Below are 57671 nucleotides of genomic sequence, written 5' to 3' on the forward strand. Positions count from 1 at the left end.
GGGCAGATCACGTAGACCGGCAGCTCCCGGTTGAGCAGGGAACGCGCCTGGACCGGCGAGGTGTGGGTGCGCAGCACGAGCCCGGACTCGCCCTCCCCGCCCGGGCCCCGGACGAAGAACGTGTCGTGCTCGGAGCGCGCCGGGTGGTCGGGGGCGATGTTCAGGGCGTCGAAGTTGAACCACTCGGTCTCGACCTCGGGCCCCTCGGCGACCTCGTAGCCCATGGCCACGAAGACGTCCACGATCCGCTCGGACATCGTGGTCAGCGGATGGCGGGCGCCGGCCGGGGCTCGGTCGTAGGCGAGGGTGACGTCCACCGCCTCCTCGACCAGCACCCGGGCGTCACGCTCGGCCTCCAGCTCGGCCTGGCGGGCGGCGAGCGCCCGGCCGACCTCGGCGCGGGCGCTGCCGNCCCGCCTGCCGGCCTCGGCCTTGGCCTGGGGGGGCAGCGCGCCGATCTCCCGGTTGGCCAGGGCCAGCGGGGAGCGGTCCCCGGCGTGCGCGACCTTCACCTCGCGCAGCGCCTCCAGGTCGGTGGCGGCGGCGATGGCCGCGAGCGCTTGGTCGCGCGAGCGGGCGACCGCTTCTGGTTTCAGTGCCTCGACCTCGACCGGGTCGTAGGACTTGTTAGGTGCGGACATCTCTTCCGTTGCTCCTGGTTGGCTGTGCTCGGGCACGGACGGAGAGTCTCGGTCCCGGCACGCTGCGCTGATCGGCCCACGCCGACGCAGGGATCGAGTCTAGTGCTGCTCCGCCCAGGTCCCCGGTGGACGGGGTGGACGAGGGAGCCCGCCGGGGCTCAGACCAGGGCGGCCGGAGTCCCGACAGGCAGGGTAAATCGGAACTGGGCGCCGCCGCCGGGCGCCCGGCCGACGGCGATGTCACCGCCGTGCGCCTCGATGAGTCCCTTGACGATGTACAGGCCCAGGCCGGTGCCTCCGCGCTTGCTGCCGCGCCAGAACCGGGTGAACACCCGGTTCATCGACTCCTCGGGGATGCCGGGGCCCTCGTCGCTCACGGTGACAGCGGTCCCTTCCATGACGGCCCCCGGCTTCCCTGGCGCCGAAGGTCCCTGGGCCCTCACCGGGTCCACGTCGATGGTGACGCGTCCCTCGCCGTGGCGCACGGCGTTTTCCAGCAGGTTGCCGAGGATCTGGTCGATCTTGTCCGCGTCCGCCCACAGGTCGGGCAGGTGGGGGTTCACCCGCACCACGAAGCGCTCGACGCGCTGACCGGTGGCGACGTGGCTCTCCACGTGGCGGCGCACCGCCGCGGCGATGTCCACCTTCTGGCGGCGCACCTCCAGGCGCCCGGCGTCGATCCGGGAGATGTCCAGCAGCTCGGCGATGAGCCGGGTCACCCGGTTGGCGTCCGCGTCCACCGTCTCCAGCATCAGCCGCTTCTGGTCGTCGGTGAACCGCTCCCACTTGGCGAGCAGGGTCGCGGTGAAGCCCTTGACGCTGGTCAACGGGGAGCGCAGCTCGTGCGCGACGGTGGCGATCAGCTCGGCGTGGCTGCGCTCGGTGCGGCGCCGGGCCTCGGTGCCCCGCAAACCGATGACCACGCGGAGTACCGGGCCGGTGGGGAACGCCCGGACGTAGCGGGCGGAGACGAGTATCTCGTGCCCCCCGGGGAGCAGCAGGTTGCGCTCCGGCTGGCCGACCCGGGTGTACAGACCCCCGTAGGGGTCGGTCAACGTCCACCAGCGGCGGCCCTCGAGGTCCTCCAGGGGCAGCGCCTCGGCGAGCGGTCGGCCGAGGACCCGCTGACGGTCAAGGCCGGTGATCCGGGCGGCGGCGGTGTTGAAGACGACGATCCGGCCGTCCTGGTCAGCCACCACCAACCCGTCCGGCAGGTCGTCCACGGTGATGCCGGGCAGAGCGGCGCCGTCGTCGAACGGGCCGGCCTCACCGGCCGCGGGGAACGGCTGCGCACCGGGGTCCCCCAGGGGCGCGGGGGCACGGTCCTGTCCGTAGGGGGCGCGGGGCCGCACCGGGGTCACCGTGGCCCGCGGGGTGACCGCGGGGGATCCGGAGACCGGGGGCGGGCCGGCGGCCTCGGTGAGCCGGGGGGCCTGGGGCAGACGGGGCGTTGACGCCCGGGACTGGGACACCTGCGGCTCGGACAGCCGGGACCCGGCCGGGTGGAGCGGGGCTCGGACTCCGCGCCGGGCCCCGGCTCCGCCGTCGTCCGATGCCAACACGTGTCTACCCCCTTCCGGGAATCCCGGGACCGTCACCTTACCTGGAAGACATCACGCCGCGGCACCCTCGGGGGGCGCGCTGGGCGCGTGCGGACGCGTACAGGCACACGGCGGCGGCGGTGGCGAGGTTCAGGCTCTCGGCACGGCCGTGGATGGGGACGCGCACCACCTCGTCGGCGAGTGCGCGGGTCTCCTCCGGCAGTCCCCACGCCTCGTTCCCGAAGATCCACGCGGTGGGCCGGCCCAGCAGTCCCTCGTCGAGTTCGGTGTCCAGGTCGCGCTGGGCGGAGCCGTCAGCGGCCAGCACCCGGACCCCGTCCTGGCGCAACTGGTGCACGGCCTCGGCGACCGGCACCGACACGGCGACCGGGAGGTGGAACAGGCTGCCCGCCGAGGCACGCACCGACTTGGGGTTGTACAGGTCCACCGAGGCGTCGGTGAGCACCACGGCGTCGGCACCCGCGGCGTCGGCGCAGCGCAGCACGGTGCCGGCGTTCCCCGGGTCGCGGACGTGGGCCAGCACGGCGACCAGGCGTGGTCGGGCGGCGACGATCCGCGGCAGCGGGGTGTCCACGAAGCGACACACCCCGACGATGCCCTGCGGGGTGACGGTCTGGCTGACCGCCGCCAGCACCTCGTCGGTGGCCAGGTGCACGACGGCGCCGACGGCCCGCCCCTCGGCGACGATGTCGGCGTGCCGGTCCGCGGCGTCCTCGGTGACGAAGAGCTCCACCAGGGTGGGCCCGGCCCCGTCCCCGACGTGCCCGGCCGCCTCCCGTACGGCCTGGGGGCCCTCGGCGATGAAGCGGCGCTCCCGGCCCCGGGCGTTGCGCCGGGCCAGGCGGCGCGCCGCCACCACCCGCGGGGAACGTGGGGAGGTCAGCACGGGACTCGCCATGGGCTCGTTTCTGGGACGGTTCGGACGGTCGCGGGGTGCCCGGAGAACAGCGGACCCGCAGGCCCAGGTGGCCTGCGGGTCGCACCGCACGGGTCACGCCCGACCCGTCGGTGCCGCTCCGCGCGGGGGATGCTAGGCGACTGACTTCGGGGCGTTCAGGTCGCTCGGCAGGGCCTTCTGGGCCACCTCGACCAGGGAGGTGAAGGCGTTGGGGTCGTTGACCGCAAGCTCGGCCAGGATCTTGCGGTCGATCTCGATGTTGGCGGCCTTGAGCCCCTGGATGAACCGGTTGTACGTGATCCCGTTCGCACGCGCGGCGGCGTTGATCCGCTGGATCCACAACTGCCGGAAGTCGCCCTTGCGCTTCTTGCGGTCGTTGTAGTTGTAGACGAGGGAGTGGGTGACCTGCTCCTTGGCCTTGCGGTACAGACGGGAACGCTGGCCCCGGTAACCGCTGGCCTGCTCGAGGATCGCCCGGCGCTTCTTGTGGGCGTTGACCGCCCGCTTGACGCGTGCCACTGATGTACTCCTTGACGAGGACCGCGAGGAACTCGCGCGGTCCGTGGGGAATGGGTCCTGGTCCGGATGCCGGCCCCCGGGTCACGGGGGCCCCGCATCACTTGCCGAGGAGCTTCTTGACCTTCTTGGCGTCGGCGGGTGCCGTCTCCACCGTGCCGGCGAGGCGGCGCGTCAGCGTGGACGGCTTGCGCTCGAGCAGGTGACGGCGGCCGGCGCGCTGGCGCATCACCTTGCCCGAGCCGCTCAGGCGGAAGCGCTTGCTGGCGCCACTGTGCGTCTTGTTCTTCGGCATCTCGCCGTACTCTCCTCGTCGCTGGCACTCCCGCCGCGCCCGGTCACAGGCATGCGGAAGCGTCGGGTCTTTCGGTTGGCGGTTCCTCAGCGAGGCCCGGGGGCGCCCGGGAGGACGTCCCGGACTACTCCTCGGAGGGGGCCTCGGCACCGACGGCGCCCTGGCGCTTGCGTGCGGCTGCCGCCTCCCGGGCCTCGGCCATCGCCTCGGTCTTCTTCTTGTGCGGACCAAGAACCATGATCATGTTCCGGCCGTCCTGCTTCGGGTTCGACTCCACGAAGCCCAGCTCCCGGACGTCCTCGGCGAGCCGCTGGAGCAGCCGGTAGCCCAGTTCGGGACGGGACTGCTCACGACCGCGGAACATGATCGTGATCTTGACCTTGTCGCCCTGCTTGAGGAACCGGACGACGTGCCCCTTCTTGGTGTCGTAGTCGTGCGGGTCGATCTTCGGCCGGAGCTTCATCTCCTTGATGACCGTGTGCGCCTGGTTCTTGCGCGCCTCACGGGCCTTCATGGCCGACTCGTACTTGAACTTGCCGTAGTCCATGAGCTTGCAGACCGGCGGCCTGGCGTTCGCCGCGACCTCGACCAGGTCCAGGTCATACTCCTGGGCCAGCTCGAGCGCTTTGGCGAGGGGCACGATACCGACCTGTTCGCCGCTGGGACCGACGAGTCGCACTTCGGGGACGCGAATCCGGTCGTTGATGCGGGGCTCGGCGCTGATGGGGCCTCCTCGGTTGCACCGACGCGACCGCCTGGCGGACAGCCGCGTGAGAATGACGTCTTGTCTTCCGCTCCCGCCCCCGATGGGGGGAGCGGCCCTGCACACCGCACCTCGGCCACGCAAGAAGCCCCGGAACGGTCGTGGTGGGCTCCTCATCCCGAACCGCGGTTCACCACCGCGGCCCTCACCGGAGCACCACCGCGAACGCGTCGCGGGGCACAAGGACGACAAGTACGCATGCACTCGCCGCCGGACCGGACCCGCCGGCCTCGCGGCCGACCAGGTGGGAGTGCGGAGCCTCCACTTGCGGGCCGGACGTACCTGTGAACACACGCACACCCGGCCGGTCGTCTTCAGTTTACACCAGCCCGTCGCGATCCTCCGTCCGGCACGGCCCTTCGGGTTCGGGCCGCCGTCGGCCGCCGCGCGGGGCGCGCGGAGCCGGGAGGCACACGCCTCCCGGCTCCACGGGACCGGCCCTTAACGGGCGACGAAGACCCTTTCCCCGGTCGTCCCTCGCCCGCCCCCTGGGGCCGGCCTCCGCTCCCGGGACCGCGGGGCCGCCGCCCCGCGGTCCGGTGCGGACGGGCCGACGCTCCCGATCAGCGAAGCGACTAGAAGATCTTCCTGCCGGTCACGAAGTGCCGCACCGTCTCCTTCGACGTGCCCACCATGTACTCGCGCATGAACGGCGGCGCCTTGCGGGCCGACCAGCCCACCATCCTGATCAGCCGCTGCGGGTTCGGGTTGATGAACCGGGTGGCCGGATCCGCCACGCCCAGGGACGGCGGGATCCAGTCCGCGTCCTGGAGGTGCCCGTACAGCCGTCTGGTGGCGGCGTCCACGGACATCTCGCCGGACTCCACGGCCTCGATGGAGCGCACCATGTCATCGAAGGTCTGTTTGAATCCGTCGTTGTCCGGCCACCAGAGCCCTGGATAGGGGGCCTCTTCCAGCCGCCGGTAGTAGCCGTCGTCGCCGGAGCGCCGGGCCTTGAGGTCACTGTGGATGATCCGGAACGCCCCGGGCAGCGACCCGAAGCTCCAGATGCGGTACACGGTCTGCCACAGGTCGTAGTTCGGCCACGTGATGAACGCGCTGTTGACCAACTTGTCGTTGTAGTCGATGAGGTTCTGCTCGAGGACGTCGACGTACTTGAAACGATCGACGGAGAAGTCGTCCTCGTCGAGCGCCTCCAGCAGCCGCCAGGCGAGCGAGTTGATGATTTCCGCGGTATTGGACATGCCGCGGGAGAACAGCGGGTCCACGAAACCGGCCGCGTGGCTCAACATGGCCCACCGGTGGCCGACGGACTGCTTCGAGGAGTACTGGAGCCGGTCCGTCCGCACGAACTCGCGAACCGAACGGGCGCGGAAGAGCTGTTGGTGCACCAGGGGGAACCGCTTGACGTGCGCCCAGAACTCCTCCTCGGCCGTCATGTCCTCCTGCTTGGGATAACGCCGGGGGTCGAGCTGCACCCCGACGCTGCACAGGTTGCTCGCCGACCTCTTGTGGTTGTTGAAAGGAATGATCCAGAACCAGCCCCGCTCGAACATGTGGTGCATCGTTCCGGTGTGCCAGGGCAGCGGCGGGGTGTCCCTCCGCGAGGCGTTGATGTGCCGGTCGAGCGGCTCCACGCCGATCATGTGGGTGAAGATGGACCGCGCGTGGTGCTTCAGCGGGGTGGGCTCCTCACGCAGCTCGAGCTTCTGGGCCACCGGTGACCGGTAACCACTGCCGTCAACGAGGAAGCGGGCCTGGTACGAGGTGCCGTCCTCACCGTGGACGACGACCTCGTCCTCCCCGAGGTCGATATCGACAACCCGGTAGTTCTGCTTGGCGTGACAACCGTACTTGATAGCCACCGAGAAGAGGTACGCGTCGGTGTCCTGCCGGTAGTAGTGCACGGCCTGGTGCAATACCTTGGGAAGCCGGAACTGGTTGCACTCGTACGGGTCGGGGTACTGCCCGTCCCGGTGAATCATGAATCCGAAGTGTCGTTTCAGGCCCGAGGAGTTCCCAATGAATTTCGTGGTCTCCCCGAGGCTACCCATGTTGCCGATCTCGGGCACGCCGTACCGATGCGCCAACATTCTGAGGTGCACGAGAGTGTAGCCGACCGTCGACTCACCGATGGCGAACCTCGGGTGGCTGCTCGAATCGATGAGAAGGACTTTCTTTCCAGCTCTTGCCAATATCGCTCCCATGATGGAGCCGGCAAGACCCGTGCCGAGCACGATGACGTCGTAGCTATTCTCCCGGTGCTTCATCGTTCGCTCCTCGCCGAGCATCCCGGAAATTCGCGGGACACTCCTGCTGATCACGATGGGTCATTTCGAACCTACGTCGTGATCCAGAAGGCGTACACCCTTATTTCTGTCCGCGGCGAATGCACGGGGCCACCCCTACCGAACGCGGTGGACACCCCACACGAGCTCCCCTGCCGGGGGAGGGCGACCACCCCCGGCAGGCACAGGTCACTCCCCCACCGACTCCAGCAGGATCTCCCCCGGGATGTTCTCCCGGCTCTTGATCGCCAGTTTCCGGTAGATCCGGGTGAGGTGCTGCTCGACGGTGCTGATGGTGATGCACAACTGTTCGGAGATCTCCCGGTTGGTGAGACCCCGCGCGGCGAGGGCCGCCACCCTGCGCTCCGCACCGCTCAGGGGGGCGGCCGCGGGGCACGGGTGCTGCGCCATGTGGCGGCTCCGCTGGCAGCCGTCCTCGAGCGGCGCCGGGTCGATCGGAAGGTCACCCAGCGTCGCACCCGCGCCGCACTCCTCGGCCAGGCGGGCGGCCAGCCGCACCACCGGACGCGCCCGGTCGGGGTTCCCCGCCAGGTAGTGCAGCCGGCCCAGGTCGCCGAGGGCCTGCACCAGGCGCAGCCGGTCCCCACGGGCCCGGAAGACCTCGATCGCCTCGGCCATCAGGTCCGCGCTGTCCCGCGGATCGCTCGCCGCGGCCAGGGCGTGCAGGGCCAGCCCCCGGGGGTGGGGACGGTCGGACGGGAGCATGGCGAGCTGCTCCCGCGCGAGCTCGGCGGCCCGCTCCCGGTCGCCGAGCAGCAGGTGGGCCCGGGACGCCTCCGTCCGCCACGGGATGACCGCCGGCTGGTCGATGCCCCACTCCCGCATCAGCGCCCCGCACCACATCAGGTCACCCAGCGCCGCGTCCGGGCGCCCTGCCGCCAGGTGGTGGCGCCCCCTGGCGTACAGGTAGCCCAGCCCGTGCCAGGTCCGGAACATCATGTCGGGTACCGGCATGTCCAGGTAGCTGCTCGCGGCGGCGTAGTCACCGGTGTGCGTGGCGGCCTGCACGATGCAACTGATGGGTTCCCCCACGGCGACGCCCCAGCCCTCCGCGGGAATCCGGGCGAAGCACGCCTCCACGTACGCCCGGGCCGCACGGGGGTCCCCCAACCGCAGCGCCAGGCGCCCCCGCAGGGCGAGGAACTTCGCCTCCCAGGTGGGCACGGAACGCACCCGGGCCTCGTTGAGCCACCGCTCGCACCAGGTGAGGGCCTCCTCGGGGCGGTCGACGAACTGCAGGGTGAGCACCGCCGCGTAGATCGACGAGTGGCTGTTCTCCTCGAGCTGCAGGTTGCGCATCGCGGACACGACCTCGTCGCCCAGCGCGTCGTCGGGGCCTTCGCTCAGCACCCGCGACCACGCCGAGATACACCGGAAACGCGGGCCGCCGTCCACCTCCCGCTGCGGCCTCGTCCTGCTGTACGGCACTCCCCGGGAGGGCCGTGGGTGCATCACGACGAACAGCTCCGTGATCAGTCGGGCCTCGGCCGCGACCGCGGTGTTCGTCGCCCAGTTCCTGCGGGTGATCCGGCACAGCACGTCGATGGCCTCGTCACAGTAGCCGTGCCACATCAGGAACTTGGTCAGGGGCAGCGCGCGTTCGTCCGGCAACCGGTTCTCCCGCAGCGCGGTGGAGAGCTCCGGCAGGTGGCGGGCGGCCAGCAACGGGTTCTGCAGCCAGGCCACGTCGGCCAGCATCGCGAGCAGTTCGGGGCGGGCGTCCTCGTCGCTGACCCGCAACGCCATGTCGAGGCAGGCGTAGGCGTCGGCGTGCCGGTTGGCTGCCAGCAGCCACTCGGCCGCCCGGCGCAGCACCGGGAGCGCCCACGGTCCTGGGGCCTGTTCCGCGGCCAGGAGGTGTCGGGAGACGACCACCGCGGTGGCACCGTCCTGGTACCGCAGCTCCGCGATGCTCATGTGGAGGTCGGAGAGCTCCTGTGGGGTGAGGGCCCGCAGGATGTCGGCGCGCAGCTCGGCGTGCCGAATCCGGTACCCGTCGAGCACGCCCACCGAACGCAGCGCGCCCACCCACCGGTCGACCAGTCCGGGATCGTCCTCGGACAGCAGTCGCCGCACCAGGCCGGGGCTGCCTTCCTCGCCGTCGAGGACCGCGAGGACCTGGGTCAGCCGCACCGGGACGGGGCCGCCCCTTTCCACCCAGCTCAGCACGACGTTGCGGAAGGACCGCCCGATCACGGCCCCGGTCCCGTCGGCACCGCTGAATCCGTCGTCGATCAGGGCCCGCACCAGCAGTGGCACACCCCCGCTGTGCGTGTGGTACTCCGTCGCCAGCGCCTCGGCGCGAGCCGGGTCGAAGCGCTCGGCGAGCATCTCCCGCACCCCGTCCCGGGAGAGCCTGCCGAGGTCGACGCACCGGTAGTTGGGCTGCCGCAGCAACTCGGCGTGGAGCTCGGGCAGCCCCGGCGACATCGTCTGACACTCGGTCAACACCAACGCGACGCGGGTGGTGCGCAGCCAGCGCAGCATCAGGAACAGCCAGTGCATGGACAGCGGATCGGCGTACTGGACACCGTCGAGGCAGATCAGCAGTGGCTGGGAGGCCGCGGTCTCCACCATCTTGGCACTCAGCTGGTGGAGGAAGGCGGCAGTGTCCGCCCGCATGTTCGACGGACCGCCGGGGGTCGACTCGGACTCTGGCTGGTCCCACGAGTTCAGCCGGTCCAACAGGGCGGACACCTGGCAGCCCGGCCGCCACGGCAGGCTCGGATGCCGTAGGAGCTGGGCGATGGCGCTGCCGGCCACCTGCCGCTCCGCACGGGAGGTAGTGGCGGTGACCACCAGGAAACCCGCCTCGGCGGCCCGCTCGCCAAGGGCACAGAGCAGCTCGGTCTTCCCGCTGCCGGCCTCCCCCCGGATCATGACGCAGCCTCCGCTGCCCCGGCTGGCCGTCGCGAGCAGGTCGTCGAGTGTGGCGATTTCCTCTTCCCGTTCGACTATCCGCATTGCCCCTCTTTCTCCTGCGTACGCCCTCGACGCGCGCCAGGGGGTTCCGGAGGGGCACATGTCCGACGTGCCCATCGCATGGATACTCCGGCATCCTCCGGTACGCCTGCGAAGACAGTCACGGTCATCGATAGCCACCAGTCGAGCGTTCCCAGTGGCCCCGGCTCGATCCGGTTGACCGGGCGCGCGGCTCGAGTGTGTGGAGAAGTCACCAGCAGAACCTCAGGGCCCCTTGTCCCCATGGCAATCCGGCAAAAGGTGGTCTTCCAGCCCACGGGCGGGGACGGCAGGGAACAGCGTAGTTTCGGCCGCTTCCAGTCGAGCTTGACGGCAAGTACTTTCCGGCTCGACATAGGGGTGGGCAGGGGGGACGGGGCGGCGTCCTAGGGGTTCGGGCCTCGGGGACCGGTCCGCGCCGCTGTTCCCGGTGGTGGGGCGGCCACCGGAGGCGGTGCCGACGCGGGGGCGCAGCGGGACACGCCCCGGCGGGGGACCCTGCGGGGGTCCGCACTACCCTGGGCGTCGAGGACCGGGGACGGATCGCTCCGCCCGCCCCCTCTGCCCGGCGAGACCGGTCCGCGCCGCCTGCCGGCCGTCCGTGCCCCGACGGCCCGGTGTGGCCCGCCCCGAGGAACACGACGACCCCCTGACAGGTGAGAGAGCCATGAGCGACGCGACCCCACAGCCGCCGGACGGCGGTCCCCAGCCAGCCGACGGCTCCGGGCAGCCGACCGCCGACTACGACGCGATGACCCGCGACATCGCCGACGTGCCCGCGGTGGAGGTGATCACCACGGTCGCGGTGCACCTGATGAGCGCGGCGGCCGTCAACCTCGGGCTCGCCGAGTCCGAGGGAGCGCAGCACAAGGACCTGGACGAGGCCCGCAAGCTGATCACGTCGCTCGCCGGCCTGGTCACCGCGGGGGCCCCGGAGATCGGCAGTTACCACGCGGCGCCCCTGCGGGACGGACTGAAGGCACTCCAGCTCGCCTTCCGGGAGGCCTCGCTGGTGCCGGACCCGCCGGGACAGGGACCGGGCGAGAAGTTCACCGGTCCGGTGTACGGCTGATCCCCCCACGACGAGGACTCCTCCGCCGGCCCGCACCTCGGTCCGGTCGGAGGCCGTCGTGCCGGACCCCAGTCCCCCGGTCCCCCTGCCCTCTCGGTCAGCGGCTCAGCGGCTCAGCGGCTCAGCGGCTCAGCGGGAGAACAGCGCTCGGGCCGGGAGCGGGGTTCCCGGGGGGAGCACGGCGAGTTCCAGCCCGTGCACCAGCCGGGCGCGCAGCACCTCGTTCCCGGCCAGGGCCCCGGCCACCTCCCGGGCGGCGCGGGCCACCTCGACGCCCGGCGCGAAGACCAGGCCCAGCGTGCCGTCCCCCCCGCCGCCGGGCACCAGGTGCGCGCCGACCACGGCGGGCTGGGCGGCCAGCACCGTCCGCACCGCCTCGGCCACCTCGGGGTCGCGGGTCGGTTCCAGGTACTCCCGGCCCTGGGCGAGGGCGCGCATCGGCGCCCCGCTCAACTGGAAGGTCGCCGGGCCGGCCAGGTCGATCACCAGGGTGTCGGCCCCCTCGTGGTAGGCGGCCTCCACCGCCTGGCGGGTGCGCACCGCGACCGGCCGGGCGTCGGGACGCCAGCGGGCCAGGGACTCCAGCGAGGTGAACGCCGGCAGGGCCCGGCTGCCGTCCGGGGTGGTCAGGGTGGGTACCGCCATGTCGCTGGTCTTCTCCCGGCGCAGCCCGTCCGGTCCGGTCTCCACCTCTCCGAGCACCGCGACCACGGGGACCAGGAGCCGGGCGCCGGACAGGGCCTCGAGCACGGCGCGGGCCGACCCGTCGTCCGGGGTGCGCGCGTACTGCTCCAGGGCCCGGGCCAGGCCGGGATCGGCCCCGCCCTGGTCCCCGGCGAAGCCCGGGTCGGGAACGTTCTTCAACGACACGCCGCGAGCCTACCGGTCGTCCCACCGGCCCCCGTGGGGTGTCCCCGCGGCCGGCTACCGGCCGGCGCCACGGCGTCCGTGCAGGTGCAGGCCGCCGGCCACGAGCAGCAGGGCCGCTCCGGTGACCGCGCAGGCCGCCACCGTGGCACCGGGCAGGTCACCGCCCTGCGGGGGTCGGAGGTCGGCCGCCTGGGGCCCCGGGCCGAAGTGGCGCCCGGGGTACGGGGAGACCCGGGGCAGGCTCGGCTCCGGTTCCAGCTCCTCCGCAGCGGCCAGCGCCGCCGACGCGTCCACGAGGCCGGCGCCGAGGGCGTCGCTCCGACCGCCCTCGGGGGAGTTCCGCGCCGTGGTCTCCAACAGCCGCTTGATCTGGGCCGGGCTCAGCTCGGGGTGGACGGACCGGATGAGGGCGACGACGCCGGAGACGTGCGCGGCGGCGGCGCTGGTGCCCCACCCCACGTAGTACCGGCGGTCCGGGTCCGCCATGGCCACGTCCACACCGGGGGCGTTGACCGAGGAGTACCAGCGACGGGTGGAGAAGTCCCCCGGAACCCCGTACCGGTCCACGGCGGTCACGGAGATCACCCCGGGGTAGGCCGCCGGGTAGGACGCGCGGTCACCGTCCTTGGCGCCGTTGCCGGCGGAGGCCACCACGACCACGCCCTTGCCGAGCGCGTACTGGACGGCCTCGTCCTCCGCCGGCTCCGGGTGGGAGGACTTGCTGTCGTCCCCGAGCGAGAGGTTGATCACGTCAGCGCCGTGGTCCACGGCCCACCTGATCCCCTCGGGCAGGGCCGAGGCCCGGGTGGTGCGGGCGCGTCTGCGCTGCGGGTCGTCCTGGTCGAGGATCACCCGGATCGGCAGGATGCGGGTGCGCGGGGCGACCCCGGTGACGCCCTCGGCGTCACCGGGCCCGTGCCCGCGTCCCGCGATGATCCCCGCCATCGCGGTGCCGTGGCTGGCCCAGGCACTGTCCCCGCGACGGGCGCCGAACCCCACCAGGTCCTTACCGGGCAGCACCCGTCCACGCAGGTCCGGATGGGTCTGGTCCACCCCGGTGTCCACCACCGCCACCACCGTGCCCTCGCCCCTGGTGGTCGGCCACACGTCCCGGGCGTGGATGGCGTCCAGCCCCCACTGGCCCTCCTCGATGGTCTCGGCCGACGCCGGCGTCGTCGCACCAGCCACCAGCACCGGCCCGAGCAGGAACCCGACCAGTGCGCCGAGCAGCGCCCGCCGACCCGCCCGCATCAGCCCTCCCGGCCCTGGCGACGGCGGTCCTCGACCTCCGGCTCCGCAGCGCCCTGGTCCGGCGTCGCCCGGTGGGGCGCGGCCGGGCTCCCCGGGGACGTCCGGTCCCGCAGGGCCAGGCCCCGGCGGTCGCTGCCCGGGTCTTGGTCGTGTTCCCGGCGCGCCGCCTCGGCGGCCGCGGTGAGCCTCCTGGCGATCGACGTCTCGATCCCCCTGGCCTCGTGGCCGAGACCGGCCTCCGCCACGGCCGAGGTGTTCCGCTCCCGCACCGCCCGCGCCGCCGGCTCGGGCCGGGGAACGGCGCGGCCGTCCGCGAACCCGCTCACCGCGAACCCCACGTAGGGCACGTCGGTCCGCACCCGCACCACCCAGCTCGCTCGCTGGGCGTTCCCGAAGTCCTCCGCGACGGTGCCGTCAACGGCCAGCGGACGGGGCAGCAGATCGGTGCGGGAACCCAGTCCCGCGACCCGCCAGTGGTCGGCGAAGGCCCGCATGCCGCGCTGGTCCGCCTCGGTCACCAGGAGTCCCACGGTGGTCACGGAGCTGGACGTGGCGTCGGTGTAGGTGGCGCGCAGCAGGCGGACGCAGCCGACCGGTGCCAGGGCCCGCCGCAGCGGCTCGTCGAACGCCATGGCGTCGGCGCAGCCGCTGTCCGGTGCCACCCCCAGCCGCCTCCAGGTGCGGTCGGCGCCGCCGGGCCCCGCGTCGGGTCCGTTGAGGGTGGGCGGGAACAGCGTGTCCACGGGGACGTCGTGCCACAGCCCGCGGGTCACCTCGAAGATCCTGGTGGACCGTTCCTCGGCGGTCTCCCGGGAGGCCGCGGAGTCGGCGAGGATGCCGCCGACGACCGCGCCGCACAGCAGCCCCGCACCGATGACCAGGCAGACCCCGATCGGCAGCCGGTGCCGGTCCCTGGGCGCTGCCCGGCCGGCGGACGGCCCGGGCGCGGGTGGCGTCGGGGGTGCCGCGGGCCAGAGGTCCGCCGGGCCGGTGGGCCCTGCCGGAGGCGCGGGGGTGGCGTCGGGGGGTGACGGGCTCCGCCGAGGCGCGAACCGGCGCGCGGAGCCGGCCCCGGCCTCACCGTTCTCCACTCCGGTGCTCACCGGCATCCCTCCCCCGCGCTCCCGGTCCGTCCGGGGCACCACGCCGGACCGGGACGGGTCAGCTCCGGACGGTCCGTCGCGCCGCCGGTCCACGGTTCCGCGTCACTCTATTGGCTCGCCCGCTCCGGCGCCGCCCCCGCCCCGTTTTCGAACCCCGGGGCGCCGGGGGTGGTCCCGCGTCCTACCGGGGGCCGCGTCCCTCTGGCAGGATGCTGCGGTATGCCGCCTCCCACCGCTGCCGGCGCCCCGGACCAGGACCGGACCCACGGGACCGGGCTCCGGGGCGGGAGCACCCGGGACCGCCGGGCGCACGCGGCGGACGCCCGGCGCTACAACCTGGCCACCAGCCACCTGCCCGCGCCGCTGGCCGTGGTGGACCTGGAGGCCTTCGACGCCAACGCCCGGGACCTGGTGCGGCGGGCCGCGGGCAAGCCCGTCCGGGTGGCCAGCAAGTCGGTCCGCTGCCGCACCCTGCTCCGGCGGGCCCTGGCCATGGACGGCTTCGCCGGGATCATGAGCTTCACCCTCGCCGAGTCGCTCTGGCTGGCCAGGGACGGCTTCGACGACGTGCTGCTCGCCTATCCGTCGACCGACCGGGCCGGTTACGCCGAACTCGCCCGGGACGCCGGGTTGGCCCGAGCGGTCACCGTGCTGGTGGACGACCCGGCGCAACTGGACCTGATCGACGCCAGCCGCTCCGGAGGGGGCGAGCCGATCCGGGTGTGTCTGGAACTGGACGCCTCGTTGTGGATGTTCGGAGGGCGGGTGCGGGTCGGTGCCCGGCGCTCACCGCTGCACGGCGCGGCAGACGTGCTGGCCCTCGGCCGTGAGGTGGTGCGCAGACCTGGCTTCGCCCTGGTCGGCCTGATGGCCTACGAGGGCCATGTGGCCGGGGTGGGCGACCGGGTTCCGGGCCGCAGGGCGTACTCCGCGGCGGTGCGGCTGATGCAGGCGCGGGCCAGGCGGGAACTGGCCGTCCGCAGGGCCGAGGTGGTGCGGCGGCTCCGCGACATCACCGAACTCCCGCTGGTGAACGGGGGCGGGACCGGCAGCGTGCAGTACACCGCCGCCGAGGCGGCGGTGACGGAGGTGACGGCGGGTTCCGGGCTCTACCACCCGCACCTGTTCGACAACTACACCGCGTTCCGGGGCCGTCCGGCGGCCCTGTTCGCGCTCCCGGTGGTGCGCCGCCCCGCTCCCGGGGTGGTGACGGTGCTCGGCGGTGGCTACCCGGCCTCCGGTGCGGCGGGCCGGGACCGGCTGCCCCTGCCCTGGTGGCCGGCCGGGCTGCGGTACGACGTCCAGGAGGGCGCGGGCGAGGTGCAGACGCCGCTGCTCGGTGCCGCGGCGGACACGCTGGCCGTGGGCGACCGGGTGTGGTTCCGGCACGCCAAGGCCGGTGAGCTGTGCGAACGGTTCGACGCGCTGCACCTGGTCGAGGGCGACCGTGTGGTGGGCAGCGCGCCGACCTACCGGGGCGAGGGCAGGACGTTCCTCTAGTCCCCCGCGCGACTGCGCCCGCGCCCACCGGACGTTCCACGGACGTTCTGCCCGGAGCTCGGAACGTTTCTGCGGCTCGGGGACGCCCCGGCGCGGACCGGCCCCGCGCGGGCGGGCAGCACCGGGTCGGTCCGCCCGTCGTCAGACGCCGTTCTTGGGGCCGGCGGCTCGGATGCCCTCGACGATGGTGTCCATGACGGACAGTTCGGGAGCACGGTCGGTGTCGTCGAACCCGAGACGGACGATGGTCATGGTGCCGCTGACGGGCGAGGGGAAGGCGACGGTCTGCACCACGCCGTCCGGGCCCTTGGCCGCGTCCACCGTCCAGCGCACCAGGTACCCCTCCTTCCCGGCGACGGTGACCCGCTCCGCCCTGACCTGCCGGTGCCCCTTGATCTCCCCGTAGGCGTCCGCCGCGTTGGCCGCGATGTCCCGCTCGGCGGCGGCCCTGGGGATCGTCCCCTTCCCAGCGAGGGTGTAGGCGCCGGCGCTCACGCACACCCCGGAGTCGCTGGTGGCGCACTGGTAGGGGTCGGTGGAGACATAGGCGCGGTCCGCCGTGCTCTGGTTCCGGAAGCCCTCGGGAACGGGCAGGCTGATGCCGAGTGCGGAGTCCACGGCGACGTCGGAGCGGCCCGGTTGGTCCGTGGGCTCCCGTTCCTGCGGGGGCTGGCCGTCCGGCTCCCGCTGCTTGTTCCCGTCCTGCCCGGGCGGGTCCGCCGGGACCGAAGCGGAGGGCTCGGCCTGGTTCGGCGGTGACCCGCCGTCGTCGTCACCGCCGAGCAGGACGACGCCCCCGACCACCGCACCACCGACCAGCAGGGCGCCGGCCGCCACCGCCGCGGCCACCCTGCCGCCGCGACGGCCCCGGGGCGGCGTCGCGGCGGGACCGGGCGCGCCGAAGGGCGCTGTCGGCTCTGCCGGCGGGGTGTACTTGGTGCGGGTGTACTCGGTCCACGAGGTGCCGTCCCACCAGCGCTCCAGGTCGCCTGAGCCACCTGCCTGATGGGGGTCCGGATACCAACCGGAACGTGTCGCAGTCACGGGGGTAAAGGTACGCCAGTTGACGGCGGCACTTCGATCCGAGCCGACTGACGTTTTTCGGCCATCCGCGCGGGCCCACGGCACCGCACGCCCGTCGGCGGACGGACCGGGGGGGCGGGCGCCCCCGCGGAGGCGTCAGGGCGATCCGACGGGAGGAACTTCCTTGACCAGACCGCTGATCGGCCTCACCAGCTACTGGGAGGAGCACACCCGGTGGCGCGGGTGGACGCTGCCCACCGCGCTGCTCCCCGCCGGGTACGCGGAACACACCCAGCGGGCCGGGGGCGTGGCCGCACTCCTCCCACCGGACGACCCCGCACGGGCCGGCGAGACCGTGCGGCGGCTCGACGGCCTGGTGGTCTGCGGCGGTCCCGACGTCGCACCCGACCGGTACGGGGCCGCGTCCACCCCGACGTCGGGGCCGCTCGCGCCCCGTCGGGACGCCTGGGAACTCGCGCTGATCGACGCGGCCCTGGACCTGGACCTCCCGCTGCTCGGGGTCTGCCGGGGGATGCAGGTGCTCAACGTCGCCCTCGGCGGCACCCTCTTCCAGCACCTGCCCGACGTCGTGGGCAACGAGGACCACGGTGGGGTCCCCGGCGCCTTCGGCTCCCATCCGGTGGACGTGCTGCCCGGAACCCGGCTGGACCGGCTGATGCCCGGGCGGAGCGCGGTGCCGACCCATCACCACCAGGCCGTTGACCGGGTGGGCGAGGGCCTGACGGTGTGTGCCCGCGCCGCCGACGGCACGGTGGAGGCCGTCGAGCTCGACGGGGCCCGGTTCACGCTCGGGGTCCAGTGGCACCCGGAGATGGGGGACGACCCGCGGCTCTTCTCGGCCCTGGTGGGCGTCGCCGGCGGGACGGCTCAGCCGCCGAGGGCTGCCGCGAGCACCCCGGGCGCCTCCACGAGCGACGGTCCGTACCAGGTCAGGTGACGGCCGCTCAGCAGGGCCACCCGCATCCCGGGGAACGCCTCGGGCCCGTCGTCCGCGGTGAACCGGTACGGCTCGTCGGGCAACGCCACCAGGTCGGCGCCGGCAGCCCGCAGCTCGTCCAGCGGCACCCGTGGGTAGCGCTCGGCGTGGCCGGCGTAGACGTTGTCCACCCCGAGCCTGGCCAGCACGTCCCCGGCGAACGTGTCCCGGCCGAGCACCATCCAGGGCCGGCGCCAGACGGGCACCACCACGCGGCGGCGGACGGCCGGTGCGCGCACCGCGTCCCAGGCCGCCTCGGCGTCGTCGAGCCAGCGCGGGCGGGGCAGTCCACAGCCGACGGTCAGCATCCGGTCCAGCTCACGCAGCGCCTCCGGCAGCGAGCGGATGACGGTCACCCACACCTCGAGGCCCGCGGCGCGCAGCGCGGCGACGTCGGCCGGGCGGTTCTCCTCCTCGTTGGCCAGCACCAGGTCCGGGCGAAGGGCCGTGACTCCGGCCAGGTCGGGGTTCTTGGTCCCGCCGACCCTGGCCACGTCGAGCCCCTGGGGGTGGCTGCACCAGTCGGTGGCACCCACCAGCAGGTCGGGGGCGGTGGCGGCCACGGCCTCGGTCAACGAGGGCACCAGGGACACGACACGGGTGGTCATCCAGGCAGCGTATCCAGCGGGTGGCCGGCCGGGAACGCCACGGCCGGCCACCCCCGGTGGCGGTGGCTACCGCCGCGCGGCGGCGGGCACCGGAACCCACTCCTCCACCAGCTCGGGGTTCTCGTCGAGCCAGTGCCCGACCGCCTCCTCCTCGTTGCCCTCCCCGGCGGTGTGGATCCGGTCCTCAAGCGAGGCGAGCTGCTCCTCGGACATCCGGAAGTCCTTCAGCCAGCGGGTGACCGTGGGCTCGTTCCGGACGAACGACCTGCTGGCGACGGTGTGCAGCTCGTCACCCGAGCCCCAGGCGCCCTCGGGGTCCTTCAGCTTCTTCAGGTCGTACTTGCTGTAGGCCCAGTGCGGGGTCCACAGGGTGACCACCACGGGCTGCTTCCTCTTGATGGACCGGTCGAGCTGGGCGAGCATCGTGGAGGTGCTGGAGGAGACCACCTCGTACTCCCCGTCCAGGCCGTACTCCTTGACCACCGTGTCGTTGAGGATGCCCATCATCCCGGCGCTGGACTCGATGCCGACGATGCGGCCACCGAAGGTGGAGCCCTTGCCCCTGAGGTCAGCGAGCGAGTCGACGCCCTTCACGTAGGAGGGCACCGCCAGCTCCAGGCTGGTGGGCCCGTACCAGGAGCCGAGGTCGCTGACCCGCGCGCCGTACTTCTTCCAGTAGTTCGCGTGGGTGGTGGGCAACCAGGCGTCCGTCTGGAAGTCCACGTCGCCCTCGGCGATGCCCGAGTACAGCGGGCCGGGGTCGAGCTGCTTGACCCGTGGCCGGTAGCCGCGCCGTTCGAGGAGTTCCTTCCACAGGTAGGTGGAGGCGACCCCCTCGTCCCACGGGATGTAGCCGATGTCGATCCGCTTGCCCCGGCCCACGTCGTCCTCGTCGGCGACGTCGTCCCCGCCGCCGGAGCCGGCGAGGTTGACGCCGGAGGCGACCAGGGCGAGCACCACGACGCCGACCATGGCGACGGTGGTTCCCGGCCGGTAGTGCCGGAGGGCCCCGGCGCGCCCGGACGCCGACGCCATGGCCTTGGCCATGGCCCTCCGGCCGAGCGGGGAGACCCGTTGGTTGAGCGCGCTGGTCATCCGGTCCAGGTACATGGCCAGGATGACGACGGCGAGACCGCTCTCGAAGCCGAGGGCGACGTTGACCCGGGTGACCGCCGCGTAGACGGTCTCCCCCAGCCCGCCGGCGCCCGCCATGCCGGCGATGACGACCATGGAGAGCGCCAGCATGATCACCTGGTTGATCCCGGCCATGATGGTCGGCAGCGCCAGGGGGAGCTGCACCCTGACGAGGGTGTCGCGGGGGCTGGTGCCGAACGCCTCGGCCGCCTCGACCAGTTCCGCGTCCACCTGGCGGATTCCCAGCTCCGTCATGCGCACACCCGGGGGCATGGAGAAGACGACGGTGGCGATGAGACCGGGGGTGACACCGACGCTGAAGAACACCACGCCGGGGATGAGGTAGACGAACGCCGGCATCGTCTGCATGAAGTCCATGAGCGGACGCAGCAGGGCGCTCACGACACGGTTCCGCGTCCCCCAGATGCCCAGCGGGACGGCCAGCGCGACGGTGATCACGCTCGCCACCAGGACCAGGGCCATGGTGTCCATGGCCTGGTCCCACAGCTCCACCGAATCGATCAGCAGGAAGCCGCACAGGGCGAGCACCGCGGCGACCGGCCCGCGCAACCACAGCGCGAGCACGGCGAGGATGCCGGCCATCAGCAGGGGGTCGGGGGCGGCCAGGACCGCGCTGACGCCGTCGTACGCGCCGGTCAGGACGTCGTTGACGCCGTCGAACAGCCAACCGAGGTTGGCCTGGAGCCAGTCGATGACGTCCTCGGCCCACCGGCCGAACTCGATCCTAGGCACCGGCGGCCTCCTTGCCTGGAAGGTCGGTCACGGTCCGGTCGGGCACCGCGTCGTCCCCGGCGCGGCCGGGGGACCTGGGTGGCGGAACGGGCGTGGGTGGCGCGGGGTTGGGTGGCGGAACGGGACCGGGGCGCGGGTCACCCCCCACGGGACGGTCGCCCAGCGCGGCGAGCAGGCCCGCCCGGGGGACCACCCCGAGCAACCTGCGCTCGCCGTCCACCACGGGCACCGGCAGCGCGCTGGTGGCGCAGGGGGCGAACAGTTCGGCCAGCCCGGCGTCGACGGCCACCGCGACCGGGTCGGCGTCCATCAGGTCCCGCACGGCACGGTCCCCGTCGGCGTCCGCCTCCCGCCGGGTACCAGCCGCCGTGTCCCGGGAGATGGTGCCGATCAGGACGCCGTTCCGGTCCACCACGAACGCCACGGGCTGCTCCCGGCCGTCCAGCGTCCGGCGCACCTGGGAGAGCCGGTCGTCCGGGCGGACGGTGACCGCCGGCGGCTCCATCACGGCGTCAGCGGTGAGGATCCTGCTGCGGTCCACGTCCTGGACGAAGGAGGCCACGTAGTCGTTGGCCGGCTGGGTCACGATCTCCCTCGGGGTGCCCGTCTGCACGATCCGGCCGTCGCGCATCACCGCGATCCGGTCACCGAGGCGCGTGGCTTCGTTCAGGTCGTGGGTGATGAAGACGATGGTCTTGCGCAGGGTCCGCTGGAGCCCCAGGAGCTGGTCCTGCATCTCCTTGCGGATCAGCGGGTCGAGTGCGCTGAACGACTCGTCCATCAGCAACAGGTCGGCGTCGGTGGCCAACGCCCGGGCCAGGCCCACCCGCTGCTGCATCCCGCCGGAGAGCTCGTCGGGCCAGGAGCTCTCCCACCCGGCGAGGCCCGCGAGCGCCAACGCCTCGGCGGCCCGCCGTTCGCGTTCGGGGCGCGGCACCCCCTGCACGGCCAGGCCGTACGCCGCGTTGTCCAGCACGCTGCGGTGCGGGAACAGGGCGAAGTGTTGGAAGACCATGCTGATCCGGCGGGCCCGGAGCCGACGCAGGTCCCTGGTCGGGAGCCGGGTCAGGTCCTGCCCGTCGAACAGGACCCGGCCGGCCGTCGGCGCCAGCAGGCCGTTGAGCATCCGCAGCAGGGTGGACTTGCCCGAGCCGGACAGGCCCATCACCACGAAGATCTCGCCGGGCTCCACGGTCACGCTCGCGTCGATCACCGCGGCGGTGGCCCCGTCCGCGCGCAGCTCCTCCCGGTCCGCACCCTGGCGGAGCCGGGCCACGGCGTCTTGGGGGCGTCTGCCGAACACCTTGTAGAGATGTTCCACTTCCAGCCTGGACACGTGTTCCTCTCGGTCGTCGCCATCGACCAGCGGCGTGCCCGGTGGGTCACGGGCACGCCGCTGGTCGCCGGAGTCCGCTGCCCCATCCATCGCCTGGTGGCCCACGGTGCCCGAGTACTTCCGGTGGGTCGCTCCGGGCTGCGCGCCTACCCCCACCCCCAGGTGGCGCAAACCGAACCGTGAGGCAGGTCACGTCGATCAGAGGCGTAGTCGTCAGGGAACACGGGAACACCTGAGGATTTGTCGAACGCCGGGACGGCCCGGCGGGGCGCCCCGGCGGCGGCACCGGTCCCTGGCCCGCCGGTGTCGTGGGGTTGTCGGTGTTCGAGCATTGTCGGTGTCCGAGCATTGTCGGTGGGATGCGGCATCATCGAGCCGTGACCGGACGCCTGATGCTGCTCGACGCCGCCAGCCTGTACTTCCGCGCCTACTTCGGAGTGCCGGAGTCGGTGCGCGCCCCCGACGGCACCCCGGTGAACGCGGTGCGCGGGCTACTCGACTTCACCGCCCGCCTGGTCACCGACTACCACCCCACCCACCTGGTGGCCTGCATGGACGCCGACTGGCGGCCCCAGTGGCGAGTCGATCTGATCCCTTCCTACAAGGCGCACCGGGTCGCCGAGGAGGTGCCGGCGGGGCCGGACGTCGAGGAGGTCCCGGACACCCTCTCCCCCCAGGTGCCGATCATCGAGGCGGTGCTGGACGCGCTGGGCATCCCCCATGTGGGTGCCCCCGGGTACGAGGCCGACGACGTGATCGGCACCCTCACCGCCCGGGCCGCGGGGCCGGTGGACGTGGTGACCGGCGACCGCGACCTGTTCCAGCTCGTGGACGACGACCGCCAGGTTCGGGTGCTGTACCCGGTCAAGGGCATGAACACGCTGCAGGTCGTGGACGAGGAGCGCCTGCGGGAGAAGTACGGGGTGGCCAGTGGGGGCGCCTACGCCGACCTCGCGCTGCTGCGGGGTGACCCCAGCGACGGGCTGCCGGGCGTCGCGGGGATCGGCGAGAAGACGGCGGCCAAGCTCCTGGCCGCCCACGGTGACCTCGCCGGGATCCTGGCCGCCGTGGCCGATCCGGCCTCCCGGCTGACCGCTGCCCAGCGGGCCAGGTTCGAGGCGGCGAGCGGGTACCTCGCGGTGGCGCCCAGGGTGGTGCGGGTCGCCGACGACGTGCCGCTGCCGGCGGTGCCCGCTGAGCTGCCCCGCCGGCCCCACGACCCGGAGGCGCTGGCGGGGCTGGCCACGCGTTGGGGGCTCGGTGGCTCCCTGCGACGGCTGGTGGCCGCGCTCGAGGCGCGGCCCTAGCCTAGCGTCCCGACGGCCCCGGGTGGTCAGCCCACCGACGAGTAGGCGATCACCCCGCGGCGCAGCGCGTCCACCGCCTTCCGGGCCGTGGCGGGCACCTGGCTGTCGCCCGGGGCCGCGTTGGAGATCTGCCCCAGCACGTCGATCAACTGCCGAATCCAGCGGACGAAGTCGCCGGCGGGCATGTCCGCGTCCCGCAGCACCGAGTCGAGTCCGGCTCCGGAGGCCCAGCGGTATGCCGGCCAGGCGAAACCCAGGTCCGGCTGGCGCTGGCCCACGTTCTCGATGGTGTTCAGCCGGTGCCGCTCCTCCAGTGCGTCCAGGCGTCCCCACAGCCGCACCATCTGATCCAACACCTCACGGGGGGACCCCGGGGGCAGCCGTGGCGGTACGGCCTCGTCGGCCTGCCGCGCCTCGTACACCAGCGCCGAGGCGCAGGCTGCGAGCTCCGCGGGGGTCAGGCCGTCCCAGAGCCGCTCGCGCAGGCACTCGGCGGCCAGCAGGTCCAGCTCGCCGTAGAGCCGGCCGAGCCGTCTGCCGTCCGGGGTGACCGTGTCGCCCTCGAGGTAGCCGAGATCAGCGAGGAGGGCACAGACCCGGTCGAAGGTGCGGGCGATGGTGTTGGTCCGCCCCTCGATCCGTCGCTCCAACTGGCGGGTGTCCCGGGTCAGCCGGTGGTAACGCTCGGCCCAGCGCGCGTGGTCCTCCCGGTCGGCGCAGCCGTGGCAGGGATGCGCCCGGATGGCGGCGCGCAGCCGGGCGATCTCGGTGTCGTCGGCGGCGGCCGAACGCACCTTGCGGCGCCGGGCCGGCTCGTGGTGGCCCGCCTTGGTCCGCAGCGCGGACGCCAGGTCGCGGCGGGACTGGGGGCTGCGCGGGTTGAACGAGCGCGGGATGCGCATCTTGTCCAACGGCTCCACCGGCGACGGGAAGTCGATCAGGGCCAACCGTTTCACCTGCCGCTCCGCGGTGAGCACCAGCGGACGCGGGCCCTCGTGCTGACCGGGCCGGAAGCCCTGGCTGCGCCCGGGTGCCACCCCGGGGTCCAGCACCACGGCGAGCCCGGCGTACCGCCCTCCCGGCACCTGGATGACGTCGCCGATGCGCAGCTTCTCCAGCGACTCGGCGGCCGCGGCCCGGCGCTGGGCGACGCCCTGCCGGGCCAGCTCGGCCTCACGGTCCTTCAGCTCCCGGCGCAGGCCCGCGTACTCCTCGAAGTCGCCGAGGTGACAGGTCATCGCCTCCTGGTAGCCAGCGAGGCCCTCCTCGTTCCGCTGGACCTGGCGGGAGATGCCGACGACCGCGCGGTCCGCCTGGAACTGGGCGAAGGACGTCTCCAGCAGCTCCCTGGACCGGTGCCGCCCGAACTGGCCGACGAGGTTGACCGCCATGTTGTACGACGGCTTGAAGGACGAGCGCAGCGGGTAGGTGCGGGTGCCGGCGAGGCCGGCCAGCGCGCCGGGGTCCAGGTTGGGCTGCCACAGGACGATGGCGTGCCCCTCGACGTCGATACCCCGTCGTCCGGCCCGCCCGGTGAGCTGGGTGTACTCCCCGGGGGTGACGTCCACGTGGGTCTCGCCGTTCCACTTGACGAGCTTCTCCAGCACCACGGAGCGGGCCGGCATGTTGATCCCCAGCGCCAGCGTCTCGGTGGCGAAGACCGCCTTGACCAGCCCTTGGACGAACAGCTCCTCCACGACTTCCTTGAACGTGGGGAGCATGCCGGCGTGGTGCGCCGCGACGCCCCGCTCCAGCGCGTCCAGCCACTCGAAGTACCCCAGGACGTGCAGGTCCTCGTCGGGGATGGCGGCCGTGCGCTCCTCCACCAGCGCCCGCACCCTGGCCCGCTCGCCGTCGTCGTTGAGCCGCAGCCCGGCGTGCAGGCACTGCTGCACCGCGGCCTCACACCCGGCGCGGCTGAAGATGAAGGTGATCGCCGGTAGCAGCCCCTCGGCGTCCAGCCGGTCGACGACCTCCACCCGGCTCGGCGTCCACAGCCGGCGGCTCGGCGGCTTGCGGTAGCCCCGCCGCTCCCGCCCGGAGCGCTCCCGGCGGCCCCGGTCGCTCAGCCGGATGCTCTCGGTGCGGGCCAGGCGCAGCAGGTCGGGGTTGACCTCCCGCTGGGCCTCGTCGACGAAGAGGTCGTGCAGCCGGGGCCCGGCGAGCACGTGCTGCCACAGCGGGACCGGGCGGTGCTCGGAGACGATCACCGCGGTGTCCCCGCGGACGGTGTCCAGCCAGTCGCCGAACTCCTCGGCGTTGGAGACCGTGGCCGAGAGCGAGACCAGGGTGACCGACTCCGGGAGGTGGATGATCACTTCCTCCCACACCGCGCCGCGGAAACGGTCGGACAGGTAGTGGACCTCGTCCATCACCACGTAGCCCAGGCCGGCAAGACCGGACGAGCCGGCGTACAGCATGTTCCGGAGGACCTCGGTGGTCATCACCACCACCGGCGCGCCCCCGTTGATGGAGTTGTCCCCGGTGAGCAGGCCGACGGTGTCGGTGCCGTAGCGCTTGACCAGGTCGGCGTACTTCTGGTTGGACAGCGCCTTGATCGGGGTGGTGTAGAAGCACTTGCGGCCCTCGCGCAGGGCCAGGTGGACGGCGAACTCACCGACGATGGTCTTGCCGGAGCCGGTGGGTGCCGCGACCAACACGCCGCGCCCCGCCTCGAGGGCGGAGCAGGCATCGAGCTGGAACGGATCCAGGCCGAACTCGTACATCTGGCGGAACGAGCCGAGCGCGGTGGCCTGCTCCTTCGCGCGCTCTCGGGCGGCGGCGTAGCGCTCCGCCGGGGACATGGCGTTCATTACCCTCGAGCCTACCGGCCACCGCCGACAGCGGTCGCGACCATTTAGCCGACCGGGGCGGGGCCGGCGCGACGCCCGTGTCCGGCGCCGGCGCCTCAGACCAGGACGCCCACGGCGCCGGGCACCGTCTCCGCGGTCAGCGGCAGGGCGCCCAGCGGCTCCCCGTCGGCGTACCCGGTCACACCGGGTGCCGAGAGCCGCACGGTGGCCGCGCGGTGCACGGTGACCACGGGGTGGTCCAGGTGGGTGCCCTTGTACACCCGGGGGAAGACCCGCAGCAGGGTGGTGCGGCTGCACGGGCCGACGACCGTGATGTCGAACTGCCCGTCGTCCAGCTCCGCCCCTCCGCACATGCGCATCCCGCCGCCGTACGAGGCACCGTTGCCGACCGCGATCAGGGTCGCCTCGACGTCCTGCTCCGGTCCGCCGTCGAGGGAGATCCGGAACGGCACGGGCCTGAGGGTGCCGAGCTCGGCGAGGAGCGCCAGGTCGTAGCGGAGCCGGCCCCGGGCCCAGCGCATCCGGTTCGCCCGGTCGTTGACGCGGGAGTCGAAGCCGCTGGCCAGGATGGTGCCGAACCAGCGCTCGCCGACGCGGCCGAGGTCCACGGAGCGGACCCGCTCCTCCTTCAGCGCGTCGGCGACGATCCGGGCGGCGGCGGACGGGTCGTCAACGGGGAGGCCCACGCTGCGCGCGAAGTCGTTGCCGGTGCCGACCGCGACGACGCCGAGCGGGGTGGAGGTCGTGGCCACGGCCTGGAGCGCCAGGCCCACCATGCCGTCCCCGCCGACGGCGACCACGGCCGCGTCGCCGTCCGCCGCGGCCCGGCGCAGCTTGTCCAGGGCGTCGTCCGCGTCCACGCCGACGACCTTCCGGACGGTGAAGCCGGCGCTGCTGAGCGCCTCCTCCGCGGGACCCGCGGCCTGGGCCCCACGGCCGCGGCCGGCGGTGGGATTGACGAAGAGAAGGATGTCGCGATGCACGGAGGGGACCCTATCGGTCCAGGCCAGGCCCGAGGAAGGCGCCCACTGACCCGGTCACGTGATGTCGTCGTCCGCGCGTTCCTGCCGGCCGGACACCGCGGAACCCCGTTCCGCCCCGTCGGCCTGCTCCGGAATGCCCTCCGTCAGGGCGTGGGCGACGACCGGCTCAACCGGCTCGACCCCGCCTGCCTCGACGTCGTTCGGGTCGCCGACGGGCTCCGGGGTGAGGTCGAGGGAGGACGCCTCGTCATCGTCGAGGTTGGCGTCCGGGTCGGCCGCCCGCCTGCGGCGCCGACGCCAGTCGTTGGCCAGCGACACTCCCACGGCGATGAAGTACAGGATCACGATCGGGCCGGCGAGGGCCATCATGCTCAGCGGGTCCGTGGACGGGGTGGCCACCGCGGCGAAGACCACGATGCCCATGATCATGCCGCGCCACCAGCCGGCCATCTTCCGGCCGGGAATCACGCCACCCATGTTGAGCAGCACCAGCAGCAGCGGCATCTCGAACGACAGTCCGAAGACGACCACCATGCGCACGACGAGGTCGAGGTAGTCGTCGAGGGGGAGCAGGTTGTCGACGTTCTGCGGAGTGAACCCGATCAGCACCTCGGCGGTGGTCGGCAGGATCTTGTAGGCGAAGAAGCCACCGCCGATGAACAGCGGGAAGCCGGCACCCACGAACGCCAGCGTGTACTTCTTCTCGTTCGCGTGCAGACCGGGAGCCAGGAACGCCCAGAGCTGGTACAGCCAGATCGGGCTGGCCAGCACCACGCCCGCCACCAACGAGACCTTCAGCGCCAGGGTGAACGGCGTGAGCAGGCCGTTCATCGTCATGTGGGCGCACGCCTCGTCCTTGGTCGTCTTCTCGGCGATCTCGCTCAGCGAGGCGCCGCAGCCGACCGAGTCCAGGACCGGATTGACCAGGAAGTCGATCAGGTCCTTGTAGAAGAACGCGGCGACGACGGTGACGAGGATGATCGCCACCATCGACTTGAACAAGCGATTGCGCAGCTCACGCAGATGCTCCGCGAGCGGCATGCGCCCCTCGGGGTCCTTGGGCTTGCGAGCAGGCTTGAGCAACCCCGGTCCTCGTTATCTCGTGCGGTAGCCGAACGGGCTCTTGGGTGGACGTGGGTCAGCGCTGGGTGTGGTCGGGCTCCGCCACTGGCCGGGCCCCGGCGACGTCACCGGGCGCGGCCTGGATGGTCCGGGGGGCCGCCTGCTGCGCGGGGTCGGGCTGCGGCGGGGCGCCCGAGGCGTCCGCGCTGGCACCGTCCGTCTTCATGGCCTTGGCCTCGCTCTTGAGGATGCGGGCCGACTTGCCGAGCGACCGGGCCATGTCCGGAAGGCGCTTCGCACCGAACAGCAGCAGGATGACCACAAGGATGAGAATGATCTCAGTGGGGCCGAGCTTGCCAAACATAAGCGATTACCTTCTCACTCCAGGCGGCGTGGGTCCGCGTTCCTGGCGGGTCCGATGTGGGTCCGCGTTTCCGAGGCCCCAGCTTCGGGACCACGTCTGTCGAGGCCGTGTTGTCGAAGGCCGCGTCTCCGACGGCGGGTTGCCTGGGGCGTGATCGCCCGGGCCTGTCGTCCAGTGGCGCGTCTCCGGGACCCGGTTCCGAGGCGTCTACGCTGACGCGCACTGAGCCGAGCATCCACTGCCAGCGATCGTAACCCGCGGGGGTTAACCGTTGGCAACACCCAAGAGGCCGCAGATCACGCCCTTCGCGGCCCACGGGGAACGGACATCGACCGTGGTGAGGAGAGGGTACTCCTGCCCTGCCCGCCCGGGGGACCGGGTTCCCACGGCCCCGTCGCCCCCGTCGCCGGCCACGCTCCGACCGGTCACGGGGTCACCCGCGGCGCCGGGCGGCCAGCGGGGCCACCGCCTCGTCCAGCTCCTCGGACGCCGCCCTGGTGGCGTGCATGGCCCGGCGGAGCTGCTCGGTGAGGTTCCGGACCTCGGCGAGCACCCGGAGGCCGAGCCAGGAGAGGACGGCGAGCCCGGCGAGCGCAAGACCCACGTACATGATCGTCCACGGCATGCGACGACACTACCGCGCCCGGCCCACCCGCCGCGGTCAGCCGGTGTGCAACCGCATGGTGCGCACCCCGCCGCCGGTGAGCAGTTCCACGATCCGTTCCCCCGCCGGCTTGCGCACCGAGGCGCCGCAGTCAGGGCAGGTGAAGGCGTAGAAGGTGGTCTTGCTCGACCCTCCGATCGCCAGTCGGAGCGCGTCCGAGTCCAGGCGGAACCGGCCGCCGCAGTCGGGGCAGCCCGCCCTGAACACCACAGTGGTCACCAGCCGTCCTCCTCAGCTCCCCCGTCCCTATGGTTCCCGCTGTTCGGAGTATCCGGCCAGTGCCGCCTCGGCGGCCTGTCTGGCGCTCGCGGCCAACTCGGGCGGGGCCACCACCCGCCCGTCCGCCCCCAGGCGCAGGGCAAGGCGGCGCAGGCCGAGCGGGTCGGCGGCGCGGAGCGTGATCCGCAGCCCTCCCTGGGGCAGTTCCTCCGCGTGGTCGTGGTCGTAGTACTCGGCGACCCAGCGTCCCGCCGGTCCCACCTCCAGGACGACCTCCGGGTCGTCGGCGGAGGGCTGCACCAGGCCCTGGGACAGGTCGCGGAGCTCCACGGGCGGGGGGTCTGCCGGCTCGTCCAGCAGCTCGATCTCCGCCACCCGGTCCAGGCGGAAGGTCCTGCGGTCCTCCGACAGCCGGCACCACGCCTCGAAGTAGGTGTGGCCGACGGTGAACAGCCGGATCGGGTCCACCTCGCGCTCGGTCACCGCGTCCCGCCCCGGCGAGTAGTAGCTGATGCGCAGCCGCCGCCGTTCGGCTATCGCGCGGTCCACGTCGGCGAAGACGCTGCCCTCGGCCTCGAAGGTGACCGAGAGCCGGGCGCTGCCCCGGGCCGCCTCGCCCGCCGCGGCCTCGAGCTTGGCGGTGGCGCGCAGCAGGGCCTGCCGGTCGCCCTCCCGAAGCCCGGGCAGGGTGGCCACCGCGCGGGCCGCCACGAGCAGCGCGGTGGCCTCGTCGGCGGCGAGGCGCAGCGGCTGCGCCACGTCGTCCACGTTGTGCCACCAGATCCGCTCGCCGTCGGTGTCGATGTCCAGCAGGTCACCGCCGCGGAAGCTGGTGCCGCACATCGGCAGCACGTCGAGGTCCCCGATGAGCTCGGCCTCACTGATCCCGAAGGCCCGGGCGACGTCACTGATCCGCGCGCCCGGACGCTCCCGCAGATAGGTCACGAGCGACAGCATCCGCCGGGTCTGGTCGATGGCGTTGGCCATGGCTTGGTCCTCACCCCTTCGCTGGTTCGCTGGTCGGGCCCTGGGCCACGGCCCGCAGCCGGTCCACCACGTCGGCCCGCAGCTCGGCGGGGGCGAGGACCACCACGTCAGGTCCGAACTCCACCAGCCGGGCGTCCAGGCCGCGGCCGTACGGAATCTCCAGTTCGTCCCACTCGGCGTCGACCGGTCGCAGGTCCAGCGCCTTGGCCCGCAGCGGGTAGCCCGCGCCGCGGCGCAGCCGAATCCGCGCGGTGGCGGTGGCCCCTTCGCCGCCCCAGCGGGCCACGGTCTCCCGGACGTCCACGTGGTCCGGGACGTCCGCGGTGAACTTCCCCGAGCCGGTCCTGACCCGACCCGTGATCCTGCTGAGCCGGAACACCCGCCCGGCCTTGCGGTCGCGGTCCCAGCCCGCGAGGTACCAGTGCCCGCGCCAGCACTCCAGGGCCCAGGGCTCCACGTGGCGCTGCTCGGGACGCGCCGCGGTGGCCTTGCGGTAGTCGAAGGTGACCGGGCGGCGGTCCCGGGCGGCGAGCATCAGCGGTTCGAACGCCGCCTCGTGGACCGGGATGTGCGGCTCCAGCGCGCCCAGGGACCCGGCCCCCTCGGTCTCGAACGGAACGCCGGCGGCACGGAGCTTGTGCAGCGCCCCCGAGGCCGCCTCGGCGAGACGGGCCTGCTGCCAGACCCGGGCGGCGAGGCCGAGCGCGGCGGCCTCCTCGGCGTCGAGCGCCACTTCGGGCAGGCGGTTGCGGTCCCGACGGGCGAGGTAGCCGACCTCGTCGTCGAGGCTCTCCGCGGTTTCGATGATCAACCCGAGCTCGCGCAGGTCGTCCTTGTCCCGCTCGAACATCCGGTTGAAGGCTTCCTCGGAACCGCCCTCCATCTCCCGGTACGCCTCAATCGAGGCGCGCAGCTCCCGCTTGCTCAGCGGGCGCGTGGTGTTCATCAGGCACAGCGCCAGGTTCATCAGCCGTTCGGCCTTGGCAATGGCCATCTCTTGCCTTTCCTGGTCTCGACCGCGGCCCGGGGGTGGACGCGGCGAACACCGCGGACGACACCGCGTCCGCGCCACGCCCGTCGTCCGGACCCACCGGGTCGGATGGCGGCTCCGCTCGGTCCGGCCGGGAGACGACCGCCCCCGCTGCTGATCGTTGACCGTACCGCCACCGGCGCGTTCGGCCAAAGCGAGATCCACACCGCCTCCCCGGAGCGTGCCGGGAGGCTCGGGGGGCGGGTCCGGCGGCCGGGGCGCGCACACGGCCGGCCCCCGCGTCCCGGGGGTCCGGTGACGCGGGGGCCGGCACGGCGCGGCGGTTCAGACCCCGAGCAGGTCCACCACGAAGATCAGCGTCTCGCCCGGCTTGATCGCCGGAGTCGGCGACTGGTCACCGTAGGCGAGGTGCGGCGGGATGGTGAGCTGTCGGCGTCCACCGACCCGCATGCCCTGCACGCCCTGGTCCCAACCGGCAATGACGCGGCCACCCCCCAGGGGGAAGCGGAACGGGGTGCCTCGGTTCCAGCTCGCGTCGAACTCCTCACCGGTGCTGAACGCCACCCCGACGTAGTGCACGGTGACGGTCTGACCCGCCTTGGCGACCTCGCCGTCGCCCTCCCAGAGGTCCTTGATCTCCAGCTCGGCCGGCGGCTCTCCCCCGGGGAACTCCACCAGCGGCTTCTCGATGCTCACGACAACTGCCCCTCGTCGGTCCTGATAGCGATCATGCCAGTCTTACATGACGTCCAGGATGTCGATGACGAAGACCACCGCGGTGCCGATCTCCTTGCGCTGCTTGGCGTCCAGCTCGGACTTGGGCACCACGACCAGCACCCGGCTGCCCACCTTCTCCCCGGCGAGGGCCTTCTCCCAGCCGGGCATCTGGGCCAACGGGACCTCCTGGGGCCCGCCCTGCTGCCAGGTGTTCCCCCCGCCGGGCTTGCCGTTCCACAGCTCCACCGCGTAGTGGGCGACGATGGTGTCCTTCGCCTGGACCATCTCGCCGGTGCCCTTGATGATCGGCTCAGAGATGATCTTGGTGGGCTCGGCGGGCTTGCCCTTGGGCAGGGTGATCTTCGGCGGCATGCCGTCGGCGTTGGTGCCGACCTTGGGCAGCTTGGGGTCGTCCTGGGGGACCTTCTGCCCCTTGGGCACCGCGTTGATCATCGACTTGATGTCCACCACGAACACCAGCGTGGCGTTCTTCTCGATGCCGCTGTTCGCCGGCGGGTTGGCCCCGTAGGCCTTGTCCGGCGGGATGACCAGCTCGACGCGGCTGCCCACCTTCTGGCCGACCAGACCCTCGTCCCAGCCCTTGACGACCCGGCCGAGGCCGATCTCGAAGGTCGCGGGCTGGTTCTTCGCCCAGCTGTTGTCGAAGACCTTCCCGTCCCAGCTCTGCCCGAGGTAGTTGGCGGTGACCGCGCTGCCCTTGGTCACCTCCTTGCCCGTGCCCTCCTTGAGCACCTTGACCTTGAGGGTCTTGGGCGGGTCGCCCTCCCCCTTGGCCACCTTCGGCTCCTCGTCCGCCTTGCCGCTCACGGCGGGGATGCCGCCCTTGGTGGTGGGTGACGAGGAGTCGTCGTCACTGCCGCACGCGGCGGCGGAGACGAGCAGGAGGGGAACAGTCAGCAGGGCGGCGATTCGACGCACGGGAATCCCTCGGTTAACCAGGAGTGGACGGACAGGAGTGGAATGGCCACTCTAACCAGGACACGCCTGGACGGCGGAGTACGCGCTGTGCGCCTCCGCCGTCACCGTCGCCTCCGGCGTCGCGGGGGACGTCACATGCCGGCGATGAGCTTGTCGACCCGGTCGTCAACCGAACGGAACGGGTCCTTGCACAGCACCGTGCGCTGGGCCTGGTCGTTGAGCTTGAGGTGCACCCAGTCCACGGTGAAGTCCCGACGCTGCTCCTGGGCCCGCCGGATGAAGTCGCCACGGAGCCGGGCACGCGTCGTCTGCGGTGGCACCGACTTGGCTTCGAAGATCCGTACGTCGTTGCACACCCGGGCCGCCCGGCCGCGCTTCTCCAGGAGGTAGTACAGCCCCCGGCGGCGGTGGATGTCGTGGTAGGCGAGGTCGATCTGGGCGATCCTCGGGTGCGACATGGTGATGTTGTCGCGGTTCCGGTAGCGCTCGATGAGCTGGTACTTCATCACCCAGTCGATCTCGGTCGCGACCCGGTCGAGGTCACCCGTCCTGACGGCTTCCAGGGTGCGGCCCCACAGGTCGAGCACCCGCTCGACCGTGCCCACGCGAATGCCCCGTCGCTCGGCGAAGTCCACCGCCTTGGAGTAGTACTCCTCCTGGATGTCCAGGGCGGACGCCTCGCGCCCACTGGCCAGCCGCACCTTGCGCCGGCCGGTGATGTCGTGGCTGACCTCCCGGATCGCCCGGATCGGGTTCTCCAGGGTGAGGTCGCGCATCACCGTGCCGGCCTCGATCATGCGCAGCACCAGGTCGGTGGCGCCGACCTTGAGCAGCATGGTGGTCTCGGACATGTTCGAGTCGCCCACGATGACGTGCAGGCGCCGGTAGCGCTCGGCGTCCGCGTGCGGCTCGTCGCGGGTGTTGATGATCGGACGGGAACGGGTGGTCGCCGAGCTGACGCCCTCCCAGATGTGCTCGGCGCGCTGGCTCACGCAGTAGACGGCGCCGCGCGGGGTCTGGAGCACCTTGCCCGCCCCGCACAGCAACTGTCGGGTGACCAGGAAGGGGATGAGGATGTCTGCCAGGCGGGAGAACTCGCCGTGCCTGGCGACCAGGTAGTTCTCGTGGCAGCCGTAGGAGTTGCCGGCTGAGTCGGTGTTGTTCTTGAACAGGTAGACGTCACCGGCGATGCCTTCTTCGTGCAGACGGCGCTCGGCGTCGACGAGGAGGCCCTCGAGGGTGCGCTCGCCGGCCTTGTCGTGGGTGACCAGCTCGATCACGTTGTCACACTCGGGAGTGGCGTACTCCGGGTGCGATCCCACGTCGAGGTAGAGGCGGGCGCCGTTGCGCAGGAACACGTTGCTGCTGCGGCCCCAGGAAACGACACGACGGAAGAGGTACCGCGCCACCTCGTCCGGGGAGAGGCGGCGCTGTCCCCGGAAAGTGCACGTGACGCCGTACTCGTTCTCCAACCCGAAAATGCGGCGGTCCATGACTGAACAGTACGCCCGTGAGGACGGTCTGAAACCGGGTTCGAGCAGCCGGAATCCGATCACCTGCCCGGGATCCCGGTCCCGGACGGGGCCGCGGGGGCGTCAGACGGTCGGCAACGGGGCCGGCTGCGGGCGCTGCGCGGGGGCCGCGAGCACCCTGGTGGTGGCCAGCAGGACCAGCAGCGCGACCACCCCACCGCCGGCGGCCACGCCGTAGCCGGCGTCGGCCCCACCGTGCTGGACCGCGGGCCCGGCCGCCGCGGTGCCCAGGGAGGCGCCCACGCCGAACGCGGTGACCAGCCAGGAGAACGCCTCGGTGACCGTTCCCGCCGGGGCGTGCCGGTCCACCACGACGAAGGAGCAGGCCAGTGCGGGCGCGAGGAAGACGCCGGAGAGCACGGCCAGGCCCACCATGGGGCCCACTCCCGGAGTGAGCAGCAGCGGCGGGTAGCCCAGGGCGAGGCCGGTCATCAGCAGGCGCAGTCGCCGCTCCGGGGCGCCGGGCCAGGTCCGCACGCCGTAGCCGAGCCCACCGACCAGGGCCCCGAATCCGAGCGCGGCCAGCAGCCAACCCGTCACCCCCTCGCCCCCGTGGCGTTCGCCGTAGGCGACGGCGGCGACGGAGATCGCCCCCAGGGCGACCCCGACGAAGAACAGACTGGAGAACAGCGCCCGCAGTCCCACCGACCGCAGCGGCCCCAGCCAGTGCGCCTCCTGCGGCTCACCGCGCCACTGGCGCGACGGCTTGGACGTCACCACCACGGCGGTGCCGGCAACGCCGAGCAGTCCGGTGGCGACCACGGCCGCACCCTCCGAGGCGGTTGCCACGACCAGGGTGACCAGCAGTGGGCCTCCGGCGAACATGATCTCCTGGGCCGCGGCGTCCAACGCGTAGGCGGCGTGCACCTGCCCCTGGTTGCCGAGCACGCTCGGCCACAACGCCCGCAGGCCGGCCTCGAGGGGAGGGGTGCACAGGCCGGCCACGGCGACCGCGGGCACGGACAGCAGCAGCGGCTCCGGGCCGACCAGGGCGAACAGGGTGAACCCAGCGGCGGACAGCAGTACCGCTCCGGTCATCACCCGGGTCTGGCCGCGTTTGTCCACCGCCCGGCCCAGCAACGGCTGGCCCACCGCCATGGTGATGCCGTAGGTCGCCGACAGCACGCTGGCGAGGGTGTAGTCGGCGCCCTCGGCCCGGGCGTAGAGCATGATCGCCAGCGCGGCCATCGCCGCTGGCAGGCGGCCGACCAGGGTGCCGGCGAGCAGGCGGGGGGCGTACCGGGCGCGCATCAGTCCCAGGTACCCCGAGCCGTCGGCCATCTGTGCCCCTCCCCGCCGACCGTGCGGCCGGCCGTTCCACTGCCGTGTCCACCGGCGCCCTCGCCGTGTTGTACACCGCGCCTCGTGTGTCGCCACACTCCGAGGCGCAGGGACGACGACTCCGAGGCGCAGGGGCGACGTGTTACGTATAACGTCGCTCGCTCATACGTACCATGGCCGCGACACCGGGTCCACTCGATTCCCCACGATGCCCCGTCCACCCCGCACCCGGGAGGCCAACGGTGCCCAGCACCCACCGGGACGTCGCCCCCGGGCCCCGTCCCACCAGCCGGGACGTGGCCCGGGCCGCCGGCGTCTCCCAGGCCACCGTCTCCCTGGTGCTCGGCGGCAAGTGGCAGGGGCGGGTGTCACCCCGCACCGCCGCCGCGGTCCGCGAGGCTGCGACCGACCTCGGGTACCGGCCCAACCTGGCGGCGCGCGACCTCAGACTCGGCAGCACCCGCACGGCGCTCCTGGTGGTGCCCGCTCTGACCAGCGAGTTCTTCGGCAACGTCTATGCCGGCGCGGTCGCGGTCGCGGCCGAGCACGGGTTCGGTCTGGTGCTGTACCCCTCCCCCCAGGGGGTCGGGACGGCCCGGAACCCGTTCGAGTCCACCCGGGGTGCGCTGGACGGCGTCATCGCCTCCTCGATGGCGGCCGACGCCCTGCGGGAGATCCGCGGGAGCTTCCCCGGCGGCCAGGCGCTCCCCCTGGTCATGCTGGACAGCGCTCCGCCGACCGCACCCGGGGACCCCGGCCACCGGGAACCGGACGCCCCGGCTCCCGCCGCCCGCGACACCACGGCGACCGTCAACCACGACCTGGCCGACGGGATGCGCCAGGTCGTCGGCCACCTGACCGGCCTGGGCCACCGCCGGATCACCCACCTCGGCGCGGCCATCGACTCCTGGACCTTCCGGGTCCGCTCCCGCACCTTCCGCGAATCCATGGCCACCGTCCCGGACGCCGTACCGGGCAGCGAGCCGGCCGACCTTTCCGTCGGCGGCGGCCAGACCGCGGCCCGGCGGGCACTGACCGGGCCCGGGCCCCGGCCCACCGCCCTCGTCTGCGACGACGACACCATCGCCGCCGGAGCCTGCAAGGCGGTGCGCCGGCTCGGGCTGTCCGTGCCGGGCGACGTGTCGGTCACCGGCTTCGACGACCTCTCGCTCGCCACCGCCCTCGACCCGGAGCTGACCACGGTGCGGCTCCCCGCGCAGCAGTTGGGCGCGCACGGTATGCGCGCCCTGCTCGACCTGCTCGCCGGCTCCTTCACGGAACGGCCTCCGCTGCCGGTCACCCTGGCGGTGCGTGACTCCACCGCGCCAGCGCCACGGCGGTGACACCCACCGGCGCGGCGCCCGGACTCAGCGGGCCCTACGGGTCTCGGACCGGTTCTCCTTGCGGATCGCCTCCAGCAGGTCCGTCTTGCTCATCGAGGAGCGGCCCCGGATGCCCAGGCGTTTGGCGACGTCGTACAGGTGGGTCCTGCTCGCCTGTTCGTCGACACCCTGGCCGCTGCGCCCGCCGGCCTGACGGGGACGGGCGGACCGGGGGTCGCTCGGCCCCTTGCGCCCGGCCTCCTTGCGCTCCCAGTGGTCGCCCACCTTCTCGAACTTGTGCTTGAGGGCGCCGTAGGCCACCCGGTGGGAACGCTGGCCCTCCCCGTACTCCCGGACGGCGGAGTCATGGGCCTTGATCCAGGTCCGCTGCGCCTCGCTGGGCGAGCGCCGCAGCGTCGACGGGATCTCCTGGCGTCCTGGCATGTCGCTCACCTCCCTGTCGCCCCGGCTCCGGTGAGGAGCGGGCGTGTCCTGGTTCGGCTGCCCGACGACGCGCCACCCAAACAGCGGTCGGCCGCGCCCGGTGGCCAGGTCCGGGCGCGGCCGTCAGTCGTGCGTCCTCCACTCAGTCCGTGGCGGAGCCCTCCCCACCGGAACCGCCCGAGCCCTCGGTGTCCGGCGCGTCGGCCGACCCTGCGGCGTCCTCCCCCGCCTCCGACGGCCCCTGCTCGCCCTCCGCCGGGGCGCCCTCCAGCAGCCTGGCGAGCTGGCGACCCAGCACCCGCTTGAACTTGCGCTGCTGGGGCCTGGTGCGGTCCAGCACCGCGACCTCGAGCTGTTCCGGGGTGAGGGTCCGCTCCGAGCCGTTGGAGTCCCGGGCCAGGGAGTCCACCGCGAGGCGCAGCGCCTCCCCCAGGGACATGCCCTGAACGTGCCGCTCGGTGAGGTAACTGCCGATCTGGTCGGCGTTGCCGCCGATGGCGACCGTGGCGTTCTCGTCCACGATGGAGCCGTCGTGCGGCAACCGGTAGATCTGGTCGTCCTCGGGTTCCTCGCCGACCTCGGCGACGATCAGCTCCACCTCGTACGGCTTCTCCGCGGCGCTGGAGAAGATGTTGCCCAGCGCCTGGGCGTAGACGTTGGCCAGACCGCGGGCGTTGACGTCGGCCCGGTCGTAGGAGTACCCCCGCACGTCGGCGTAGCGCACCCCGACGATGCGCAGGTTCTCGAACTCGTTGTACTTGCCCACCGCGGCGAACGCGATCCGGTCGTAGATCTCACTGATCTTGTGCAGCGCACGGGACATGTTCTCGGCGACGAAGAGGATGCCGTCGGCGTACTGGAGCACGACCACGCTGCGGCCGCGCGCGATGCCCTTGCGGGCGAACTCCGCACGGTCCGCCATGGCCTGCTGGGGTGAGACGTAGAACGGCGTCGACACCGGCTACCCGTCCTTTTCTGTCAGTGGCTTCTGCATGCGCCGGCTCCTCACAGCACCGGGGCCTGGGGGCCGTTCGGCTGCTCCAGGCGCCTGGCGTGCACCGTGCGGGCGACCTCGGAGACCTCCGCCTCGGTGAGTCGGCGCAGCCCCTCCTCGGTGATCACCATGATGATGGGGAAGATCTGCCGCGCCAGGTCGGGGCCGCCGGTGGCCGAGTCGTCGTCAGCCGCGTCGTACAGTGCCTGGACGGCGAGGGTGACGGCCTGCGACTGGGTCAGGTCGTTGCGGTACAGCTTCTTCAGCGATCCCCTGGCGAACACCGAACCGGAACCGGTGGCGGCGAACCCGCGCTCCTCCGCCCGTCCGCCCGCGACGTCGTAGGAGAAGATCCGTCCCTTGCTGCGGTCCAGGTCGTACCCGGCGAACATGGGCACCACAGCCAGGCCCTGCATGGCCATGCCGAGGTTGCTGCGAATCATCGTGGAGAGCCGGTTCGCCTTGCCCTCCAGGGAGAGCACCGCGCCCTCGATCTTCTCGTAGTGCTCCAGCTCGAGCTGGAACAGCTTGACCATCTCCACGGCCAGGCCCGCGGTCCCCGCGATGCCGACCGCCGAGTACTCGTCGGCGGGAAACACCTTCTCGATGTCACGCTGGGAGATGACGTTGCCCATCGTGGCCCGTCGGTCACCGGCCATCACGACGCCGCCTGGGAACGTCGCCGCAACGATGGTCGTCCCGTGCGGCACCTCGACGGGGCCCTGCACCGGCGGCACGTTACGCCGCCCGGGCAGCAGCTCTGGCCGGTACTCGGCCAGGAACTCGAGGAACGATGACGATCCCGGCGTCAAGAAGGCAGCCGGTAGACGCCCGGCGCCACCAGTGTTGGCTTCCACACGATCCCTTCCACTCAGTCGGCCGCCCGGCGCATCACGTCAGGCCGGTCCCTGTGCCGCCCTGGGGCGGCGTTGCCGCAGGAGCTCACGGCACGCCACGGACCTTACCGGCCCGGTGATCGCGGCCCGCTCGCTCCGCCGTCGCAGCGGAGCCGACGGGCCACCCGACCACGGGGGACGGCCGTCCCCCGTGGTCGGGTGTGCACGGTGCAGCTCCGCGCCGTACCGCCTCGGTCCACGTCGGGGACGCGGGCCGGTCCGCCCGTCCGCCCGCCCCGACGCCGGACGCCTGCCGGCTACTCGCCGCCCTTCTGGACGAACGACCTCACGAAGTCCTCCGCGTTCTCCTCGAGCACGTCATCGATCTCGTCCAGCACGGAGTCCACGTCGTCCGACAGCTTCTCCTGCCGTTCCTTGAGGTCCTCCGACGCCTGCACGTCCTGTGCGGTCTCGTCGGACTCCTCCGTCGAGCGCGTGGCCCGCTGTTGTCCGCCGGTGTCCTTTGTCGCCATGTCCCTCACCCCGCTCGGTTCGACGTACCTGATCAGACCCTACAAGCGAGGCCCCGGTTCGGCCCTCGCCTCCTCACACGTGCCCACAAACCGCGGCAACCACCTCGATGATTCCCCCGTGGGCGCCGCTTCAGCCCCCTGACAACACCCTGACCAGGTCCTCTGCCGTGCGGCAGCGGTCCAGCAGCTCCTTGACGTGGTTCCGGGTGCCGCGCAGCGGCTCCAGGGTGGGCACCCGTTGCAACGAGTCGCGCCCCGGCAGGTCGAAGATCACCGAGTCCCAGGAGGCAGCGGCGACGTCGTCCGCGTACTGTTCGAGGCAGCGCCCCCGGAAGTAGGCACGGGTGTCCTCGGGCGGCGCCGTCTTGGCCCCCTGCACGTCCTCCTCCGACAGCAGCCGCTTCATCCGGCCCCGGGCCACCAGCCTGTTGTACAGACCCTTCTCCGGCCGGACGTCGGCGTACTGCAGGTCCACCAGGTGCAGCCGGGGCGCCTCCCAGCCCAGCCCGTCCCGCTTGCGGTAGCCCTCGAACAGGTGCCGTTTGGCCACCCAGTCCAGCTCCCCGGACAGACTCATCGGGTCGGTTTCCAGCCGCCCCAGCACGTCCTCCCAGCGGGTGAGGACGTCCTTGGTCTGCTCGTCCGCGTCGTTGCCGTACCGGTCCTCCACGTACTTGCGGGCCAGTTCGTAGTACTCCATCTGGAGCTGGACCGCGGTGAGTCGCCGGCCGTCGCGGAGCGTGACCAGCTCGCGCAGCGTCGGGTCGTGGGAGACCTGGTGCAGGGTGCGCACCGGCTGGTCCACGGCGAGGTCCACGGCGATGAAGCCGTCCTCCACCATGGAGAGCACCAGGGAGGTGGTGCCCAGTTTGAGGTAGGTGGAGATCTCCGACAGGTTGGCGTCCCCGATGATCACATGCAGCCTGCGGTACTTCTCCGCGTCCGCGTGGGGCTCGTCCCGGGTGTTGATGATGGGTCGCTTGAGGGTCGTCTCCAGACCCACCTCCACCTCGAAGTAGTCGGCCCGCTGGCTGATCTGGAAGCCGTGCTCCTGGCCGTCCTGGCCGATGCCGACCCGACCCGCGCCGGTCACCACCTGCCGGGAGACGAAGAACGGGGTGAGGTGGCGAACGATGTCGGAGAACGGCGTGGCGCGCCGCATCAGGTAGTTCTCGTGACAGCCGTAGGACGCGCCCTTGTTGTCGGTGTTGTTCTTGTACAGGTGGATCGGCTGGGCCCCCGGGAGCTGGGCGGCGCGTTCGGCCGCCTCCGCCATGATCCGTTCCCCGGCCTTGTCCCACAGCACGGCGTCCCGCGGATTGGTCACCTCGGGCGCGGAGTACTCCGGGTGGGCGTGGTCCACGTAGAGCCGGGCCCCGTTGGTCAGGATGACGTTGGCCAGGCCGATGTCCTCGTCGGTGAGCTGACTGCTGTCCGCGGCTTCCCTGGCGAGATCGAAGCCCCGCGCGTCGCGCAGCGGGTTCTCCTCCTCGAAGTCCCAGCGGGCCCTGCGGGCCCGTTGCATCGCCGCGGCGTAGGCGTTGACGATCTGGGACGAGGTGAGCATGGCATTGGCGTTCGGGTGACCGGGAACGGAGATGCCGTACTCCGTCTCGATGCCCATTACTCGCCGTACGGTCATGCGGCCCTCCTTGCCCGGCGACGCCGCTGTGGTGGCGCCACTCAAGTACCGCTTCAGACGTGGCCGTTCGCGGATCCCCGCCCCGCGGTCGGCGCGGTAATCCCGAGCCTAGAACGCACGGGCGGTGGTGGGGAGATCATTTCACTCATTGCTCGAACCCGGGCGTCCCCACACGGGACCTGCGGACAGACACGTCCGGCTGCGGGCACCATGCGGGTACCCACAGCCGGACGCCTCGTTACAGGTACTGACCGGTGTTCGCCACCGTGTCGATCGATCGGCCGGTGTCCGCGCCCTGCTTTCCGGTGACCAGGGTGCGGATGAACACGATCCGCTCGCCCTTCTTGCCGGAGATCCGGGCCCAGTCGTCCGGGTTGGTGGTGTTGGGCAGGTCCTCGTTCTCCTTGAACTCGTCCACGCACGCGGCGAGCAGGTGGGAGACCCGCAGACCCTTCTGGTTGTGGTCGAGGAACTCCTTGATGGCCATCTTCTTGGCCCGGTCCACGATGTTCTGGATCATCGCGCCGGAGTTGAAGTCCTTGAAGTACAGGACCTCCTTGTCACCGTTGGCGTAGGTGACCTCCAGGAAGCGGTTCTCCTCGGTCTCGGAGTACATCCGCTCGACCACCGACTGGATCATGCCGGCCACGGTGCCCTCGCGGGAGCCACCGTGCTCGGACAGGTCCTCGGAGTGCAGAGGCAGGGTGGACACCAGGTACTTGGAGAAGATGTCCTTGGCCGCCTCGGCGTCCGGCCGCTCGATCTTGATCTTGACGTCCAGGCGGCCGGGCCGCAGGATCGCCGGGTCGATCATGTCCTCACGGTTGGAGGCGCCGATGACGATGACGTTCTCCAGACCCTCCACACCGTCGATCTCCGCGAGGAGCTGCGGGACGATGGTGTTCTCCACGTCCGAGCTCACCCCGGAGCCGCGGGTGCGGAACAGCGACTCCATCTCGTCGAAGAAGACGATGACCGGAGTGCCCTCGCTCGCCTTCTCCCGTGCCCGTTGGAAGACCAGGCGGATGTGCCGCTCGGTCTCGCCGACGTACTTGTTCAGCAGCTCCGGACCCTTGATGTTGAGGAAGTAGCTCTTGCCCGCCGGCTGCCCGGTGACCTCGGCGACCTTCTTGGCCAACGAGTTGGCCACGGCCTTGGCGATCAGCGTCTTGCCACAGCCGGGGGGGCCGTACAACAGCACGCCCTTGGGCGGGCGCAGTTCGTGCTCCTTGAACAGGTCCGGGTACAGGTACGGCAGCTCGACCGCGTCCCGGATGAGCTCGATCTGGTTGCCGAGACCGCCGATCTTGTCGTAGTCGATGTCCGGGACCTCTTCGAGGACGAGCTCTTCGACCTCGCTCTTGGGGACCCTTTCGTAGACGTAGCCGGAACGGGGCTCGAGCAGCAGGGCGTCGCCGGCCCGCAGGGTGCCGCCGAGCAGCGGCTCGGCGAGCCGCACCACCCGCTCCTCGTCGGTGTGACCGATCACCAGTGCCCGCTCGCCGTCCTCGAGGATCTCCTTGAGGGTGACGATGTCCCCGACGCGCTCGAACTCCATGGCCTCGACCACGTTGAGCGCCTCGTTGAGCATGAGCTCCTGGCCGCGCTGTAGCTCGGACAACTCGACGTTGGGGCTGACGTTCACCCGCAGCTTCCGGCCGCCGGTGAAGATGTCCGCCGTTCCGTCCTCGTTCGCCTGTAGGAACACACCGAACCCGGCCGGAGGCTGTGCCAGCCTGTCCACTTCCTCCTTGAGGGCGACGATCTGGTCACGGGCCTCACGGAGCGTGGACGCGAGCCGCTCGTTCTGGGCGGACACGCCTGCCAGATTGGTCTGCAGCTCGACGATCCGCTCTTCGAGAATCCTCGTGTGTCGCGGAGAGTCGGCGAGCTTGCGTCGCAGGACGGCGATCTCCTGCTCGAGAAAGGCGACCTGGCTGACGGGATCCTCGGAACCCCGCGCGGGCCGGTTGCCGCGGTTCTTGTCGTCGTCGTGGGCTGCCACGGTCCTCACCTCCTCCAAGGGGAGCTGGACGCTTTCAGACCCTACCTGGGCCGGGTGGTGTTGAAACCCCTAGATCACAAAGACGGAAGGCGTGTGTCCGATCTTCACCCTTGCGCACGTCCCCACGTCAGGGAGATACCCACCCATCAACATCGGAAAGCGACCGGTTGTATCGTCGGTTCGGTCAACACCGGTAAGGCGGGGTTCCATCCCGGCTCCTTCCCGATCCCTCCGCACGTCGAACAGCAGGCGAGGTTGCCCGTGAACCAGGAAGCGCTCGAGGTCTGGATCGACCAGGAGCTGTGCACCGGCGACGGTATCTGCGCCCAGTACGCGCCCGACGTGTTCGAGCTGGACATCGACGGCCTGGCCTACGTCAAGGGCGAGGACGACGAGCTTCGCCAGCTTCCCGGCCAGACCGTCCCGGTGCCGCTGCCACTGCTGACCGACGTGGTGGAGTCCGCCAAGGACTGCCCGGGCGAGTGCATCCACATCCGGCGGCTCAGCGACGGGGCGGAGGTCTACGGTCCCGCCGCCCAGGCGTGATCCGGCCGCGTCGGCTGAGCGGGGGCGCAACGGGAACGACCGACGCCCGCCCCGGCGCCCCCGGCACCGACCCGACGGGGACCGGCGTCACTGCCGCCGTGCGACAAAGAATGACATTCGTCTAGCAATCCGGAAAGACGATAAAAGAGATGTCATAGCAGAAGAAAGCGGTGGCGGAATGCCGCATTCCATTTCCTTTGGAGGCGGTCAGGTGCTCGCCGGGAGCGACGTCCGACCGAGGAGGAATCGACCGGCTTTCCACTCCCAACTCCGCGTCTCCTGCACATCCGGGCTGTAGCGCGGGACATCGGGCGAGGAGTAGCCCAGCAGCCCCGCGGTGACCTGGGGGCCCTCCACGGACAGCCGCTCCACGGTCATCTGCTGCTGGGAGTCGAGCAACCTGGCCACGATCCGCGGCTCGGCCCCGGCCGTCCTCCCGGGGCCGAGCACGTAGATCTCGTGCGGGGGCGAGCCGTTCCCGGCGTCGCAGTGCACGGCCGCGACCGTCTCGGTGCGGCCGTCCCCGTCGAGGTCCCCGCGCGCCGAGCTGGCGACCACGACCGACGTCCCCGGGCAGTCCAGGGGATAGGCGGCGTCCCGCGGGTCGGGGGCGGACACCGGGGGCTCGGCCGTGGGCCGCGCGGACACCTCGTCCGGGGCCACCAGCACCCCGACGGCGATGACCGAGGCCAGCGCACCGGCCGTGACCAGCCACGGGACACCCTGCGAACGGACGTGCGGAAGGCTGCTACCCACAGGTGTCTCCTCAGCAAGGGTGACCTCGACGGGCCCGGCACGGAACTCCTCGTCGCTCTGGGCCAGCATGGTGCCACACCCGGTCACCGCGGGGAACGGGAGGGCGGCGCCCGCCCGGGGCCGCCCCCCGCCGACCGGACCCGCGCCGCGGCTCAGACCGCGCCGTTGCCGGGCAGCGAGGTCGTCCCCGGGCCGGCGTAGTCCTCGCCGTACGCGCCCTTGGCCGGGCGACGCCGGCGCAGTGGCGGCTCGACGCCGTCGGCCAGGCGCCGGGCGGTGACCAGGAAGCCGGTGTGGCCGATCATGCGGTGGTCGGGGCGGACCGCGAGTCCCTCCACGTGCCAGGTACGGACCATGGTCTCCCAGGCGGTCGGCTCGTTGAAGGTGCCGTGCCCCCGCAACGACTCGACGGTTCGGGCCAGCTGCGTCGTGGTGGCGACGTAGACGCAGACCAGGCCACCGGGGACCAGGGCCTTGGAGACCGGCTCCACGCACTCCCAGGGAGCGAGCATGTCGAGGATCACCCGGTCCACCTCGGTGTCGCTCAGGTGGTCCTGGAGGTCGCCCACGGTGAGCTGCCAGGCCGGGTGGTCGCCGCCGAAGTAGCGGCGCACGTTCTGCGTGGCGACCTCGGCGAAGTCGGCCCGGCGCTCGTAGGAGTGCACCATCCCGTGGTCGCCGACCGCGCGCAGCAGGTAGGTGCTGAGCGCTCCGGAGCCCACACCCGCCTCGACGACCCGCGCACCGGGGAAGACGTCGGCCATCGACAGGATCTGCCCCGCGTCCTTGGGGTAGACCACGGCGGCGCCGCGGGGCATGGACAGGACGTAGTCGGGGAGCAGGGGGCGCAACGCCAGGTAGGCGGTGTTCCCCGTGGTGCGCACAACCGTACCCTCGGGGGCGCCGATCAGCTCGTCGTGGGGGAAGGAGCCCTTGTGCGTGTGGAAGCTCTTCCCGGCCTCGAGCGTGAACGTGTGGTGGCGCCCCTTGGGGTCGGTGAGCTGGACCTGGTCCCCGACCTTGAAGGGCCCGCGACGGCGGGCCGCACCGGTCGGTTCGGACATGCGGACAAGCGTACTTCAGCCACGGGGGCCCGACGCACGCCGCGGTCGGCCGGCCGTCCCGGGGACCCCGGCCCCGGCCTCGGCCCCGGCGGGGACGCGGGCCGGGACGGGGGCGGGCTCAGTGGGCGGGCTTGGCCATGGCATCCACGAATGCCCGTTCGACATCCGCGGCGGACAGCACCCCGTAGACCTCCCCGGTGGGCTCCACCACCAGGTACTCGCTGGCGGGGGTGGTGCGCAGGGTGTCCAGCAGGTCCTCCCCCGCGAGCTCGACGGAGACCCTCATCCCCGGCTTGAGGTCCTGGGCGAGACCGCCCACCCCGACCCAGGGCCTGCGGTGCTCCGGGACCCCGACGATGGCGGCCTCGCGGACCACCGCCCTGGGTTCCCCGTTCACATCCACCACGACCAGGGCCCGGGCCCCGGCCTCGTTGGCCCGGCGCAGCGCCTCGGACAGCGGGGTGTCGGCGGAGACCGGCACCGCCCGCCGGGTCAGGGAGCGGGCCTGCAGGTCCGGGAGGCGCTCGCGGAGCCGGGCCATCCGCAGGGCGTTGCCCGCTCCGGTCCAGATGATGGCGGCCAGGACCGCGGCGAGCAGGGCGTCGGTGATCGCCCCCGTGCCCACTCCGCCGCCGCCCCGGGAGAGCTCGTTGGAGTAGGTGAGCAGCGGCAACCCGATCAGCACCGCGATGGCCAGGGCACGGCCGGTCCAGGCGGCGACCACGGTGCCGGTCATCGGCTTCCCGCTGATCTTCCACACCACCGCCCGCAGCATCCGGCCACCGTCCAGCGGGAGGCCGGGCAACAGGTTGAAGATGGCCACCAGGAGGTTGCTGACCATCAGCCCGGCCAGCAGCACCCCGGGGACGGTACCGGCCCGGACGCCCTGCATGGCCCCGTAGAACAGGCCGGTCAGGACCAGGGAGAGCAGGGGGCCGACGAAGGCGAGGACGAACTCCCGGCCGGGGCTCTCGGACTCCTTCTCGATCTCCGAGACCCCGCCGAAGAACTGGAGCTGGATGCGGCGCACCGGGAGCTGGAAGCGCAGCGCGGCCACCGTGTGGGCCAGCTCGTGCACCAGTACGGACGCGTAGAAGGCGATGGCGAAGAACAGCGAGACCAGGTAGCGGGCGGCGCCCAGCTCCGGCAGCACGTCCTTGAGCTGGGAGCCGAAGATCCAGGTGATCAGGATGGCCACGAGGAACCAGCTCGGGGCGACGTAGACGGGCACCCCGAACGGGCGGCCCATCAGCAGGCCGCCTCCCGGGTCCTCGGGCTTCTGCCCGCGGTCACCGGGCCGCTCGGGTCCGTGGGTGCCGCCCTGCTTCCCGTTCGACGCGGTCACCGCATCCTCGTTGCGTCGCTCACGCGGTCCCCCTTGTAGAACCCGGCCGCGCCCGGAAGCGTTCTCCCGGCGCGTGCCGTTGATGGTATGTGCCCGGGGTCGTGCTGCCGACACCGCCTCGCGCCGCGCGTTGGCCGGAGTTGACCACGCGTTGTCGGTGGGACACCGTAAGGTCGTGGCCCATGGGTACCACCAGTGACACCGCGGGCAGCGACACGGGGGCCGGCGTCACGGCCCCGGCTCCGGGCCCGCCCGCTGCCTCACTCTCGCCGTCACGGGCGGCTGACTTCATGACGTGTCCGCTGCTGTACCGGTTCCGGGTGATCGACAAGCTGCCGGAGAAGCCCAGTGCGGCGGCCACGCGGGGCACCGTGGTCCACGCGGTGCTTGAGCGGCTGTTCGATGCCCCTATGGGGGAGCGTACCCCGGTGTTGGCCCGCTCGCTGGTCCAGCCGGAGTGGGAGAAGCTGCTGGCCCGGCGCCCGGAGCTGGTCGAGCTCTTCCCCGACGAGCCCGGGCCGGACGACGCCGGGCCACAGGAGGCCGGGGCTGCGGGGGCCTCCTCGCTGGCGCGGTGGCTGGCCGGCGCCGAGGAGCTGTTGGAGCGGTATTTCACCCTGGAGGACCCCAACCGCCTCCAACCGGCCGAACGCGAGCTGCGCGTGGAGACGGTGCTCGAGACCGGTCTGCGCCTCCGCGGTTACGTGGACCGGTTGGACATCGCCCCCGACGGCGCGCTGCGCATCGTGGACTACAAGACGGGCAAGGCGCCCCCGGCCCGCTTCCAGGCCGAGGCGATGTTCCAGATGAAGTTCTACGCCCTGGTGCTGTGGCGGCTGCGCGGGGCGGTCCCGCGCCGGCTCCAGTTGGTCTACCTGGGAAGCGGTGACGTGGTCAGCTACGACCCGGACGAGACCGACCTGCGGGCCGTGGAGCGCAAGCTGCTCGCCCTGTGGGAAGCCATCGCCCTGGCCACCCGCACCGGGCAGTGGCGCCCCCGGCGCAACCGGCTGTGCGACTGGTGTGATCACCGTGCGCTGTGCCCCGAGTACGGCGGCACTCCCCCGCCGTACCCCCTCCCGACAGTTTCCGGCCACTAGGGAACAATGGGCACCCGCTGTTCCACGCTGTCCCCCGGGGACGTCGGGTGGTTGGTCCCCCGCCGAACGGCGGCCCTCCTGCTGGGCGGCCCCGAGAACCCTACGCTGAGGAGTCTGGGTGGCTATTCGGGTGCTTCTGGTCGACGACCAGCCGCTGCTGCGCACCGGCTTCCGGATGATTCTGGAAGCCGAGCACGACATCGCCGTGGTGGGTGAGGCGGGCGACGGCCAGCAGGCGCTGGACCAGGTGCGCGCCCTCCAGCCGGACGTCGTGCTGATGGACATCCGGATGCCCAGGATGGACGGTGTGGAGGCCACCCGCCGGATCACCGGGGCGGGTCGGGACGGGCCGGCGAAGGTCCTGGTGCTGACCACCTTCGACCTGGACGAGTACGTGGTGGAGGCGCTGCGCGCGGGGGCCAGTGGCTTCCTTCTCAAGGACGCCCCGGCGCAGGAGCTGGTGCAGGCGATCCGGGTGGTGGCGGCCGGCGAGGCGATGCTCGCCCCCAGTGTCACCCGGCGGCTGCTGGACAAGTACGCCGGGCGGCTGCCGTCCGGGGAGGACCCCGTGCCACAGGCGCTGGGCACGCTCACCGAGCGGGAGGTCGAGGTGCTCAAGCTGGTGGCCAAGGGCCTGTCCAACGCGGAGATCGCCGCGGAGCTCTTCGTCAGCGAGACCACGGTCAAGACCCACGTCGGCCACGTGCTGACCAAGCTCGGCCTGCGGGACCGGGTCCAGGCGGCCGTGTACGCCTACGAGAGCGGGCTGGTCAGGCCGGGCGCTCAGTAGCCGCCGGGGGCGGGGTCGCTGCCGGCGACCCCGCCCAGCCGCTCAGCCGTCGCCCTTCTCCAGCACCCAGAAGCGGAAGGTGGACGAGGAGTCCAGCGTCCACTGCACGCCGTTGATCCCGTCCCGGTAGGCCACGTACTGCTTGCCCTGCCACAGCGGGAGCAGCGGCACGTCCTCGGCGATGATGTCCTGCACCTCGGTGAACTCGTCCACCACGGTGCTGCGCTGGTCCTGCTTGCGGGTCTTGGGGATCAGCGTCTCCTGGACGTACTCGTCCTCGTACGGCAGCCGCAGGAAGTTGTCCTTCAGCATGAACGGGCTGATGAAGTTGTCCGGGTCGGGGAAGTCCGGGAACCAGCCCATCCCGAACACCTCGTACTCACGCTTGAGGTAACCCTTCTGGAAGTCCTCCCAGGTGCGGCTCTTGAGCTCCACCTCGAACAGCCCGTCCGCCTCGAACTGCTCCTTGAGCTCGGCGAACTCCTCCGCGGTGGCGGCACCGTAGTGGTCACTGGTGTACCAGAACGTCAGCTTCACGGGGGTGCTGATGTCCGCGTCCTTGAGCAGCTTCCGGGCCTTCTTCGGGTTCGGCTCGGTGTACTTGTTGTAGAAGGCGTTGACGTGCCCCGTGATCCCCTTCGGGATCATCGAGTACAGGGGCTCGGCTGTGCGCTGGTACACGTCCCTGACCAGGGCCTGCCGGTCCAGCACCTGGGCCATGGCCCGGCGTACGGCGACGTCCTTCACCGAGTCGTCGTCGGTGTTGAACGCCAGGTAGCGGGTCTCGGTGCCGGGAGCTTCGATGACCTTGATCCCCCGGTCCTCCATCTGCTCGAGGCCCACGAGCTGTTTGGGGGTCAGGGTGCGGTGGATGAGGTCGATCTCGGCCTTCTCCAGGGCCACCTGCATCTTGATCGAGTCATCGAACCACCGCACCACGAAGCGGCTGTTCTTCATCTCGATGCCGCCCTGGTAGTTCTCGTTCCTGACGAACTCGGCCTGCACCGCCCGCTTGCGCTTGTCACTGCTGCGCCTGATGGACTGCAACGCGTAGGGGCCCGAACCGGCTATCTGGTCCTGGGTGAGCAGCTTGTCCGCCGGGTAGACCTCCTGGTCCACGATGGCCGCCGCCGGGGTGGCGAGCACGTAGGGGAAGGTGGCGTCGGGCTGCTTGAGGTGGAAGACCACGGTCCGGTCGCCCAGCGCCTCCACCCGGTCGAGGTTGCCGAAAAGACTCGCTGGGCCGAAGTCGTCGTTGATCTTCACGGTACGCTGGACGGAGAAGGCAACGTCCTTCGCGGTGAGCGCGTGCCCGTTGGAGAACTTCAGGCCGCTGCGCAGCGTGCAACGGTAGGCGGTGCTGGCCCTGCTGGTGAAGCCACACCGTTCGGCGGCCTCGGGCTGCGGCTCCGAGGCGTCGTTGGGGACGCGCATGAGGGCCTGGAAGGTGTTGGTCATCACCGTCCAGCTACCGATGTCGTAGGCGCCGGCCGGATCCAGTGTGCTCACGGAGTCGGTACTGCCCATGATGACGGGGGTGTCGTCCCCCTCGTCGTCGGAGCCCCCGCCGCACCCCGCAAGCAGTGGAACGAACATGCTGGCCGCGGCCGGTAGCGCCAGCAGCTTGGCTCGCTTCATCGTTGTGGATCTCCTAGCGCCCTATCAATTTTTCGATGTGGGCGGCACCCGGGCGGCGCCGCCCACGATCCGGTCCGGCCCGTCAGGCCCCCGGCGCGGCGTATAGATGGCAAGCAACGCTAACGCTGTCCACCACGGGCAGCAGCCGCGGGTCGCGTGCTTCGACGAACTCCACCACGACCTGGCCGCCATCCTCACTCATCGTGGTGACCCCACCCCAGAACGGCTCCCTGGGTTCGGTCTCGGACGCCTCCTCGCGCAGCCTTCTGAAGTACGCCAGGACGTCCGCGGCGGAGTGGCCCCTGCCCGGCGTGACGAGCACCCTGGTGGGTCCGGGCTCGGCCAGCGCGTCGAGGTTGCCGATCAGGGCCCGTTCCCGGGCGTACTCGTCAGGGGCGAGATCCAGCCAACGTCGCTCGAGCAGCGCCCGCAGGTCGCGACGCTCCCACCCGCAGTGGGGCAGCGCCGCGGCGCACCTCGGGTGGAACGAGCAGCCGAGCGGCGGCTTCGCGGCGTCCGGGACCTCCCCGCGGGGCAGGTTCCTGGGGACGCTGCGATTGGGGTCCGGTTCCGGGATCGCCGCCAGCAGTGCCTTGGTGTACGGGTGCCGCGGCTCATTGAACACCTGTTCCGCCGGCCCCTGCTCGACGATCCGCCCCAGGTACATGATCGCGATGGTGTCGCAGAAGAACTTGGCGCTGGCCAAGTCGTGCGTGACGTACACGTACGTCAGGTCCAGGTCGCGCTTGAGGTCCAGCATCAACTGGAGGATCTTCGCGCGCACGCTCATGTCGAGCATGGAGATCGGCTCGTCGGCGACGAGCAGCTCCGGCTCGGCGATGATCGCCCGGGCCAGCACGGCCCGCTGCTTCTGCCCACCGGACAGGTCCGAGGGGAACTTGGACAGGTACCGCTCGGCCGGTGTCAGGCCCACCCGCTCCAGGGCGTGCGCCACCTTGGCCTCGTACTCCTCGTCGTCGGCGACCAACCGGTGGATGCGCAGCGGGTGGCCCACCGCGGTGCGGATGTCCATCGACGGGTTGAGCGAGGCGTGCGGGTCCTGGAAGACCATCTGCAGCCGGCGGCGCAGGGGACGCAGCCGGCGCTCGCTGAGCTCGGTGAGGTCCTGCCCGCCGTACCGGATGCTGCCGCCGGTGGCCCGGTTCAGCCCCAGCAGGGTGCGGCCGAGGGTGGTCTTGCCGGAACCGGACTCGCCGACCAGCCCCAGGACCTCGCCGCGGCGCAGGGTCAGGTTGACGCCGTCCACGGCCTTGACCGCGCCTCCGCCGCGGCCGGAGATCCTGGCCAGCGCGCCACCCCGCATGCCGAAGTGCACCTGGAGGTCTTCGACTTCCATCAGTACGTCGTTCCTCTGGCCGGAGCCGGCACCCGGGGACGGGTCGGGTCGGGCCGCGGACTCGGTGTCAGGCTTCGTCGGCAACGCTGATCTCCTTCACCGCCGCGAGCGCATCTCGCCCGCCCTGTCCCAACTCCTCGCCGAGCGAGGGGTCCGCCTCCAGTGCCTGGTGCCAGCAGGCGGTGCGGACACCGGACCCGAGCACCACCTCGGGTGGCTCGTGCTCCGCGCACCCCCGCATGGCGACCGGGCAGCGGGGGTGGAACCGGCACCCCGTGGGGGGCCTGACCAGGTCCGGAGGGCTGCCCGGAATGTAGTGCAGGCCCGTGGTGGACAGCGAGATGGTGGAGCGGAGCAGTTCCCGGGTGTACGGGTGCTGCGGGTTGGCGAACACCTCGCGGGCGTCGCCCTGCTCGACGATGTGTCCGGCGTACATCACCGCGACCCGGTCGCACGCTTCCGCGACGATACCGAGGTTGTGCGTGATGAGCACCAAGGCCGTGTCAAAGTTCTTCCGCAGATCGGCAAGGATCTTGATGATCTGTGCCTCGACCAGGACGTCCAGGGCGGTGGTCGGCTCGTCGGCGACCACGAACGCCGGGCGCAGCACCAGTGCCAGCGCGATCATGATGCGCTGGCGCATGCCGCCGGAGAACTCGTGCGGGTAGGCGTGGTAGCGGCTGGGCGGGATGCCCATGCCGCGCAGCGCGTCCAGGGCGCGCTCCCGGCGCTGCTGCCTCGACAGGCCCTTCTCGTGGGTGCGCAGCGCCTCCTCGAAGTGCTCGGAGATCTTCATCAGTGGATTGAGCCGGGTCATCGGCTCCTGGAAGATCAGTCCGAGCTCGGGCCCGCGGAGCTTCTGCAGGTGCTTGGGCGACAGGCCGACCAGGTTGGTGCCCTTGAAGTCGACCACCCCGTCCAGGGCCGTCCCGGCCGGGGTGAGTCCCAGCACCCCTCGGCCCAGGGTGGACTTCCCACAGCCGGACTCGCCGACCAGGCCCAGGGTCTCACCGGGACGGACCTCGAACGTGACTCCGTCCACGGCGCGCACCGGACCGCGTTCGGTCCCGTACCAGACCCGTAGGTCCTGCACGGCCAGCACGGGCTCGGGAGCGCCGGTCGCCGCTGCCGCGGTGCTCGGCGCACTGGTGGTGGCCATCAGCCCTCCTTCGGGGCGTCGGTGACGGTGCTTCCGGGCGTGTCCGGCCCGTCCTGCCCGTCCTGGTCCTGCGACGCCGCGGGGGACGCGGTGGCCGGCGTCGTGGCCTCGCCGTCGCTGCCGGCCCCGTCGCCCGACCCGGTGGCCCCGGTGTCGCCGGTGTCACCGCCGGCCTCGACGGGCTCCGTCCCGGCGTCCGCTCCGGCGACGGTGCCGTCGGCTCCGGAGGCGTCCTGGGCGGGCAGGTCCACCAGGGTGTCGGCGACGGGCTCGGCGGCCCCCGCCGACTTGACGAGGTCGGGGCGCGTCGTCCCCGCCGTGGCGGACGGCTGCTCGGTGGCCGTCCCCGGTGCGTCGTCCGCGTCCGGGGTGGGGTCCTCCGAGCCGGCCGCGGCCGTGGCGGTGGCGGCCGGGGTGGTCGCCGCGAGGACCGTCCGGCGGGCGGTGGCGCCCGGGATGACGACCTTGGAGATCCGCCGGCGGCGGGTGGTCGGGTTGAGGACGTCGTTGAGGCCCTCGCCGAGCAGGGTGAAGCCGAGGATGGCCAGCAGGATGGCCAGGCCCGGGTACAGGGCCGTCCACCACATGCCGGCGCCCACGTCGTCGATGGCGCGCTCCAGGTCGTAGCCCCACTCCGCGGCGTCGGTGGGCTCGATGCCCATGCCGAGGAAGCCGAGGCCGGCCAGGGTGGAGATGGCGTCGGCGGCGTTCATGGTGGTGATCACCGGCACCGACTGCACGACGTTGGAGAACAGGTACTTGCGGATCACGGTCCCCGGCTTGGCGCCCATCGCGCGGGCCGCCTCGACGTAGGTGGCCTCGCGGGCGGAGAGCGCGGAGCTTCGGACCACCCGGAAGTACTGCGGGATGTAGACCACCGTGATCGCGAGCGCCGCGGTGACCACGCTGCCCCCGGCGACGCCGGAGAAGATGAACCCGGCGACGATGGCCAGCAGCAGGTAGGGGAAGGCGAAGAGCGCATCCATGATCAGCACCAGGATGCGGTCCAGCCATCCGCCGAAGTAGCCGGAGAGCAGCCCCAGCAGCACCCCGATGATCAGGGAGAAGAACACGGCGAGCAGCATGACCTCGAGCGCGGTGCGGGCGCCGTACACCACGCGGGAGAGCACGTCGAGGCTCTGCACGGTGGTGCCGAAGAGGTGGTCCCCGCCGGGGGAGCCCTGCTTGGGGAAGCGTTCGCCGTCCGCCTGGTACTGGTCGAAGTCGTAGGGCGCGATCAGCGGGGCGAAGACGGCTGCGAGCACGAAGATCGTGCTGATGGCGAGCCCGGTCAGCAGCAGTGCCTTGGGCACGCCGCGTGCCTGCCGGATCGGGGCCAGCGCGTGGCGCAGCCCGGCGAAACGCCCGGGCTTGACCGGCACGTCCGGTGCCGGCTCGGGGTCGGTGGTGGTGAGGAGCGTCGTCTGGGCCATCAGTACCGCACCCTCGGGTCGATCAGTGCGTTGACAAAGTCGATCAGCATGCTGATCAGGACGACGACCAGGGCGAACACCGTCACGATGCCCTGGACGGCGATGTAGTCGCGCTGATTGATGTACGTGATCAGGGTCGAGCCGACACCTGGCCAGTTGAAGGTCTTCTCGGTGAGCACCGCGCCACCGAGCAGCAACGCGACCTGGAGGCCGAGAACGGTGATCACCGGGACCAGGGCGTTGCGGAAGGCGTGCTGGGTGACGACCCGTCGCTCCCTGACCCCGCGGGCGCGGGCGGCTTCGATGTAGTCCCCGTGCAACGACTGGATCACGTTGATCCGGATCATGCGGATGAACACGCCGACGATGAGCAGGCCCAGGGTGATCGAGGGCAGGATCAGGTGTTTGAGCCCGTCCTCGACGGCGTTCCAGTCACCGGCTATCAGGCAGTCCAGCACGTAGATGTGGGTGACTGACTCGATGTTCAACGACGTGAGCGGATCGGCCTGGTCCGAGGTGGGCAGCCAGGTGCCGGAGAAGGCGAGCTGCGCGAGCAGGCCGGTGAAGAACACCGGGGCCGCGTAGGTGGTGATGCCGAAGATCCGGGCAGTGACGTCGAAGGCGCTGTCCCTGTATCTGCCGGAGAACAGGCCGATGGGCAGCCCGATGAGGACCGCCACGAACAGGGCGCCGAGAGTGAGGCTGAGGGTCGCTCCGCCGTTCTCGATGATGATGTCCGACACCTTGCGGTGGTCAACGAAGGTGGTGCCGAAGTCCAGGGTGACGACGTCGCCGAGGTAGTCCAGGTACTGCTCGAACAGCGGCTTGTCCAAGCCTGCTATCCGTCGTTTCTCCGCGAGCTGCTCCGGTCCGAGCTTGCCCCCCGCGGCGGCCGAGACCGGGTCGCCCGGGGCCACGCGCATCAGCAGGAAGACCAGCGTGAGGAGGATGAGCACCATGGGGACCGCCAGCAGCAACCGCTGGGCGACGTAACGCCCGAGGCCGCCTGACTGCTTGCTCATATGTGATTCTCTCCAGGACGGCGGACGGGGCGCGGACCGGTCAGAGCCTGTCCGCGCCCCCCGCGGTGTCCGTCGGTTGCCGACAGGTACCGTGCTACTTCTTGGCGATCAGCCAGAAGCGGAAGATGTACGACGGGTCGAAGGTCTCCTCCAGACCGGTGATGCCTTCCCGTGCCACGGCGCTCTGCTTGCCCTGCCAGATCGGCAGGACCGGCACGTCCTCCGCGATGATCTTCTGGATCTCGGCGAAGGCCGTGTTGCGAACCTTGGCGTCGTCGCTGGCCAGCTCGGTGTCGAGGGCGCTGTTCACCTTGGGGTTCGAGTAGTTGTTGGTGAAGTAGCCACCGTCACGCATGAACGGGCTGAGGTAGTTGTCGGCGTCCGGGAAGTCGGGGTACCAGCCGAGGCCGAAGCCGGGGTAGAGGTCCTCGTCGAACGCGGCCTTCTGGTACTGCTCCCAGCCGGTGCTGTCCAGCTTGACCTTGAACAGCTTGGATTCCTCGAGCTGCCGCTTGATCTCGGTGAACTCGTCGGTGGTCACCGCGCCGTACTTCTCCGAGCTGTACCACAGGTCAACGCTGACCGGGGTCTTGACGCCGGCCTTCCGCAGCAGCGCGGCGGCCTTGTCCGCGGACGGCTCGCCGTACTTCTCCTTGAAGCTTTCCACCGCGCCGTTGAGGCCCTGCGGGACCATCGAGTACAGCGGCACCACGTTGCCGTTGTAGACGTTCTCGGCGATCGACTTGCGGTCCAGGACCTGGGCGATGGCCTGGCGGACGACCTTGTTGTCGACCGGCTTGCTCTTCACGTTGAACGCGATGTAGCGGATCTCCGCACCGGCGCCCTGGACGATGCTGACGCCCTTGGAGGCCCCGTCCTTCTCGATCGCCTGGAGGGTGGTCGGGGAGAGCTTCCCGTAGGCGAAGTCGACCTTGCCGTTCTCCACGGCCTGCTTCAGCGTGGACTCCTCGCTGAAGAACTGGAGCACGTACTGCTGGCTCTTCGGCTTGCGGGGGCCCGTGTAGTCCTTGTTGGCCACGAAGGAGGCGAGCTGCTTCGGCTTGTACTTGTCCAGCTTGTACACACCGGAGCCGATGCTGTTGTCAGCCATCCTGAGCTTGTCCGCCGGGTAGTCCGCGTCCGAGGGGACGATCGACGCCGAACCGGTGGTGAGCACCTGCGGGAACGTCGCGTCGGGGCGCTTGAGGTGGAACACCACGGTCTTGGGGTCCTTGGCCTCGACGGACTGCATCGAGTTGAACAGCGACGAGCCACCGGCCGGGTCGGCGATGGTGACGACGCGCTTGATCGAGAAGGCCACGTCCTCGGCGGTGAGATCGCTGCCGTTGGTGAACTTCAGCCCGTCCTTGATGGTGCAGGTGAAGGTCTTGGCGTCGGTGAACTCGCACTTCTCGGCGGCGTCCCCGGTGTAGTCCTTGGCCCCCGCCTCGTAGGTCAGGAGCTGCTGGAAGGTGTTGTAGTTCACCGTCCAGGAGCCGAGGTCGTACGTCGCCGCGGGGTCAAGCGAGTTCACGGGCTCGGTGGTGCCCATGATCACGGCTTTGCCGCTGCTGCTGCCGCCGCCTTTGGAACCGGAGGAGTCGTTGTCGTCTCCGCATGCGGCCACCGCCAGTGCCATCAGGCTCACGGTGGCGGCAGCCACGACGCGCTTGCTACGTGACATGAAAGAATCCCCTTGCTGAAACGCCGACCGAGATTCGGCATTGATCGCAGGAACCCTAGTGCGACCGCCTCGGCGATCGATGACACGGAACAGTTCCGGCGTAATTACGCCCGGATAACAGCACCCGGGTAACCGATTTCCGGACAGCGGAATCAATGCCGTTAGTCGCCATAAAAGCGGACACAATTCCCCCGCTCCCTGGCGTCATGACTCCATTGAGAACAAGCGCCCACTGCGCTGTCGACAGGACGTGCTGTGAGAATAATCACTCAAGGGGGCGCGCCGACAGGGAACCGGAATCCTTCATGCCGCATGTGTGACGGATCGCCAATCGGTATGGCCTCGCCGGATATCCCCGGGAATCGACCGGACCGGGTGTCCGACCGTTCAGCGCGCGACCGGGACCAGCGAGCGCAGGAAGGTCAGGTTGACGTCCTCGAGGGAGCGCACCACGGTGCACCCGGGCGCGGCGTCGATCGGTGCCACCGAGGGCACGGCGAGCACCTGGCAGCCGGCCGAACGGGCGGAGGTCACACCGGTCGGGGTGTCCTCCACCACCAGGCAGCTCTCCGGCGGCGCCTCCATCCGG

General features: G+C 71.5%; 51 protein-coding genes (2 of these 51 cut by a window edge). 8 read left to right on the forward strand and 43 right to left on the reverse strand.

What is annotated here, in order from left to right; genetic code table 11:
• The 8 genes from pheS to A3IG_RS35645 form a co-directional block, all read right to left on the reverse strand.
• Window positions 1–641 carry the 5' portion of a phenylalanine--tRNA ligase subunit alpha gene (gene pheS, locus A3IG_RS0104035; RefSeq protein ID WP_018382257.1) on the reverse strand. 481 nt of this gene lie to the left of the window's left edge, so the window shows 641 of its 1122 coding nt (coding positions 1–641); it begins with the start codon at window positions 639–641; its stop codon lies beyond the left edge, outside the window.
• Between the two features lie 158 nt (window positions 642–799).
• Complete coding sequence (locus A3IG_RS0104040; RefSeq protein ID WP_051087381.1) at window positions 800–1948, reverse strand: sensor histidine kinase; 1149 nt, start codon at window positions 1946–1948, stop codon at window positions 800–802.
• Window positions 1949–2240: 292 nt separating this feature from the next.
• A complete protein-coding gene (locus A3IG_RS0104045; RefSeq protein ID WP_018382259.1) occupies window positions 2241–3101 on the reverse strand; it encodes a TrmH family RNA methyltransferase in 861 nt (286 codons plus the stop codon).
• Between the two features lie 132 nt (window positions 3102–3233).
• A complete protein-coding gene (gene rplT, locus A3IG_RS0104050; protein ID WP_018382260.1) occupies window positions 3234–3620 on the reverse strand; it encodes a 50S ribosomal protein L20 in 387 nt (128 codons plus the stop codon).
• Between the two features lie 97 nt (window positions 3621–3717).
• On the reverse strand, window positions 3718–3912 hold the full coding sequence (gene rpmI, locus A3IG_RS0104055) for a 50S ribosomal protein L35 (protein ID WP_018382261.1): 195 nt from the start codon (window positions 3910–3912) through the stop codon (window positions 3718–3720).
• A gap of 124 nt (window positions 3913–4036) precedes the next feature.
• A complete protein-coding gene (gene infC / locus A3IG_RS0104060) occupies window positions 4037–4678 on the reverse strand; it encodes a translation initiation factor IF-3 (RefSeq protein ID WP_104530657.1) in 642 nt (213 codons plus the stop codon).
• 572 nt (window positions 4679–5250) lie between these two features.
• On the reverse strand, window positions 5251–6927 hold the full coding sequence (locus A3IG_RS0104065; RefSeq protein WP_051087379.1) for an NAD(P)/FAD-dependent oxidoreductase: 1677 nt from the start codon (window positions 6925–6927) through the stop codon (window positions 5251–5253).
• Between the two features lie 186 nt (window positions 6928–7113).
• The gene (locus A3IG_RS35645; RefSeq protein WP_018382264.1) at window positions 7114–9909 is read right to left on the reverse strand and encodes a LuxR family transcriptional regulator; all 2796 of its coding nucleotides are present in this window, start codon (window positions 9907–9909) and stop codon (window positions 7114–7116) included.
• Window positions 9910–10573: 664 nt separating this feature from the next.
• Here A3IG_RS35645 and A3IG_RS0104075 point away from each other — a divergent pair.
• Complete coding sequence (locus A3IG_RS0104075) at window positions 10574–10978, forward strand: DUF1844 domain-containing protein (protein ID WP_018382265.1); 405 nt, start codon at window positions 10574–10576, stop codon at window positions 10976–10978.
• A gap of 129 nt (window positions 10979–11107) precedes the next feature.
• On the opposite strand, the gene A3IG_RS0104080 is transcribed toward A3IG_RS0104075, so the two are convergent.
• The 3 genes from A3IG_RS0104080 to A3IG_RS35650 are packed head-to-tail and all read right to left on the reverse strand — an operon-like array spanning window position 11108 to window position 14202.
• Window positions 11108–11848 carry an SseB family protein gene (locus A3IG_RS0104080; RefSeq protein WP_018382266.1) on the reverse strand — a complete coding sequence of 247 codons (741 nt, stop codon included), beginning with the start codon at window positions 11846–11848 and terminating at the stop codon, window positions 11108–11110.
• 54 nt (window positions 11849–11902) lie between these two features.
• Window positions 11903–13099, reverse strand: coding sequence for a type VII secretion-associated serine protease mycosin (mycP, locus tag A3IG_RS0104085; RefSeq protein WP_018382267.1), 1197 nt, complete (start codon window positions 13097–13099; stop codon window positions 11903–11905).
• Window positions 13099–14202, reverse strand: a complete 1104-nt coding sequence (locus tag A3IG_RS35650; protein WP_201787462.1) for a hypothetical protein — start codon at window positions 14200–14202, stop codon at window positions 13099–13101. Before A3IG_RS35650 ends, mycP begins: the two co-directional genes overlap by 1 nt.
• A 219-nt stretch (window positions 14203–14421) precedes the next feature.
• On the opposite strand from A3IG_RS35650, the gene A3IG_RS0104095 reads away from it, so the two are divergent.
• Window positions 14422–15702, forward strand: coding sequence for an amino acid deaminase/aldolase (locus tag A3IG_RS0104095; protein WP_018382269.1), 1281 nt, complete (start codon window positions 14422–14424; stop codon window positions 15700–15702).
• 141 nt (window positions 15703–15843) lie between these two features.
• Here the strand turns inward: A3IG_RS0104095 and A3IG_RS28545 are convergent, their stop codons facing one another.
• Window positions 15844–16746: a DUF2510 domain-containing protein gene (locus tag A3IG_RS28545; protein ID WP_026219872.1), complete on the reverse strand. Its 903-nt coding sequence runs from the start codon at window positions 16744–16746 to the stop codon at window positions 15844–15846.
• 163 nt (window positions 16747–16909) lie between these two features.
• On the opposite strand from A3IG_RS28545, the gene A3IG_RS0104105 reads away from it, so the two are divergent.
• Window positions 16910–17683 (forward strand): gamma-glutamyl-gamma-aminobutyrate hydrolase family protein, encoded by a 774-nt coding sequence (locus tag A3IG_RS0104105; protein ID WP_018382271.1) that lies wholly within the window; start codon window positions 16910–16912, stop codon window positions 17681–17683.
• Here A3IG_RS0104105 and A3IG_RS0104110 read toward each other — a convergent pair.
• The 3 genes from A3IG_RS0104110 to A3IG_RS0104120 form a co-directional block, all read right to left on the reverse strand.
• The gene (locus A3IG_RS0104110; RefSeq protein ID WP_018382272.1) at window positions 17614–18330 is read right to left on the reverse strand and encodes a helical backbone metal receptor; all 717 of its coding nucleotides are present in this window, start codon (window positions 18328–18330) and stop codon (window positions 17614–17616) included. The genes A3IG_RS0104105 and A3IG_RS0104110 overlap by 70 nt on opposite strands.
• 66 nt (window positions 18331–18396) lie before the next feature.
• Window positions 18397–20217, reverse strand: a complete 1821-nt coding sequence (locus A3IG_RS0104115; RefSeq protein WP_018382273.1) for an ABC transporter permease/substrate binding protein — start codon at window positions 20215–20217, stop codon at window positions 18397–18399.
• A complete protein-coding gene (locus A3IG_RS0104120) occupies window positions 20210–21553 on the reverse strand; it encodes a quaternary amine ABC transporter ATP-binding protein (protein ID WP_018382274.1) in 1344 nt (447 codons plus the stop codon). Before A3IG_RS0104120 ends, A3IG_RS0104115 begins: the two co-directional genes overlap by 8 nt.
• 377 nt (window positions 21554–21930) lie before the next feature.
• Here A3IG_RS0104120 and A3IG_RS0104130 point away from each other — a divergent pair, with 377 nt between their 5' ends.
• Entirely contained in the window at window positions 21931–22860 is a 930-nt protein-coding gene (locus A3IG_RS0104130) for a 5'-3' exonuclease (RefSeq protein ID WP_018382276.1), read from the forward strand.
• A gap of 26 nt (window positions 22861–22886) precedes the next feature.
• Here A3IG_RS0104130 and A3IG_RS0104135 read toward each other — a convergent pair whose 3' ends face one another.
• From A3IG_RS0104135 to A3IG_RS0104190, 12 genes are all read right to left on the reverse strand, one after another.
• A complete protein-coding gene (locus A3IG_RS0104135) occupies window positions 22887–25664 on the reverse strand; it encodes a DEAD/DEAH box helicase (RefSeq protein WP_018382277.1) in 2778 nt (925 codons plus the stop codon).
• Window positions 25665–25768: 104 nt separating this feature from the next.
• Window positions 25769–26656 carry a diacylglycerol kinase gene (locus tag A3IG_RS0104140; protein WP_018382278.1) on the reverse strand — a complete coding sequence of 296 codons (888 nt, stop codon included), beginning with the start codon at window positions 26654–26656 and terminating at the stop codon, window positions 25769–25771.
• 54 nt (window positions 26657–26710) lie between these two features.
• Window positions 26711–27739, reverse strand: coding sequence for a twin-arginine translocase subunit TatC (gene tatC, locus A3IG_RS0104145; RefSeq protein ID WP_026219873.1), 1029 nt, complete (start codon window positions 27737–27739; stop codon window positions 26711–26713).
• A 55-nt stretch (window positions 27740–27794) separates the two neighbouring features.
• Complete coding sequence (tatA, locus tag A3IG_RS0104150) at window positions 27795–28082, reverse strand: Sec-independent protein translocase subunit TatA (RefSeq protein ID WP_018382280.1); 288 nt, start codon at window positions 28080–28082, stop codon at window positions 27795–27797.
• A gap of 433 nt (window positions 28083–28515) precedes the next feature.
• A complete protein-coding gene (locus A3IG_RS34085) occupies window positions 28516–28707 on the reverse strand; it encodes a hypothetical protein (protein WP_026219874.1) in 192 nt (63 codons plus the stop codon).
• A 36-nt stretch (window positions 28708–28743) separates the two neighbouring features.
• Window positions 28744–28968: a hypothetical protein gene (locus A3IG_RS0104160; RefSeq protein WP_104530654.1), complete on the reverse strand. Its 225-nt coding sequence runs from the start codon at window positions 28966–28968 to the stop codon at window positions 28744–28746.
• A gap of 24 nt (window positions 28969–28992) precedes the next feature.
• Window positions 28993–29952 carry a helix-turn-helix transcriptional regulator gene (locus tag A3IG_RS0104165; protein WP_018382283.1) on the reverse strand — a complete coding sequence of 320 codons (960 nt, stop codon included), beginning with the start codon at window positions 29950–29952 and terminating at the stop codon, window positions 28993–28995.
• Between the two features lie 10 nt (window positions 29953–29962).
• Window positions 29963–30946, reverse strand: a complete 984-nt coding sequence (locus A3IG_RS0104170; protein ID WP_018382284.1) for a helix-turn-helix transcriptional regulator — start codon at window positions 30944–30946, stop codon at window positions 29963–29965.
• A gap of 321 nt (window positions 30947–31267) precedes the next feature.
• Window positions 31268–31639 (reverse strand): FKBP-type peptidyl-prolyl cis-trans isomerase, encoded by a 372-nt coding sequence (locus A3IG_RS0104175; protein ID WP_018382285.1) that lies wholly within the window; start codon window positions 31637–31639, stop codon window positions 31268–31270.
• 42 nt (window positions 31640–31681) lie between these two features.
• Window positions 31682–32599 carry an FKBP-type peptidyl-prolyl cis-trans isomerase gene (locus tag A3IG_RS0104180; RefSeq protein ID WP_018382286.1) on the reverse strand — a complete coding sequence of 306 codons (918 nt, stop codon included), beginning with the start codon at window positions 32597–32599 and terminating at the stop codon, window positions 31682–31684.
• A gap of 131 nt (window positions 32600–32730) precedes the next feature.
• On the reverse strand, window positions 32731–34092 hold the full coding sequence (gene pafA, locus A3IG_RS0104185; protein WP_026219875.1) for a Pup--protein ligase: 1362 nt from the start codon (window positions 34090–34092) through the stop codon (window positions 32731–32733).
• A 102-nt stretch (window positions 34093–34194) separates the two neighbouring features.
• Complete coding sequence (locus tag A3IG_RS0104190) at window positions 34195–35412, reverse strand: MFS transporter (RefSeq protein ID WP_018382288.1); 1218 nt, start codon at window positions 35410–35412, stop codon at window positions 34195–34197.
• Window positions 35413–35654: 242 nt separating this feature from the next.
• Here A3IG_RS0104190 and A3IG_RS0104195 point away from each other — a divergent pair, with 242 nt between their 5' ends.
• Window positions 35655–36755 (forward strand): LacI family DNA-binding transcriptional regulator, encoded by a 1101-nt coding sequence (locus tag A3IG_RS0104195; RefSeq protein WP_018382289.1) that lies wholly within the window; start codon window positions 35655–35657, stop codon window positions 36753–36755.
• 24 nt (window positions 36756–36779) lie between these two features.
• Here the strand turns inward: A3IG_RS0104195 and A3IG_RS0104200 are convergent, their stop codons facing one another.
• The 6 genes from A3IG_RS0104200 to arc all read right to left on the reverse strand — a co-directional run bounded on the left by A3IG_RS0104200 (window position 36780) and on the right by arc (window position 43188).
• Window positions 36780–37178 carry a ChaB family protein gene (locus tag A3IG_RS0104200; protein WP_018382290.1) on the reverse strand — a complete coding sequence of 133 codons (399 nt, stop codon included), beginning with the start codon at window positions 37176–37178 and terminating at the stop codon, window positions 36780–36782.
• A gap of 142 nt (window positions 37179–37320) precedes the next feature.
• On the reverse strand, window positions 37321–38136 hold the full coding sequence (prcA, locus tag A3IG_RS0104205; protein WP_018382291.1) for a proteasome subunit alpha: 816 nt from the start codon (window positions 38134–38136) through the stop codon (window positions 37321–37323).
• A 47-nt stretch (window positions 38137–38183) separates the two neighbouring features.
• On the reverse strand, window positions 38184–39029 hold the full coding sequence (prcB, locus tag A3IG_RS0104210; protein ID WP_026219876.1) for a proteasome subunit beta: 846 nt from the start codon (window positions 39027–39029) through the stop codon (window positions 38184–38186).
• 296 nt (window positions 39030–39325) lie between these two features.
• Complete coding sequence (locus A3IG_RS0104215) at window positions 39326–39541, reverse strand: ubiquitin-like protein Pup (protein WP_018382293.1); 216 nt, start codon at window positions 39539–39541, stop codon at window positions 39326–39328.
• A 130-nt stretch (window positions 39542–39671) separates the two neighbouring features.
• Entirely contained in the window at window positions 39672–41183 is a 1512-nt protein-coding gene (dop, locus tag A3IG_RS0104220; RefSeq protein ID WP_078500019.1) for a depupylase/deamidase Dop, read from the reverse strand.
• A 238-nt stretch (window positions 41184–41421) separates the two neighbouring features.
• Window positions 41422–43188, reverse strand: a complete 1767-nt coding sequence (arc, locus tag A3IG_RS0104225) for a proteasome ATPase (RefSeq protein ID WP_018382295.1) — start codon at window positions 43186–43188, stop codon at window positions 41422–41424.
• A gap of 261 nt (window positions 43189–43449) precedes the next feature.
• Between arc and A3IG_RS0104230 the strand changes: the two genes are divergently transcribed.
• Window positions 43450–43734: a ferredoxin gene (locus A3IG_RS0104230; RefSeq protein ID WP_018382296.1), complete on the forward strand. Its 285-nt coding sequence runs from the start codon at window positions 43450–43452 to the stop codon at window positions 43732–43734.
• A gap of 207 nt (window positions 43735–43941) precedes the next feature.
• Here A3IG_RS0104230 and A3IG_RS0104235 read toward each other — a convergent pair whose 3' ends face one another.
• The 3 genes from A3IG_RS0104235 to A3IG_RS0104245 all read right to left on the reverse strand — a co-directional run bounded on the left by A3IG_RS0104235 (window position 43942) and on the right by A3IG_RS0104245 (window position 46899).
• Window positions 43942–44559, reverse strand: a complete 618-nt coding sequence (locus A3IG_RS0104235; RefSeq protein ID WP_018382297.1) for a hypothetical protein — start codon at window positions 44557–44559, stop codon at window positions 43942–43944.
• A gap of 83 nt (window positions 44560–44642) precedes the next feature.
• Window positions 44643–45554 carry a tRNA (adenine-N1)-methyltransferase gene (locus A3IG_RS0104240; RefSeq protein WP_018382298.1) on the reverse strand — a complete coding sequence of 304 codons (912 nt, stop codon included), beginning with the start codon at window positions 45552–45554 and terminating at the stop codon, window positions 44643–44645.
• Between the two features lie 118 nt (window positions 45555–45672).
• Window positions 45673–46899, reverse strand: a complete 1227-nt coding sequence (locus A3IG_RS0104245; protein WP_018382299.1) for a site-2 protease family protein — start codon at window positions 46897–46899, stop codon at window positions 45673–45675.
• Between the two features lie 182 nt (window positions 46900–47081).
• On the opposite strand from A3IG_RS0104245, the gene A3IG_RS0104250 reads away from it, so the two are divergent.
• Complete coding sequence (locus A3IG_RS0104250; RefSeq protein ID WP_018382300.1) at window positions 47082–47999, forward strand: RecB family exonuclease; 918 nt, start codon at window positions 47082–47084, stop codon at window positions 47997–47999.
• A 118-nt stretch (window positions 48000–48117) separates the two neighbouring features.
• Entirely contained in the window at window positions 48118–48789 is a 672-nt protein-coding gene (locus tag A3IG_RS0104255; RefSeq protein WP_026219878.1) for a response regulator, read from the forward strand.
• A gap of 42 nt (window positions 48790–48831) precedes the next feature.
• On the opposite strand, the gene A3IG_RS0104260 is transcribed toward A3IG_RS0104255, so the two are convergent.
• From A3IG_RS0104260 to A3IG_RS0104290, 7 genes are all read right to left on the reverse strand, one after another.
• Window positions 48832–50427: an ABC transporter substrate-binding protein gene (locus A3IG_RS0104260; RefSeq protein WP_018382302.1), complete on the reverse strand. Its 1596-nt coding sequence runs from the start codon at window positions 50425–50427 to the stop codon at window positions 48832–48834.
• An 82-nt stretch (window positions 50428–50509) separates the two neighbouring features.
• Window positions 50510–51868: an oligopeptide/dipeptide ABC transporter ATP-binding protein gene (locus A3IG_RS0104265; protein ID WP_018382303.1), complete on the reverse strand. Its 1359-nt coding sequence runs from the start codon at window positions 51866–51868 to the stop codon at window positions 50510–50512.
• Window positions 51852–52943, reverse strand: a complete 1092-nt coding sequence (locus A3IG_RS0104270; RefSeq protein ID WP_018382304.1) for an ABC transporter ATP-binding protein — start codon at window positions 52941–52943, stop codon at window positions 51852–51854. Before A3IG_RS0104270 ends, A3IG_RS0104265 begins: the two co-directional genes overlap by 17 nt.
• On the reverse strand, window positions 52943–54376 hold the full coding sequence (locus A3IG_RS28550) for an ABC transporter permease (RefSeq protein ID WP_018382305.1): 1434 nt from the start codon (window positions 54374–54376) through the stop codon (window positions 52943–52945). The genes A3IG_RS0104270 and A3IG_RS28550 overlap by 1 nt, the downstream gene beginning before the upstream one ends.
• A complete protein-coding gene (locus A3IG_RS0104280) occupies window positions 54376–55398 on the reverse strand; it encodes an ABC transporter permease (RefSeq protein ID WP_018382306.1) in 1023 nt (340 codons plus the stop codon). The genes A3IG_RS28550 and A3IG_RS0104280 overlap by 1 nt, the downstream gene beginning before the upstream one ends.
• Before the next feature lie 94 nt (window positions 55399–55492).
• Window positions 55493–57082: an ABC transporter substrate-binding protein gene (locus tag A3IG_RS0104285; RefSeq protein WP_018382307.1), complete on the reverse strand. Its 1590-nt coding sequence runs from the start codon at window positions 57080–57082 to the stop codon at window positions 55493–55495.
• 387 nt (window positions 57083–57469) lie between these two features.
• Window positions 57470–57671, reverse strand: the 3' portion of a protein-coding gene (locus A3IG_RS0104290; RefSeq protein ID WP_018382308.1) for an HAD family hydrolase. It continues 500 nt past the right edge of the window; only the last 202 of its 702 coding nucleotides appear in the window; its start codon lies beyond the right edge, outside the window — the gene reads right to left on this strand; it ends in the stop codon at window positions 57470–57472.

This window comes from Wenjunlia vitaminophila DSM 41686 (assembly GCF_000380165.1).
In the GTDB taxonomy this organism is placed as follows: Bacteria; Actinomycetota; Actinomycetes; order Streptomycetales; family Streptomycetaceae; genus Wenjunlia; species Wenjunlia vitaminophila.

What these genes read in the sequence shown, in the direction of transcription:
- A3IG_RS0104045 (WP_018382259.1), bottom strand. Translation starts at nt 3,101, where the DNA reads ATGGCGAGTCCCGTGCTGACCTCCCCACGTTCCCCGCGGGTGGTGGCG.
- rpmI (WP_018382261.1), bottom strand. Translation starts at nt 3,912, where the DNA reads ATGCCGAAGAACAAGACGCACAGTGGCGCCAGCAAGCGCTTCCGCCTG.
- A3IG_RS0104065 (WP_051087379.1), bottom strand. Translation starts at nt 6,927, where the DNA reads ATGCTCGGCGAGGAGCGAACGATGAAGCACCGGGAGAATAGCTACGAC.
- A3IG_RS35645 (WP_018382264.1), bottom strand. Translation starts at nt 9,909, where the DNA reads ATGCGGATAGTCGAACGGGAAGAGGAAATCGCCACACTCGACGACCTG.
- A3IG_RS0104075 (WP_018382265.1), top strand. Translation starts at nt 10,574, where the DNA reads ATGAGCGACGCGACCCCACAGCCGCCGGACGGCGGTCCCCAGCCAGCC.
- mycP (WP_018382267.1), bottom strand. Translation starts at nt 13,099, where the DNA reads ATGCGGGCGGGTCGGCGGGCGCTGCTCGGCGCACTGGTCGGGTTCCTG.
- A3IG_RS0104095 (WP_018382269.1), top strand. Translation starts at nt 14,422, where the DNA reads ATGCCGCCTCCCACCGCTGCCGGCGCCCCGGACCAGGACCGGACCCAC.
- A3IG_RS0104110 (WP_018382272.1), bottom strand. Translation starts at nt 18,330, where the DNA reads ATGACCACCCGTGTCGTGTCCCTGGTGCCCTCGTTGACCGAGGCCGTG.
- A3IG_RS0104135 (WP_018382277.1), bottom strand. Translation starts at nt 25,664, where the DNA reads ATGTCCCCGGCGGAGCGCTACGCCGCCGCCCGAGAGCGCGCGAAGGAG.
- tatA (WP_018382280.1), bottom strand. Translation starts at nt 28,082, where the DNA reads ATGTTTGGCAAGCTCGGCCCCACTGAGATCATTCTCATCCTTGTGGTC.
- A3IG_RS34085 (WP_026219874.1), bottom strand. Translation starts at nt 28,707, where the DNA reads ATGCCGTGGACGATCATGTACGTGGGTCTTGCGCTCGCCGGGCTCGCC.
- A3IG_RS0104165 (WP_018382283.1), bottom strand. Translation starts at nt 29,952, where the DNA reads ATGGCCAACGCCATCGACCAGACCCGGCGGATGCTGTCGCTCGTGACC.
- A3IG_RS0104170 (WP_018382284.1), bottom strand. Translation starts at nt 30,946, where the DNA reads ATGGCCATTGCCAAGGCCGAACGGCTGATGAACCTGGCGCTGTGCCTG.
- pafA (WP_026219875.1), bottom strand. Translation starts at nt 34,092, where the DNA reads ATGGACCGCCGCATTTTCGGGTTGGAGAACGAGTACGGCGTCACGTGC.
- A3IG_RS0104190 (WP_018382288.1), bottom strand. Translation starts at nt 35,412, where the DNA reads ATGGCCGACGGCTCGGGGTACCTGGGACTGATGCGCGCCCGGTACGCC.
- A3IG_RS0104200 (WP_018382290.1), bottom strand. Translation starts at nt 37,178, where the DNA reads ATGCCAGGACGCCAGGAGATCCCGTCGACGCTGCGGCGCTCGCCCAGC.
- A3IG_RS0104215 (WP_018382293.1), bottom strand. Translation starts at nt 39,541, where the DNA reads ATGGCGACAAAGGACACCGGCGGACAACAGCGGGCCACGCGCTCGACG.
- dop (WP_078500019.1), bottom strand. Translation starts at nt 41,183, where the DNA reads ATGACCGTACGGCGAGTAATGGGCATCGAGACGGAGTACGGCATCTCC.
- A3IG_RS0104235 (WP_018382297.1), bottom strand. Translation starts at nt 44,559, where the DNA reads ATGCTGGCCCAGAGCGACGAGGAGTTCCGTGCCGGGCCCGTCGAGGTC.
- A3IG_RS0104240 (WP_018382298.1), bottom strand. Translation starts at nt 45,554, where the DNA reads ATGTCCGAACCGACCGGTGCGGCCCGCCGTCGCGGGCCCTTCAAGGTC.
- A3IG_RS0104250 (WP_018382300.1), top strand. Translation starts at nt 47,082, where the DNA reads ATGGGTACCACCAGTGACACCGCGGGCAGCGACACGGGGGCCGGCGTC.
- A3IG_RS0104260 (WP_018382302.1), bottom strand. Translation starts at nt 50,427, where the DNA reads ATGAAGCGAGCCAAGCTGCTGGCGCTACCGGCCGCGGCCAGCATGTTC.
- A3IG_RS0104270 (WP_018382304.1), bottom strand. Translation starts at nt 52,943, where the DNA reads ATGGCCACCACCAGTGCGCCGAGCACCGCGGCAGCGGCGACCGGCGCT.
- A3IG_RS28550 (WP_018382305.1), bottom strand. Translation starts at nt 54,376, where the DNA reads ATGGCCCAGACGACGCTCCTCACCACCACCGACCCCGAGCCGGCACCG.
- A3IG_RS0104280 (WP_018382306.1), bottom strand. Translation starts at nt 55,398, where the DNA reads ATGAGCAAGCAGTCAGGCGGCCTCGGGCGTTACGTCGCCCAGCGGTTG.
- A3IG_RS0104285 (WP_018382307.1), bottom strand. Translation starts at nt 57,082, where the DNA reads ATGTCACGTAGCAAGCGCGTCGTGGCTGCCGCCACCGTGAGCCTGATG.